Origin of the sequence: Thalassospira sp. HJ (assembly GCF_000948415.1) — a bacterium.
Taxonomy (GTDB): domain Bacteria; phylum Pseudomonadota; class Alphaproteobacteria; order Rhodospirillales; family Thalassospiraceae; genus Thalassospira.
This window is the reverse complement of sequence record NZ_JYII01000012.1, coordinates 115,343-173,013: the sequence shown is the minus strand read 5'-3', so window position 1 is coordinate 173,013 and position 57,671 is coordinate 115,343. Positions and strand designations below refer to the sequence as shown.

Genomic DNA, 57,671 nt, shown 5'->3' with positions numbered 1-57,671 from the left:
GGATCAAAGTTGTCACCGGCGTCATTCAAAAGCGTCGCCGGATTTGCATCAAGCACGCGGTCACGAAAACGCTCACGGATCAACCCGCCCTGCCCATAGCGCCCATTGGAATTGAACCCGTACCCAACGACCCGTCTGCCCTCGATGACAACATCGGTCACAACGGCAACCAGACTGGACGTCATTTTTGAAAAATCGATATAGGCATTCCTGATTGGAGAGGAGATTGGCTTTGTCACCTCGACAATATCTAAAATCTGCATAACAATACACCTTTGGCATAACGCGGATTGAACCTGCTTCGATATTAGTAGTTGAATTCACCCAAAACCCAATGCCAAGATCAACTATCTTTATACCGATATGGCATTACCAAAATGGATTTGCGCTGGATCGAGGACTTTATTGCCCTTGCCGACACGTTGAATTTTTCGCGCGCAGCAGAGCTGCGCAATATCACTCAACCTGCTTTCAGTCGCCGTATCCGGTCATTGGAAAGCTGGATGAATGCGCCCCTCGTCGCGCGCACCACGCACTCGGTCGAACTCACCGCTGCCGGGCGATCTTTCAAGCCCCACGCAATTGCCATTGCGCATACAATCCATCAGGCCAAGCGCGAAGCAATCGCATTGAACAAAGCCGAAAGTACCTCGCTGACATTTGCAGCAACGCATGCGCTGTCTTTTACCTTCATGCCCGAATGGCTAAGAGTAACGAACGAGAACCTGTGCTTGGGAACTCTCAGCCTTGTTTCCGATAGCATGCAAGCGTGTGAAACCCTCATGGAACAAGATCAGGTCGACTTTCTGGTTACCCATGCCCACCCCCAAACACCGTCACAGTTATCACGTCCCCACTTCATCAGCCGCGTCATCGGGCATGACCGCTTGATATCCGTGGTGGGCCCAGCACCCAAAAACGACAGCACTGCGCGTACTAAGCCATTCCCTTATCTTGCCTATAGCGACGCTTCAGGTCTTGGTCGCATCATATCGGCAACCGCCGCGACTTTGACCTGCCCCGCCATTGCCGGAAAACCGGTCTTCACATCCCATCTGGCAGCCACCCTTCTTTCAATGGTGAAAAACGGTGCCGGGGCGGCATGGCTTCCTGAAAGTCTTGCGCAGCGTGACCTCACAACTGGTCAAATTGAAGTACTGAGTGCCGATCTTGCCATACCCGTGGAAATCCGGATTTACCGCCCGGTCCGGCGATTAAATCGTGCCGCCGAAGAACTCTGGGCGTCCTTGCCGACACAATAATGATCTGTGCAAGTGCAAAATAATTTACCCACACCAGCAGACCATAAAACCGACTGAAAACTGGCAAATTCGGTCACTTACAAGTGATCAACAACGAGGTAATTTTATTCATTTATACTTAGGTCTCTCCTTGCGGATCGAACAGTAACTTCCCAAGTCCATTGTATAGATATTTTCGTCAGGCAAGGACGCCCATCCGAGCGTTGCCAGAACAAAACAACAGTTGATTGAAATGGTCCCCTGCGAAGCGACCTTGGACCGCGACCCCAAGCAGTAAATATCCATACCTGAATTGGAAATAACTGCATCCTCTAACTCTTGGCAATTTCTGCCATTCATTAACCATAACTCAAATCGAGTTCTTTAAAATATTTACAGTCAGGCAAATTCATCGAAACGAGATTTGCCGACGTACACAGAACAGGGCGGCCAAATTCTGGTCTGCTGCAACGCAAAACAGTCAAGACAGGAAATACAGGTTTGATACGAGTGCGATAACGTTTGAAAGGAGACCGCGCCATGGCTGAAGAAAAGGACATCTTCGAGCTGTATGCGGAAGGGTACGACGGCAAACAAGAAACCGAACTAACCATCCGCGATTACCTCAATCTGTGTCGCGAAGACCCAAAGGCCTATGCATCGGCCGCGGAACGCATGATCGCGGCAATTGGTGAACCGGAACTGATCGACACCTCGACAGATTCCCGACTTGGCCGCATTTTCCTAAACCGAACCATCAAACGTTATCCCGCCTTTGCCGATTTCTTTGGCATGGAAGAAACCATCGAACGCATTGTCGGCTTCTTCAAATATGCGGCCCAGGGCCTTGAGGAACGCAAACAGGTTCTATACCTGCTGGGGCCGGTTGGCGGCGGTAAAAGTTCGCTTGCCGAACGGCTAAAGGAGTTGATGGAGCGCGAACCGATTTATGTACTCAAGGCCGGTGATGAAATCAGCCCGGTCTTTGAAAGCCCGCTTGGCCTGTTTAACCCAGCCAAGATGGGCGATGCGATCGAGGATAAATACGGCATCCCCAAACGTCGCCTCACGGGGCTTATGTCCCCATGGGCGGTCAAGCGCCTTGATGAGTTTGGCGGGGATCTGACCAAGTTTTCGGTCGTGAAACTGATCCCGTCGCGCCTGCGTCAGATTGCAATTGCCAAGACCGAACCCGGTGACGAGAACAATCAGGATATCTCGTCGCTGGTTGGTAAGGTCGATATCCGCAAGCTTGAATATTTCAGCCAGAATGACCCGGATGCTTATAGCTATTCCGGTGGGTTGAACCGCGCCAATCAGGGCCTTCTCGAATTTGTCGAGATGTTCAAGGCGCCGATCAAGATGCTGCATCCGTTGCTGACTGCGACACAGGAAAGCAACTATATCGGCACGGAAAACCTTGGCGCCATCCCGTTCCAGGGATTGATCCTGGCCCATTCAAACGAGGCCGAGTGGCAGACCTTCAAGGCCAACAAGAATAACGAGGCCTTCATTGACCGAATTTCCGTGATCAAGGTGCCCTATTGCCTGCGGGTGACAGAGGAAACCATGATCTACGACAAGCTGTTGCAGGGATCAGAGCTTGAACACGGGTCCTGCGCACCCGGTACGCTCAAGATGCTGGCACAGTTTTCCGTGCTGTCACGCCTGCAGGAGCATGAGAATTCCAATCTTTATTCCAAGATGCGGGTCTATGACGGCGAGACATTGAAGGATGTCGATCCCAAGGCGAAATCCATGCAGGAATACCGTGACACCGCCGGTGTTGATGAAGGCATGGATGGCATTTCAACCCGCTTTGCCTTCAAGGTGCTTTCGGAAACCTTTAACCATGACACGCATGAAGTTGCCGCCGATCCGGTGCATCTAATGTATGTGATGGAACAGGCCATCCGCCGCGAGCAATACCCGGAAGAACGCGAAAAGGCCTATATGGACTTCATCAAGTCCGAACTGGCCCCGCGCTATGCCGAGTTTATCGGGGCGGAAATCCAGAAGGCCTATCTCGAAAGCTATTCCGATTACGGGCAGAACCTGTTTGATCGATACGTCGCATATGCCGATGCCTGGATCGAGGATCAGGACTTCAAGGATCCCGATACCGGTCAGCTTCTTGATCGCAAGATCATTGATCAGGAACTCTCAAAAATAGAGAAGCCGGCGGGCATCGCCAATCCCAAGGATTTCCGCAACGAGGTCGTCAAGTTTGCCCTGCGCGCACGTGCCAACAACAAGGGCAAGAACCCGGCATGGACATCCTATGAGAAACTGCGCGATGTGATCGAAAAACGCATGTTCAGCCAGGTCGAGGACCTGCTGCCGGTGATTTCGTTCGGCTCGAAAAAGGACAGCGAGACTGAGAAGAAACACAACGAATTCGTCAAACGCATGATCGATCGCAAATATACCGAACGTCAGACCCGTCGTCTGGTCGAATGGTACATGCGTGTGAATAAGGCCGGTTAAGCTCCCCCCTGTCTTTCCCGGCCCGACCGGGCGGCTTTGTCCCTTGTCCGCCCGGTTACTTCTTCGCCGCAGGATGTGGCTTTGGCCCATCACCCAATGTCACATCCTGCGGGCATTCAAGGCGCAAGCGACCTGCACAACGCGCTTTTGAACCGTGCAAGGATGTGACTGCCCATGCTTTATATTGTGGATCGCCGCAAGAACCCGACCGGCAAAAGTCTTGGCAACCGGCAACGTTTCATGCGCCGTGCCAAGGCCCAGATCAAAAGGGCGGTTGAAAACACCATCCGGTCGCGCGGCATTACCGATATTTCCAGCGGCGATCAGATCACCATTCCCGGCAAGACGTTAAAGGAACCGGGTTTCCATCATCAGGGCCGTGGCGGCAACCGCAACTATGTCCTGCCCGGCAACAAGAAGTTTGTTCAGGGCGACCGCATCGCCCGCCCGCAAGGTGGCGATGGTGGTTCGGGTGGATCACAAGCCAGCCCCGACGGCGAAGGTGAAGATGAATTCCAGTTCACCCTTACCCGTGACGAGTTCCTAGATATCTTCTTTGAAGATCTGGAATTGCCCGATCTTTTGAAAAAAAGCCTGAAGCAGACCACCGCCTTTCGCACGGCACGCGCTGGCTTTTCGGTTGAGGGCACGCCATCGAACCTCAGCCTTGTGCGGACCATGCGCAATTCACTGGCGCGTCGCATCGGGTTGCGACGCCCGAAAACCGCCGAGGTGCGCGAGCTTGAAGAAAAAATCGCCGCCCTTCAGGCCAAGGCGGAAAAGCGCCCGAATGGGAAACTGACCAAGGCTGATGACGAAACCCTTCATACCCTTCTGGCCGATCTCGAAGAAGCCAAACGGCGGATGAAGGCGATCCCGTTCATTGATCCGATTGATACACGATATAACCAGTTTCAGCAGATCCCCGATCCCAATACGCAGGCGGTGATGTTCTGTTTGATGGATGTGTCGGGGTCGATGTCCGAGCAGATGAAGGAACTGGCCAAGCGGTTCTTCATGCTTTTGCATCTTTTCCTGCATCGCAAATACGAGCATGTCGAGGTGGTGTTTATCCGCCATACATCGCGCGCGGCCGAGGTCGATGAGGAAACCTTTTTCTATTCGCGCGAAACCGGCGGAACGATCGTTTCCACAGCACTCGAGGAAATGAAAAAGGTGCTGGTGGATCGCTATCCCACCGATCAGTGGAACATCTATGCCGCCCAGGCATCGGATGGGGACAACTATTCCAATGACGGGGCGAAATGCACAGCCCTTCTGGCCGAGGACCTTTTGCCCAAGTGCCAATATTACGCCTATATCGAAATCACTGATGAGCGCGAGGCAGAAATATTTGCCGCCGCCGAAGGTGAAACCGCCCTTTGGAAGGCCTATGCCCCGATTGCCAGGGTCAATCCGCAATTTGCCCTGAAACGGGTGACCAAGGCTGCCGATATCTTCCCGGTCTTCAGGGAACTGTTTGCCAAGAACCGTGCGGAGGTAGGCCAATGAGCAGCAAGACCAAATCCGCCGATAAACTTCTTTTCACCAGTGCCGACTGGGATTTCGAAACGCTGAAAGCGACCTATGACGCGATTGAGGATATCGCGATCAACCAGCTTAAGCTTGATGTCTATCCCAATCAGGTCGAGGTGATCACATCCGAGCAGATGCTGGATGCCTATTCATCCATCGGCATGCCACTGATGTATCATCACTGGTCGTTTGGCAAACGCTTCGTGCGTGACGATGTCATGTATCGCAAGGGTTATCAGGGGCTGGCCTATGAGATCGTGATCAACTCCAACCCGTGCATTTCCTATGTCATGGAAGAAAACACCATCGTCATGCAGGCCTTGGTGATTGCGCATGCGGCCTTCGGGCATAATCACTTTTTCAAAAACAACTACCTGTTCAAGCAATGGACCGATGCCGACGGCATTCTTGATTACCTGCAATTTGCCAAGGGCTATATCGCCAAGTGCGAGGACCGCTATGGCTTTGATGCGGTTGAACGGATCCTTGATGCCGCGCACGCCCTGATGGATCAGGGGGTCAATCGTTATTCCCGACCGGAAAAACCCAACCTTGCGGCCGAGTTGGAGCGCGAACGCGAACGCGCCAAATATGAAGACGAAACCTATAACGATCTGTGGCGCACCCTGCCCCAGTCCGATCCCGGTGATCAGGATATGGACGAGCTTAAACGCAAGATGCGGGTTGAGGAACGCCGCGCGCAGTTTGGCCTGCCGGAAGAAAACCTGCTTTATTTCCTCGAAAAGAACGCGCCATCTCTACAAGCTTGGGAGCGCGAGATTCTGCGCATCGTGCGCAATATCGGACAGTATTTCTATCCGCAGAAACAGACCAAGATGATGAATGAAGGCTGCGCGTGCTATGTGCATTACGCCATCATGAACAGCCTTTATGACAAGGGCCTGATTTCCGAGGGTGCGATGATGGAATTCATCGATTACCATTCCCGCGTGGTGTTTCAGGCCGAATATGACGATCAGCGCTATTCGGGCTTCAACCCCTATGCGCTGGGCTTTGCCATGATGCAGGACATCCACCGCATCTGCGTTGACCCGACCGAAGAAGATCATAAATGGTTCCCCGATATTGCGGGCAATAACGAACCGGTCGAAACGCTTAAGGAAGCATGGGCGCATTACCGCGATGAAAGCTTCATCCTGCAGTTCCTGTCCCCCAAAGTAATGCGGGACATGCGGATGTTCATGATCAATGACCACAGCACCACCCCGCATCTTGAGGTCGCCGCCATTCATGATGATAACGGCTATCGCAAGGTCCGTCGATCCCTGGCCCGGATGCATGACATTTCGGTCCGCGAACCCGACATGCAGGTGGTTGATGTAGATATCCGCGGCAACCGCCAACTTTACATCCAGCATACCGAGCATGAAGGCGTCCGGCTTGAAAAGTCCGAAGCCGAAATGACGCTGGGCTATATCGGGCAATTGTGGGGCTATGGCGTGACCTTGCAGGCCGTCGATTATGAAAGCGGCGAAATCCTGCATGAAATGAATTATCAGCCCGAAGACCTGGCCGGGAACTGACCCCGTTTCCTAGCAGGCACCACAGCCAGCCCAAAAGCTGGCGTGCAATCAGCGCGCGAATCCCATCACAAACCTACCCCTTTTGCACAGTTCACCACCTCTTTTGCGACAAAAAACACAACCATTACGTGCTTAATTCCGATCCAGAGCATGCAATGGTGCCTATATTTCGCCTAAATCCATCAAATATGAAATTAAGAACTAAAATCAGTTGCATACCGCAAATGGGAATGATTATTACTTTCGAATATCGTGACACATCCAAACTGATCTCTTCCGGCACGCACCGGAATGAAAGACCGTTTTATGGCTTCGCGCGTGACTGCACGCATAACCCATGCCCTGATCTTGCTGTTCATCGTTTCGGTGGTCGGCTTTGCGTTGTTGCGGCTCATGCCCGGCGACTTCGCCGAGATCCTTCTGATGGCACAGATGGATGGCACCCTGCCCGATGCCGATCAGGTCGCACGATATGCCGATCAGAACGGTTTGAATGATCCCCTGCCGCAACAATATCTTCGCTGGCTTTTTGCTCTTTTGCAGGGGGATCTGGGTAAGTCCTTTATCAGCAATGAACCAATCATTAGCGACATCACACTGCGCATGGGGCAGTCGCTTTTGCTTGCAGTTCTGTCGATGTCATTGGCCCTGATCATTGCCGTGCCGATTGGGATTGTCTGCGCGCGTTATCCCGGCAGCCGGATTGATCGCATTGCCGGCATGGTCAGTGTCATTGGCATGTCGATCCCGAATTTCTGGTACTCGCTGCTTCTCGCCCTTTTGTTTTCGCTTGTGCTGGGTTGGCTGCCGACCGGAGGGCATGGCACATGGGCGCACGCGGTTCTGCCGACATTGGTAATTGCCACCTCGATCGCCGGAGTATTGTCGCGCTATGTGCGGGGCAGCCTGCTTGAAGAACTGTCCAAACCCTATATCCGCACCGCCAAGGCCAAGGGGCTGAGCCGCCTGCGCACCGTTTTGCGCCATGCAGTGCCCAATACCGCACCTGGCATCCTGACCTTTTCGGGCATGCAGTTTGCCCGGATTTTCGATGGCATGATCATTGTCGAAACCCTGTTTGCCTGGCCGGGGCTGGGCCGGTTTCTGGTGGAATCGCTTTTGAACCGCGACTACCCGGCCATTCAGGCCTGCTTCCTGTTGATTGCCGGCAGTTACATTCTGGTCAATCTGATCGTTGATCTGTGCATCGCCTTTTACGACCCCCGCACCCGGGAGATCGTGTGATGCAGATGGAACGGATGTCATTTACTGGCGGCAAGCTGTTTCATGCCGGACGCCGTGTGTTTCGCGGTTACGTTCTGGTGATGGCGCTGGTGATCCTTGCGGTTTTGATCTTGCCGTTCTTTGCGCCCAACGATCCTTACAAGGCGCAGTTCCTTTTCCGACTGAAACCACCAAGCCTTGATTACCCGCTTGGCACCGATGCGCTGGGGCGGTGTGTTTTATCGCGCCTGATGTATGGCGCGCGCCTGACCACGGCATCCGCCCTTGCGGTCGTGATGGCGGCATCGCTGATCGGCTGCCTGATCGGCACCCTTGCCGGGATGGTCGGCGGCATTGTTGATCGGGCCATCATGCGGTTTTGCGAAGGCATGTCGGTATTCCCGGCGCTCGCCATTTGCATGATCATTGCCGGAACCCTGGGGCTTGGACTTCAGGCGGTGATCATTGCGCTGATTACCGTGCATTGGACCGACTATGCCCGGGTGGTGCGCAATGCGGTGATTGTCGAGCGTACCAAACCCTATGTCATGGCGGCCGAGGCGCTGGGCGCGCGCCACCACCGCATCGCACATCGTCATATTTTTCCAAACATCATCGGCCCGCTTCTCACCCTTGCGGCCTATTCCATGTCCTGGGCGATCCTGGCTTTTGCCGGATTGAGCTTTTTGGGACTGGGTGTCGAACCCGGCACGCCGGAATGGGGCCTGATGATTGCTGAATCGCGCAATTACCTGCGCGATCACCCTCGCCTGGTGCTTGCACCGGGCCTGACCATTGCGGCGTTTGTCGTCGCGGTCAATCTGCTCGGAGACATGTTGGGAGACCGTTTCCGACTTCGTCAGATCAACTACCTTCACTAGATGGACAGAGACAGTAAGATGATCAAAAAAACACTTTTGGGGGCTGCCTTTGCAGCACTTGCCATGGGCAGTTTTGCACTTGCCCCGCAGCCTGCACAGGCAACCGAGGACAACACGCTTGTCATCGGCACCATGTGGGAATCCATGCCGCTTGCCATGAAGCCGCGTCGTTCGCGCTTCTTCAATGAAAGTGAAATCCTCGATACCCTGGTCAAGCTGGATTATGACCTGAAAACAATCCCGGGCCTCGCCACCGAATGGGATCGCGTTTCACCGACGGTCTGGCAGTTCAAACTGCGCGAAAATGTCATTTTCCATGACGGCACCAAACTGGATGCCGAAGCAGTTAAATTCTCGCTCGAGCGGGTGATTGATCTGCTGCCTTATGCCGCAGACCTTCTCAACATCAAATCGATCAAGGCGATTTCGCCGCTGGTGGTCGAGATTGAAAACACCGAACCGTTTGCCGCCCTGCCCAACCAGCTTTCCGATGCGATCACGGTTGTCTATGCCAAGTCATCCTTCGATGAGGCAGGCGAATTCGTCAAACCGATCGGCACCGGCCCATGGAAATTCGAGGAATATAAAAAGCAGGATCGCACCATCGTGACCCGCTTTGACGATTACTGGGGCGAAAAACCGGCCCTTGAGAAAGTCGTGTATCGTTATATCCCCGATCACAACTCGCGCACGCTGGCACTTGAAGCAGGCGAGATTGATTTCGTAACCAACATGCTTCCCTCCGACGTCAAACGTCTGTCTGAAGATGACGACTTCAAGGTCTATGCCGAGCCGACCTCGGGCCTTTATTACGGTGCCTTCAACGCCGGTGAGAAAAGCGTTCTGTCAGACGTTCGTATCCGTCGCGCGGTCAATGCGCTGGTCGATCGTGACCTGATTGTCAAAGGTGCGCTTGATGACGTCGGCGAACCGGCGTGGGAATTCTTTGCCCCGAGTTTTGACTGGGCCCCGCAGGCGGATGAGAAATACACGCTTGATCCGGAACTTGCCGCATCGCTTCTAAGTGATGCCGGGTATGAGAAAACCGATGGCAAATGGATGAAGGACGGCGAACAGCTGACCCTGCGTATCCTGAGCTATTCTTCGCGCACCGAAATGCCGATGATCACCGAGGCCATGGCAGCCCTTCTGAACGAACAGGGCATTGCCACCGAAGTTGGCATGTATACCTGGGGCGGGATGCTTGATCTGGTCAAGCAGGGTGAATATGACGTGTCTGTCGTGTTCTGGACCCCGGAAATGACCGGCCATCCGGACCTGCATCTGAAATCACAGTTCCATTCCAAGGCGGGCCTGAACTATCAGTTCTGGGCCAACGAGGAATTTGATGCCGCTGTCGACAAGGGCCGTACCCTTGATCCGGGGGCCGAGCAGGTCGCGACCTACACCAAAGCAATGAACATCCTGCATGACGAAGCGCCGATCATTCCGCTGGTGCACAAGGTGTTTGTTGTTGCCTCGACGAAAGAACTTCAGAACTACCGCATCCATCCGTCGGGCTTCTTCTTTGACTTCAAGAGCGTATCGAAATAAGCGCTGTGCGTTTTGAGCACACAATATGCGAAAGAGCCGCCCTTGAAAGGCGGCTCTTTTATTTTTGGCAGAAAATCGGGGATTTTCACCAGAAACTGCAGGCGTTGATTTTTCATTACGCTAACGGAATGCATCTATTAAGGTCACACAACAGATCTTAATTTAATCAATTGCCGAACCAGTAGCGGTAAAGATCAGAGCTCGTCTGATCTGTCATTTCGGGATTATCGAGGTCGATAATATGCAAGCCCGGATGGTCACGCAGAAAACCAAGGGCGGCTGATATCGTCGGATGCTCGATGAAATAGCGGTCTATCGCGCCGTCTTTTACAGCGGCCCGAAAGCCCTGCTCGATCTCGTCGTGTAAAGACTGGCTGTCTTTTCCGAGATAGAAATAAAAATCGTAGGGATAGCGCAGCAGCACGTTCTCATAGACCGCCAGACCATGCTGTTTGATGAGCTTCGCAATGTTGCCCGTTTTCACCTCATGAATGGCGAGATGCATCGCATCAAACCGCCTGTTTTCAAGCATCGTATAAAGGCTTGTCCCCGGACCGCCCGTCACGCACAGACCGGCATGTTTCAGGATAACGGTGTCCACCCATGAATTGCCCGACCCGATACAAATGCTTCTGAGGTCAGCCTGGTTTTCAACACGATCCAGCATCTTGAGGTTATCCGCGCGCGTGATCAGCAATCGATATCCCTGCAGCCCCTTGGTCAGGGGAAAGTCGATCTGCAACAAGTCGTGTTCGGCAGCACGGCTGTAGCCGGCCAAGACGACATTTACCTCTCCCTCGGACAACAAGCTGAACGCACGCTTTTGCGAGAGGCCGTCAACAGCGACGAGTTCAAGACGATGCTGCCCCGGCGCATAGGTAAGGGCGAGTTCAAGCAAACCGGTCTGAAGGGCATAGTGCTCCTCTCGTCCGGCCGGTAGCGGCACCTTGAGTGTCTCGGCGTAAAGCGGTTTGCTTACCAAAAGGGCAAGCAGGACCAAACCGCAAACATGTCTGAACAACCAAACCATCCCGTTCCTGTTCGTCCCCTTTTGATTAACGTGGGGATTGCCGGGGCCGGAAACAGCCCTGCTACCGATTCATTCGGCAAAATCGACCTAGGCCATTTTATTCTTGACCATCTGTTATGTTATATCATAACAAATGGGATTAGATACCAAACCCACTCCAGACCGGATCATCCATATGCCCTCCTTGCGCCAATCCCTTCGCCGTTTTCTTCTTGCGGCACCACTGTTTGTTGCCGCCCCTTTGACTGCAGCTGCCCATGGTGACGATGCCCCGAAAGTTGTGACGTCGATCAAGCCGATCCACGGGATCACCAGTGCCATCATGAAGGATATCGGCGAGCCGGTTCTGTTGATTGATGGCGCTTCATCGCCGCATACCTATTCGCTCCGCCCCAGCGAAGCGCGTGCGCTGAATGAAGCCGATCTGGTGATTTATGTTTCGCATGCACTGGAAGGCTTCCTGGAAAAGCCGCTGGAAAGCCTGTCGGGCCATAGCCATCAGCTTGAGCTGGTTTCGCTGTCACAGCTGTCGCTGCGCAACATGCGCGAAGGCGGCACTTGGGAAGCTCACATGCATGATCATGAGGGCGAAGCGCATGAAGGTCACGACGACCATGATGACCATGATGACCATGAAGATCACGACGAACACGCCCATGATGATGACCATGATCACGATCATGACGCCGAACATGATCACGAAGAACATGACGATCATGATAATGACCACGCGGCAGAACATGATGCACATGACGACCACCATGACGAAGCCCATCACCACGAAGATCATGACGGTGTAGACCCGCATATCTGGATGGATCCGGCCAATGGCGCGCCGATTGCGATTGCCATTGCAGATGAACTGGCCGAAATTGACCCGGAACATGCCGACGACTATCACGCGAATTTGCAGACACTGCTTGCAAGCCTTACCAACCTTGGTAATGATCTTCGGGCAAAAGTTGCACCGATCCAGGACCAACCCTATGTCGTGTTCCATGATGCCTATCAGTATCTCGAAACCGGCCTTGGCCTGAATGCGGTCGGATCGATTACTGTGTCGCCTGATCAGAAGCCCGGAGCCAAACGCCTTCATGAAATCGAAGACAAAATCCACGATACCGGCGCTGTCTGCATTTTTGCAGAACCGCAATTCCGCCCGGCAATCGTTCAGGCCGTGGTCTCGGACACGGGCATTCGCACCGGCACGCTTGACCCGCTGGGCTCTGACATTGCTGCCGGCCCCGATGCCTATCAGGAAATTCTGGCACAGAATGTTGACGCCCTTGTCGCGTGCCTTGGCAACGGTTCGTAAGCCCGTCACCACAATTCTGGTTGCCGGCATCTCGATGCTGGCAACCGTGCCTTCGGCATTTGCGCATCCACATGTCTGGATCGACGCGAATGCCGAATTTGTTTTTGAGAACGACAAGATTACGGCGGTTCATGTCCGCTGGTTGTTTGACGACCTGTTTAGCATGACCATGATCGACGAGTTTGATCAGAACCACGACACAAGGTTCTTTGGCGATGAGAACACGGCCGTGCATGACAATGCATTTGCTGCCCTAGCGGAGTTTTCCTGGCTGACGCATCTGCGCCGCAACGAAGAACTGGTTTCCTTTGCCGGTGCGACCGATTTCGTTGCCGATATCACCGATGACCGCCGGGTAAGCTATGACTTCAAGCTGATGCTCGAAACACCGCTCGATCCGATTACGGATGCCATCAGCCTGTCGGTCTATGATGCTGAATACTACATCGATGTTGCCTACACGCAGGTCGATCCCGTCCTGTTTGCCGGGGCAAAGAACCTGTCCTGCCATTTCGAGATGAGCGAAGATGAAAAGAACCGCATCTATTTTGACCTTGTCGCTCCGGTCCGTGCCGATGTTATTTGCGCGGCCAAGGTGGCAGATAACAGCAGTTCTCGCGGCCTTGCTCCTGGCGATTTCGTTCTCGTCGAGTAATCCGGCAGCAGCACAATCCTCAAACCTTCTGGGGCGCGGGGCAGCAGACAGTTCCGAAAGCGCACCTGCGCCCGCCCCGGAAGCCAATGGCGATGAAGACAGCCTGATTGCCATGCCCGACTGGCTTTCCGATCTTATCGGCCAGACCGTCATCATTCAGACCAAGCTTAACCGTGAAATCACAGCCACTCTGCGTGAAGCCAAGCACGGCGACAGCTTTTGGCCGGGACTTGTGATTATTGCGCTGTCCTTTGGTTATGGCGTTTTCCACGCGGCCGGTCCCGGTCATGGCAAGATGATCACCACCACCTATTTCCTGTCACGCGATGCCGGGTGGAAACAGGGTGTGGCGATGGGAAGCCTGATTGCCACTGTTCAAGCCGTATCCGCCATCATCATGGTCGGCGGTCTGACCCTGATCCTTAATCTTGGCCCGGCGGCTGTGACCAAGAACGGCCTGATCATGGAGGCGGTATCATATGCCCTGATTGCGGTGCTGGGTGCTGTCATGGCGCTTCGTATCCTGCAGGGCCGGGATGACTGTTGTGATCACCATGGGCCGGGTGCGCATTACCATCATCACCACGAACACGTCCATGCGCATGGACATGACCATGATCATCATGACGGGCATCATCACGACCACCATGATCATGCCCCTGCCGTTCAATCGAACTGGCAGATGATCTCGACCGGTATTGTTGCTGGTTTGCGACCCTGTACTGGATCGATCCTGGTGCTGCTGTTTACGTTGGCCAATGGCATGTTCCTGATCGGGATCGGGGCTGCCTTTGCCATGGCACTGGGTGTGGCGATTACCATCAGCCTGATCGGGCTGGCCGCGATTGGTATTCGTACCGGCACGCAGCATCTGTTCAGCCTGTCTGAAACATCATCGGGTATCATTCGCCGCGCGGTCGGTTTTACCGGGGCTGCGATCATTACGCTGTTTGGTGTGATGCTGTTGCTAGCATCTGCCCGACAACTAGGCTGGCTATAATCAGGATTTATAGGCCGCCGGAATGCTGTCTGTTGCCTTGATCAAGGCATCCATCACCATCCGCACCCCGGGCGAGCGCCGCATATCCGGATGGACCACAAGCCACACGGGCTTGCTGAGTTCGGCCAGGCTATCATCGGCAACCACTTCCAACCGGTCATCCTCATCGGCCATATAACGCGGCAGCAAACCCAGTCCGTGGCCTGCGGCAACAAAGGCCTGAACGGTCTGGGTGTCGTCAGCTTTTACCCGCATGGGCAGTTTCTGTTCGAGCGTATCCCAAACCCAACCTTGCTGATAGTCGCCAAAGGTGTTTCGACCATCAGCGCAGAACTCCCAGTTTTCCTTTGGGACGCGCGCGGTGTAACCCTTTGCGGCATAAACTGCATAGCGCAAGTCAATCAGCTTCCTGACGATCAAACCGCTCTGATCAGGACGCACCATGCGCACAGCTACATCCGCCTCACGCCGCGCCAGATTGGCGACAACGCTTGATCCCAGAATTTCATATTCAAGGTTCTTCTGATCACGCAGCAACTCTGCCAGACGCGGGGCAAACAGCAACCTCCCAGCAGCAGGCGGGACCGCGATCTTGACGACCCCATGAGCGGTCTCATCCCCACGCGCCTGCCGTTCGAACACCAGAACATCTTCTTCGATCCGCAAGGCGACGGGCATAAGGTTTTCGCCAGCATCTGTAAGTTTCCAGCCCGTGGCCAGACGATCAAACAGATGTGCGCCAAGATCTGCTTCAAGTGCCTCGATCCGGCGCGAAACCGTTGTGTGATCCTTGCCAAGGCATCTTGCCGCGCCAGACAAGGTTCCCTCCTTTGCCCCGGCAACAAAGAAACGCAGATCATTCCAGTTCATCAATCCGATCCCGGCACGGTTTGCACACATTCGACCACCTGCGTAACGCCGAAAACAATGTTCGACCATTGCGCAAATCTGCACAACTGTAGCGCAGATTATCGGAATTAATTTGTATTTTTGCGCATGCCAACCTTGTCGACATCACAGAGCCCACACGAACAAGGAGCATCAAAATGGCTGTATCTAACCATCTCGAATGTCATCCCGTCGTTGGTTGCCTTTCGAACAAGTCATCGTCGGAGATGTTGGTACGAAGCCCACACTCCCCTGTCTCGCGCCACCATACCACAGTAGACGTCCGTGCGATCATCCCGACGATCTTCAATGCGTTAATTGCCGCATACAAGCGTTATCAAGGACGAGTTGCCCTACATAGGCTTAACGAACATCAACTACGCGACATCGGCCTTGAACGCACACGCGACGGATATGCAACGCGTGACTGGTATTGAGTTTTCCTCGACACCGTTGCCCCGAACATCAAAGCGGCCCGGTCCTGAACAGAGCCGTTGGCAATCGACACGCTTTGATGCCACCAGCTTGGTAATATGACTATTGCCAAGCTGGTAAATTCCTCCCTTAAGGCAGACAAAGGCCCCTGCAGTGCAGGGGCCTTTTGTTCATTTTGGGACACTGGATCAGACTTGATATTCCTCGGCGATGTTATCGGCGGCCTTGACCAGTGCATCCATCACAAGGCGGACACCGGGCGAGCGGCGCATATCGGGATGGACAACCATCCAGACACTTTCGCGGCTGCGGCCATCGATATCGGCGTGGATCAGCTCAAGTTCCTCGTCCTGATCGCCGAAATAGCGCGGCAAAACACCAACTCCGTGACCAGCGGCAATGAACTGACGGACAGTTTCGGTATCATCGGCGCGGAAGCGGCAGGGCAATTCGCGATCAAGCACTGTTCGCACCCATTCTCGCTTTGACGCGCCATAGGTGGTGTCTTCATAACCGCAGAATTCCCAATACATTTCAGGCACGCGTTCCTGATAGCCGACCGCGCCATAAAGCCCGACGCCAAGTTCGACCAGTTTGCGGGTAATCAGGCCGGGTTCACGCGGGGTAATCATGCGCACGGCAATATCGGCTTCGCGGCGGGCCAGGTTGACGACATTGGCAGCGCCGACGATTTCAAATTCCAGCCCCTGATGGGCCTTCAGCAGACGGGCAAGACGCGGCGCGAACAAGACTCGCCCCGCCACAGGGGGAACGGAAATACGCACGACCCCGTGGGCGGCTTCATCACCCTTTGCCTGTCGCTCGAATGTCAGGGCTTCTTCTTCGACTCGTTCGGCCACAGGAACAAGATTTCGACCCGCTGATGTCAGCTGCCAGCCCCGTGGTAACCGGTCAAAAAGTTTGGTTCCAAGATCACTCTCGAGAGCCTCAATCCTTCTTGCAACGGTGGTATGCTCTTTACGCAGACGTCGCGCGGCTCCAGACAGGCTATTTTCTTCCGCAAGAACAAGGAAGTAGCGCAAATCGTTCCAATTCATATGCGTTATTTCATCCTTTGGAATCAGTCAAAATCACCGTGCATTTTTGCACAGATACTATGCAAAACAAAGTGGTTCCCGTTTTATTTCGCATATGACATTTTCCGCCCATCGAAAGGTAATCAACCGTAGATCAAAGGAGGCCATTATGGCACACACGGTTTCCGCTGCACCGCAGTTCAACATCGCGACCGACCCGTTCACCAAACGCATGCCGTTCGGTTCGCTTCTTGGCCAGATCGCAAGCAAGATCGGCCCGTCACGTGCCCATAAGGCCGCGAGCTACGGTTGGGATTCGCTTAGCCACGCAGAACTTGCCGACCTCGGTCTGCAGCGCAAGTTCAACGGTTCGACCTGGTATGTCGACCGTATCAAGGACTAAGCACTGAACCGGCCGCGACGCCGATACAGTCGCATGGACTACCCTGATGAAAAAGGGACCCTTTCGAGTCCCTTTTTTGTGTCTGGGCTTTGGGCGTGTGATCGGGAAGTGATCAGGAACGCAGCGCCTTGACCTTGTCGGTCGCTTCCTGTGCAAGCTTTGTGATCGTAGCCCAGTCACCGGCCTTAACCGCATCCTTGGGTGCTACCCAGGAGCCGCCCACGGTGATGATGTTTGGCAGGGCCAGATAGTCGGCAAGGTTAGACAGCGAAACACCGCCGGTCGGGCAGAACGATACCTGCGGCAGCGGGCCGGAAATGGCTTTGAGCATCGAAACCCCGCCCTGCTGTTCAGCCGGGAAGAATTTCAGGATGTCATAGCCATGATCAATCAGGTTCATGATTTCTGACGGCGTACCTGCCCCCGGAAGCAGCGGACATCCGGTATCCTTGGCTGCTTTCAGCAGGCCTTCGGTATGGCCCGGCGACACGGCAAATGCACAACCGATTTCGGCCATGCGTTCCATCTGCTTGGCATTGACGACCGTTCCGGCGCCGGTAATGGCATCGGGCACTTCGGCGATGATGCGTTTGATGCTTTCTTCAGCTGCGGCAGAGCGCAGGGTGATTTCAAGCACCGGCAGGCCACCGGCAACCAGCGCCTTGGCAAGCGGGACGGCATCGTTGACGTCTTCGATCACCAGAACCGGAACAACCGGTGCCTTGGACAGAATTTCACGCGATGAAAGGCTCATTAACTTTCCTCCAGGTTTCGATTACGCCGTCAAAATCTTGGCGCAACCGATCAGGGCCGGGTATTTCGCCGTCATCAGGCGTACCGGCACATCATTCATCAAATCACGGAACCGCCCCTTGGCGATCATGCGCTCCTTAAGTGCGCTTTTCTTCATGTAATCGGTAATGCGTGGACCAATCCCGCCGCCAATAAACACCCCGTCAAAGGCACCAAGCGTCAGCACCAGATCCCCGGCAACACCGCCAAGGAACATGCAGAACCGATCAAGCACCTTGCAACAGAGCGGATCGTTGGCGACAAGTGCCCCTTCAACCACCTCGGCCGCGGATTTGGGCGAGACATCAAACCCGTCAATCGCGGCAAGCGCACGATACAGGTTTTCAATTCCCATGCCCGACAGCACGCGTTCGGCCGACACCCGGTCCAGCTCACCTGACAGGAACTTGACGATCTCGTAATCGAGATCATCGACAGCGGGCAATGAGACATGCCCGCCTTCGCCCTGGATCGGCAGCCACTTGCCTTCGTGCGGCAAAAGCCCGGAAACGCCAAGCCCCGTGCCCGCCCCGACCACAGCCAATGGCAAACCCGGACGGCCCGGACCATCAAACAACGTGATCAGGTCTTCTTCGCCAAGATAGGGCACGGACATGGCAAGGCCGGTGAAGTCATTGACCACCACAAGCCGATCGAGATTGAATTCGGCCTTAAGGGCGTCTTTGGAAAACACCCACGGATTATTGGTGAACGTGACCGTATCGGCCATGGCAGGACATGCCACGGCAACGGCAAATTCACGCAAATCCGTGCAGTCGGTTTTCGCCATGAAATCGCGCATGGCATCGCCGATGGTGGCATAGTCACGCACCGGCAATGTCATGGGTGTATAGGGATCGCCAGCCTCATCCAGCCAGGCAAAGCGGGCATTGGTCCCGCCAATATCACCAACCAGCTGCATTACGCGACTTCAGCCTCCCCCGGGAAGGCAGCAGAAGCACCAAGCTCAGCCAGACCAACATGTTCGCGGAAGACACCAAACATCTCGCGGCCAAAGCCATCCTGATGTTCGGCCTTGTTATCAAAGCTCGCAAACTCGCGCTTGGCCAGTTCGGCCTCGGTAACGTTCAACAACAGCTCACCAGTTTCGGCATCCAGACGAATGATATCACCATCCTGCACTTTGGCGATCGGGCCGTTCATCATGCCTTCGGGTGTGACGTGAATGGCGGCCGGGACCTTGCCCGATGCACCCGACATACGGCCATCCGTGACAAGGGCAACCTTGTAGCCAAGATCCTGCAAAACACCCAGCGGCGGGGTCAGTTTGTGCAGTTCCGGCATGCCGTTGGCTTTCGGGCCTTGGAAGCGGACAACGCAGACGACGTCACGATGCAGTTTGCCTTCCTTGAAGGCCTGCATCATTTCTTCCTGGGAAGTAAACACTGCCGCTGGGGCTTCGATCACGCGGTTTTCCGGCTTCACAGCGGAAACCTTGATCACGGAGCGGCCAAGGTTGCCCGAAAGCATGCGAAGGCCGCCATCGGCACTGAATGCCTTTTCGGTCGGACGCAGGATTTCCTCGTCATGGCTGTTTTCCGGCGCGTCACGCCACGCCAGTTTGCCTTCATTGAGGTACGGCTCGGTGCCATAGGCCGCCATGCCACCGGTATGAATCGTTTCAAGATCCGGGTGCAAAATACCGTTCTTGAGCAGATCGGAAATCACAAAGCCCATGCCGCCTGCAGCATGGAAGTGGTTCACATCGGCCTGCCCGTTCGGATAAACGCGGCACAGAAGCGGTACGAGACGCGAGAGTTCATCGAAGTCATCCCAGCGAAGCTCGATCCCGGCCGCACGTGCCATGGCTGGCAAATGCAGGGTGTGGTTGGTTGAGCCACCGGTTGCGAGCAAGCCAACAATGCCGTTCACAAACGCCTTTTCATCAAGGATCTTGCCGATCGGGCGATAGTCATTGCCAAGCTTGGTGATCTGCATGGCGCGACGTGCAGCTTCTTCGGTCAGGGCATCACGCAGATCGGTGTTCGGGTTAACGAACGCCGCCCCCGGAAGATGCAAGCCCATGACTTCCATCAGCATCTGGTTTGAGTTCGCAGTCCCATAGAAGGTGCAGGTACCCGGGCTGTGATAAGACGCGGTTTCGGCTTCGAGCAGTTCCTTACGGCCAACCTTGCCTTGGGCATAAAGCTGACGAATGCGGGCCTTTTCATTGTTCGGAAGTCCCGATGGCATCGGACCGGCCGGAACAAACACCGCCGGGATATGACCATAGGAAAGCGCCCCCATGACAAGGCCCGGAACGATTTTATCGCAAACGCCAAGATAAAGCGCGGCATCGAACACATCATGCGATAGCGATACGGCTGTGGACATGGCAATCACATCGCGCGAAAACAGCGACAGTTCCATGCCCGGACGGCCTTGCGTCACACCATCACACATGGCGGGAACACCACCGGCAACCTGTGCGGTGCCGCCGGCTTCAAACACGGCCTTTTTGATGCGGTCGGGATAAACGCCCAGCGGCTGATGGGCCGAAAGCATATCGTTATAGGACGTCACAATACCGAGGTTCGCACCATCTTCGCCGTTAATGCGCGCCTTTTCCGCCGCACCACAGCCCGCCGATGCATGGGCAAGGTTGCCACATGACAGGGCAGAGCGGTGCGGGCGGTCAGATGCCGCTGCCTCGATCTTGGCAAGATATGCTTCGCGGGTTGGTTTGGAACGCTCGATAATGCGTTTTGTAATCTGTTCTATTTCACGTTTCATGGGGTTCAGCCTTTCGGGTTCTCGGCGCTCCACCACAGATCGACGGGGACATCGTTCTGTTGCAAGATTGCGCGAACCGGCATCTCTTCGATTTCCGTGCCGTTTTTCGCGGTTTCATAGGTCGACCATTTGGACTGTCCGGTAATATGAATTGCAATGTACCGGGCATTAAGGATGGCGGGCAAAGTCATGCTGATGCGCGGGACCGGGGATACGGTCGGGCGGTCAGCGGCGACCAGTTCGCCATGCTTGGGATAAAGCCCCTTATCAAGGGCTTCGGGGGTTGAGGACGGGAAAAGCGATGCGGTATGGCCGTCATCCCCCATCCCCAGAAATACGATATCAAGCGGCCAGTGCATTTCCGTGCGCAGACGTGCGCTTACGGTTTCGACCGCGTCTTCCGGGCTGGTATCCGATGTTTTCAGCGAGACAAAGCGGGCATTCTGCGCTTCGTTGATAAACAGGTTATCGCGCACAAGCTTCTCATTGGACTGATCATCATCAAGCCCGACCCAGCGATCATCGCCCAGGGTGACAATCACTTTTGACCAGTCAAGACGGGCCCGGGAAAGGGTTTGAAACAGCGGCTTGGGAAAGCGCCCGCCGGCAACAGCCATGCTGGCATGTCCGCGGGTTGCGATGGCAAATTCCAGCCGATCAACGGTTTCCTTGACCATTGCCGCAAGCATTTCATCGCCGCTTTTAAATGTGCGTTCGTTTGTCATGTCTTCTTCCCGAAATTGGGGTCATCGCGTCGTTGTGCAAGTCCGATGCCCGGTCCTAACGACCAAGCATCGGGAATGCGCAATTCTAGAACCCGGCTTCTTCGTTCCAGGTCCGACCATCGCGTTCGATCAATGCAATGGCAGCAGACGGGCCCCACGTTCCGGCGGTGTATCCCTTGGGCGTGACATGATTGTTCTGCCACGCTTCCTGAATGGCATCGACCCACTGCCAGGCAATATCCTGTTCATCGCGACGGACAAACAGCGTGTTGTTGCCATCAATCGCATCAAGCAACAGACGCTCATAGGCATCCGGGCTGCGGCCACCAAAGGCCTCGGCAAAGGACAGGTTGAGTGCCGTCGGGCGCAAACGCACAAGCCCCGGTCCCGGGTTCTTGTTATTGAGCACAAGATGGATACCGTCATCAGGCTGCAGGCGCAGGACCAGCTTGTTGGCCTGATAGTTGGTCATGGATTTTGCAAGCGGGAAAATCTGGTGCGGGACGTCACGGAACTGGATGACGATTTCCGAATGACGCTTGGGCAAACGTTTGCCCGTGCGCAAATAGAACGGAACGCCCGACCAGCGCCAGTTATCAAGTTCTGCGCGGATCGCGACAAAGGTTTCCGTGGTGCTGTCGGTATTGGCACCTTCTTCCTCAAGATAGCCCGGCACTTCCTTGCCACCCACAGCGCCCTTGCGGTACTGTCCACGGACGGTGGAGCTATCGATATTGGAATCGTTGATCGGTTGAAGGGCCTTGAGCACCTTGACCTTTTCATCACGAACGGCGTCCTGATCAAGGACATAGGGCGGTTCCATCGCAACAAGGCAGAGAAGTTGCAGCATATGGTTTTGCACCATATCGCGCATGGCACCTGCATCGTCGTAATAGGACCAGCGGCCCTCAACCCCGACTTCCTCTCCGACCGTGATCTGTACATGATCGATATGCGCACTGTTCCAGAGCGGTTCGAACATCGCATTGGCAAAGCGCAGGATCATCAGGTTCTGCACCGTTTCCTTGCCAAGATAGTGGTCGATACGGAAAATCTGACGTTCTTCGAACACTTCCCCGATCTGGCCGTTGATTTCACGACAGCTTTCAAGATCGTGGCCCAGCGGCTTTTCAAGCACGACGCGGGAGTTTGGCGTCACCAGACCGGCCTTTTTAAGGTTAAAGGCCATGTCGGCAAACAGTGACGGACTGGTCGAGAAATAATAGACACGGTCACGATCTGGCTGATCGGACAGCTTTTCATGCAGAACCTTGAAGCCGCTTTCATCGCCGGCAGAAACCTGTACATAGGCGATGCGGCTGGCAAATTTCGCCCAGATTTCTTTGTCAAACTCGCCTTCGGGAATGAATTTCTTCCCGGCTTCGAGCAGTTTGGCCCGGAAATCTTCGTCGCTATGTTCGCTGCGCGATGCGCCAAAGATACGGGTTTCATCATCGAAACGCCCGGTGCGTTCCATTTCATACAGAGCGGGAAAAAGTTTGCGTAACGCCAGATCTCCGGTCCCACCGAAAATCACGATATCCGCGATACGATGCTTAAGCCTTTGCCTTTGTTTCATTATGCCCTTAGCCTTCCAACGTTTCCTTCCCGTCGCCAAGGTGGGACCCCGGATCTTGCGATCCTGGCAGACAATCGGGGCACGGCCGATGCCGTGATGCAGAACCGGATTTTCCGACCCTGCCTGCTTTTTGTCACCTCACAGGAATATGACACCCTGACTGTGACCGAATTCTGTCATCAGATGACTGACGACCGGAACCCTGATGTCCGGCCCTGCTGTGTCCTGAGCAGCATGGCTAATTTATCAGGTTCCTAACGCGCACTGTTACACGATCCATGGGGGCAAGACCACTGCGATCACGCGCGATAGAAGACGTTTTACCGAAATCCGGTTTAACCGTAACAGTTTGTTGCAAAACCGATGCAATTACAGCCGGATTTCCTGCATTTTAGGACAGTTGAAACATCGTGCAACAATTTGATTCCAGCGACGCGACGGCGCCCTTAACCAAAACAGTTTGCACCTTTGTCAAGGCACGCCGGGTTTGTTGCAAAAATTGAGCTGATTTGGGCGTCACACATGATGTTCATATGACGTCATCTGATCAGAACATTGAGAACATCGAAACAAGACTCGCAGAGAATCGCAGTTTTCCGAGAGTTTTGGAGCCCATCGCCCCACCGAAACTCCGTTCTCATTGCTGTTCCCACTCAAAAATGAGAACATTTGTGAACATTATTTACTTCAATTAAATCAATCGATTAAATACATTCCACCTCGTTTGTTCCAACTTTGTTCTTGATGGAACAAAATCAGAACAGTATGGTTTCTTCAGACAGATTGAGGAGGACAGACCATGTTGAAACTGATTGATAACCCGACCCGTTTGAACGAGCTTTGCAGCACGGTCGCCGTTGTCGGCAGCACAGGATTTTTCCTGTTTGTCATCGGACTTGGCATGGCCCAAACCCTTCGCGGTCTGATCTGAGAATTCCCAACACACGTTATCTGTGTTTCCGAGGCCCGGACCATTAGCCACCAAGCTTTTGTCCATCACGGGCGTCTGACCGGCAGGCAACCCCGCACCCAAACCCTGTCCCGCCTGTCGGTCAGACCTTCCCTAAGCCCGGTCTTCCCCAAATGGCCTTGGCAACCGCAATAATGATTCCCGCATACTCCGCATACTGGCGCCGCTATTTCCCCGATAGCGGTGCTTTTTTTGTTTTGGGCGAACCGGGCAGCGGAACCTGCCATCTGACAAATGCGAGTCTTCTTCACATTTGGCTCATACATTCCTGCGCAGGATATTGTCCGAGCCTGAGAAAAACATTTGTTGCATCGCAACAACTTGCGCTGCATTGCAAAATTTCACTCGACAAATCGGGGAAATTTCGTTTGAATCAGGGTGAAAAACGACAATTTGGACGTTCATCATACTTAATGGCTATTGCATGTAGGCCGAACTCACGTAGGCTTCGAGGCAATTACTGGATTTCTGCATGCTGGTAACCAGCCCCTTTTGCTGCGCATCAGATCGGCCCACGCCATTTGGCGGTTCTGACCAGAATCCTTAAAAAAATGCCAAGTCGCGCCTGCAGACGAACTGCGCGCGAACACAAACAGGATGAAAGCCGTAAACCAGGTCGGTGACCACTGAAGCGTTTGTCGGTCACCCGGGAGTGAGAGTAAATGCTGTATCACCTTTATGAATTGCAGCACGCCACGATAAGCCCGCTTCGCATGGCAGCTGATGCCAGCAAGAAGTGGCTGCGCAATCCGGCCAACCCGATGTCCTATACCCATCAGGGTCGGGCAGCCGCCGCAGCATGTGACGTGTTCACCCATATTACCCATCGTTACGGCAAACCGGAATTCGGTCTGGACACCACGGTGATTGACGGCGAAACCGTGCCGATCACCGAAGAAGTCGTTCACAGCGAAGCTTTTTGCAATCTGTTGCATTTCAAGCGCGAAACCGACCATCTGAAAACGCAGCCCGATGACCCGCGCCTGTTGATCGTGGCCCCGCTTTCCGGGCACTTTTCAACCCTTCTGCGCGGCACGGTCGAGGCCCTTTTGCCAGACCATGACGTCTATATCACCGACTGGATTGATGCCCGTCTGGTGCCGGTCCATCTCGGTCATTTCGATCTGGATACCTATATCGATTACATCATGCGCTTCCTGCGCAAGCTTGGCCCGAACACCCACATGATGGCGGTCTGCCAGCCCTCTGTGCCGGTGGTTGCGGCTGCATCGCTTATGGCAGCAGGCAATGAAGCCTGCCAGCCGGCATCGATGACGCTGATGGGCGGACCGATCGATACCCGAGAAAACCCGACCGAGGTCAACAAGTTCGCCAAGCAGCACAGCCTGGACTGGTTTGAACGCCATGTGATTTCGCATGTGCCGCTGCCCCATGCGGGCGTAATGCGCCGCGTATATCCGGGCTTCATGCAGCTTGCCGGCTTCATGAGCATGAACTGGGACCGTCACGTTTCAGCCCATCACGACATGTTCAACCACCTTGTCGAAGGTGATGGTGAAAGTGCTGAAGCAAAGCGTTCCTTCTATCAGGAATATCTCGCCGTGATGGATATGACGGCCGAGTTTTACCTGCAGACCCTGAAGGTCGTGTTCCACGAACACAGCCTGCCGGAAGGCACAATGCGCTGGCAGGGTGTACCGGTCGATCCGTCTGCCATCACCAAAACCGCCCTTCTGACGGTTGAAGGCGAGCGTGATGACATTACCGGCATGGGTCAAACCCGTGCGGCGCACAAGCTGACCACCAACCTGCCTGACAGCATGCGCATGCATCACGTCCAGCAGGGTGTTGGCCATTACGGCGTCTTTAACGGCCGTCGCTGGCGCGAACAGATCAGTCCGCGGATCAAGGAATTCATCCGCCGCCACGATCACGAGGGCAAAGGCGCACGAAGCGCCCCCAACGTTACCCATATCAACGCTGCCGAATAAGGCACGTAAGACTCAAAGCCAAAAGCCGCCCGCTGCAAAACGGGCGGCTTTTTTTATGTGCTGACGCGGGCTACTCGACTGTATATTCCGGCTGAACCCGACCATCATCGACCGATCCGCCATAGATCCCGTCACCGTAAGGATATTGTTCGACCGGGTTAAGAGTATCAACAAGATGGGTGAACACATCCGATGCGCTGGCCTTCCAGGCACTGATGGCACCGATGATCACCGGATTTACAACACCATCAAGCAGTGCAATTGCCGCATCAATATCGTCATTGGTCACCGCATTGTGATCATCACGCAATGGCAGATGCACGCCAATGACCTGATCGTCCTTGATCCCCATTAGTCCGATGCAGGATGTAAACTTTGTGAACATAATCTTATCGGCTTTTGCCCATTGCAGTTCTGCAACCGCCTGCGCGCTTTGGGCCTCGGTATAAGCAAACGCCATTTTCGAAATCCTTTGTACTTGTGAGAGAAATAGCGTTCGTCGACGCACCGCCCATGCACATGTGAACCGCTGTGCCAACAAGGCCGTAAGCAGAAACAACCCTCACAAAACCGAGTCCCTATATGACCACGCTGCCCGACTTTGAAAGCTTTCCCGAAAATGGCCTTGCGATTGTTTGTGGTGCGACGGGCGGGACCGGACAGGCCTTTGTCAAGCACCTGCAAGTAGGCAGTCGTTTTGCTGAGGTGATTGCACTTTCACGTTCCAGCAGCCCGGCCCTTGATTTTGATCGCCCAGAATCAGTCGCGGAATGTGCAGATTTTATCAAAACCCTTGGCGGTGAAGTTCGCCTGATCATTGACGCGACCGGCTATCTGCATGACGAAACGTTTCAGCCGGAAAAATCCCTGCGTCACATCGATCCGGACTATATGGCCAAGCAATTCCAGATCAACACCATTGGCCCTGCGCTTTTGATGAAGCATTTCTGCCCGCTATTGCCGAGGTCTGGCAAATCGGTATTTGCCACCCTGTCAGCCAAGGTCGGCAGCATTGGTGATAACCGTATGGGCGGTTGGTATGGCTATCGCGCAGCCAAGGCAGCCCTTAATCAGCTGGTGAAATGCAGCGCGATTGAAATCGGGCGTAACAAGCGCGAAGCGGTTTGCGTTGCCCTGCATCCGGGCACGGTTGATACCGGCCTTTCCGGACCGTTTGCCAAATCAGGCCTTCGGGTGCAAAGCCCACTTGAGGCGACAGCGAACATGCTAGGCGTCTTGGATCAATTGACTACGGAGAGTTCCGGCGGGTTCTTTGCCTATGACGGCGAAGCGCTGCCCTGGTAGCGTCACCTATTTGCGAAGCAGACCGGTCAGAAGAGCGTGCTGTAGCAGGATAACGGTCTTGGCATCACGGATGCGGCCATCGGTAATCATTGGCAGAATGTCATCGAACGGGACTTCAAGAACGTCGATATCTTCGCCCTCTTCATGCAGGCCACCGCCCGCGCCTTCTCGGTGATCGCGGGTGATTTCAGCAACGAACAGATGCAGGCGTTCGGTGACCGACCCCGGGCTCATGAAAAGATCAAAGACCTGAACGGGTTTTCCGATCTTATAGCCCGTTTCTTCCTCGACCTCGGCAATGACGGCCGACATCGGGTCACGATCATCAAGGACACCGGCAGGAACTTCGATCAGCATGCCGTCTTCGTTGCCATTCACAAAGCTTGGTATCCGGAATTGCCTGGTCAGGATGACGGTGCGATCGGCAAGGTTATACAGCAACACACCCGCACCATTGCCGCGATCATAGGCCTCACGGGTTTGATGCTGCCATGAACCATCGGTGCGTTTCAGATCAAACCCGACGCGATAAAGGCGATACCAGTTGTCCGACAGGCAATCGATGTCACGCACCCGCACGTGATCCTGTTTGGGGATCGACCAGCCATTTGGAAGATCAGAAGGAAGATCCGGATCGGACACAATGAAGCTCCTTTTGCTGTCGCCTAGCGGTTCAGGAAGGCAGAAAGGGTCAACAAGACAGCCTCGGGCTTTTCGGCATGTACCCAGTGGCCAGCCCCCTTGATGATGGTAAAGGCGGCCTTGGGAAACAGCGCCTTGATATGATCGCGGTCCTTTGGATCGATATAGTGCGAATTCGCCCCGGCGACAAACAGCACATCACGGCCAAACTGATCAGAAAGCCCGTCTTCAGGCCAGCCGGTAATATCATCAAGGTGGTTGGCCATGGCATCGATATTAACCTGCCAGGACATCTTGCCGCTGTCCTTGTCGGTCACGACGTTCTGGGCCAGGAACTGCCGCACACCTTTTTCTGAAACACCAGATGAAAGGGCTTCTTCGACCTCGGCCCGGCGCGATACCGCATCAAAATCAACCCCGCGCATGGCAGAGATATAGCCGGTATAGTCATGGTCATAGACCACAGGCGCAACATCAACGACCACCAGATCAGCGACCAGTTCAGCATCCGCAGAAAGGGCCAGCATCATCGATGCCTTACCCCCCATGGAATGCCCGACAAGATGCACCGGTTTATCTGAAACTTCCCGGATCAGTTCGGCCAGATCGCCTGCCATGGCGGGATAGGTCATTTCCATATCCCAGCCGGATCGTCCGTGATTGCGCAGATCCGCGGTAACCACGTGATATTTCTCGGCCAGACGCCGGGCGATGGCCGTCCAGTTGCGGGCCTGACCAAACAGGCCATGAATGATCACGATGGTGCCGTTGTCACGGTTTTCTTCGCCAAAGGCGTAATGGGCAAGTTTCATAAAGACCAACTTCCGGGCGTTTCAAACGGGGTCGATCCCCCTTAATAACGTTGCCGACAACGAAGGTGAAGAGCACAAACAAAAACACCCTCGCAACAACATGATGCGAGGGCGTTTTTAAGCGTACCGCGTAAACGGCCGCAGGGCTTGGTTGAGCAGCGCAATTACGCGCCAGCAGCAACACCGCCATGGGGTTTGTTGTGCGTGCCAAACAGGCCACCAACTTTGCGTACCAGTGCGACAAGCATGTTGCGCATAGCCTGTGCACGAAGATGTTCAGCTTCACGCTGCAGGGCAACCAGATCATAATCACGATACATTTTCATGTCCGTTTCCTCATAAAAGCATCCGGCATTGTTCCCGCCGGGGTTTCGCTATGTGTTTCGTTAAATCCGATGTACGCCTGTTTGTGCATTCCTACGAGAAGAGTTTTCTCACCCCAAATATGCGTTTGACGCATGCCTGTTTGTGCCGATGACTTATTTTCATCATGCATATTTAACATGTTTGTTTCATGACAAATAAAGCGTTCATTTTCCTAACATTTGCAGTGCGCACCGCCCGGAACGCCTGCCCTATCTATGATTAAGATAATATGACACCCGTCTTTCCGTTGCTGTTTTCAAGATGGCAGCAGAAGAAAAAAGATCGGAAAATGTTTGGCACAGAGGGATTTTTCGCCAAATGCGGTCAAAATGACGATTCTTTTCGCCAGATTCACACTAAACAATTTTGCATAGCTCTGGCGAAAGCAAAAAACGGCAATACCCGATCAGGATATTGCCGTTCTGCGATCTTTGATTTCAGGTCCGAAAAATGGCCGATATCGCCACCCGAGCCGAAAGAAAATGCGCCGAAGCTAAAGCGCGTAATTGAGGTATTTGGGTTCGAGATATTCCTCAATCCCCCAATGTCCGCCTTCGCGACCCTGGCCACTTTCCTTGACGCCGCCAAACGGCGCCCCTTCGTGACTAGTGGTGCCGTCATTGATCCCGACCACACCGGTTTCAAGCCGATCCGCCAGACGCTGGATGCGGCCGACATCACGACTATAGATATAAGACGACAGCCCGGTGCGGACCCGGTTGGCAAGCTCTATCACTTCGTCTTCAGTGCCAAAGCGATAGATCGGCGCAACCGGGGCAAACAGTTCCTCGTCAAAGCAATCCGCATCATGGGGCACATCAGTCATGATCAGCGGACGGGTGAAGAAGCCTTCTTCAGGCAAGTCTGCACCATGGATCAGGGTTGCACCACGTTTCTTAGCGTCCGCAACAAGGCGTTCGACCTTTGCCACCGCCTGACGATTGATCAGCGGCCCCAGTTCCGTGCCGGGCACAAATCCATTGCCCATGGTCTGCGCATTGCTGGCCGCAACGAACTTTTCGACAAAGGCATCATAAAGCCCGTCCTGCACAAAAATACGGTTGGCACAGACACAGGTCTGACCGCTATTGCGGAACTTTGAAATCATCGCACCGGCAACTGCCGCATCAAGATCGGCATCATCCATGACGATAAAGGGCGCATTGCCACCAAGCTCCAGCGAGAGCTTTTTCATCGTCGGCGCACATTGTTCCATCAACCGTTTGCCAACCGCGGTCGAGCCGGTGAAGGACAGCATGCGCACGCGGTGATCGCCCGTCAGCGCCTCGCCAATCGGATGCGGCAGCCCGGTGACAACGTTAAACACACCGGCGGGGAAACCGGCCTGCTCGGCCAGCTTGGCAGCGGCCAAGGCAGAAAGCGGAGTATCTTCGGCCGGTTTAACGATGACGGTACAACCCGCCGCAAGTGCCGGGGCACATTTGCGCACCACCATGGTCAACGGGAAGTTCCACGGCGTGATAGCGGCAACCACACCGACCGGGTGCTTTTGCACGACAACGCGACGATCGCGCTGGGTGGCTGGCATGGTCTGGCCATAGGCGCGCTTGGCTTCTTCGCCATACCATTCGGCATAGGCAATCGCACCGACCACTTCACGCAGTGCCTGATCAAGGGGTTTGCCCTGCTCAAGCGTGATCAGGGCTGCCAGATCTTCCTGATGAGCTTCAAGCAAATCGCGCCAGCGGCGCAGGATCTTGGCGCGTTCGCCTGCCAGCAAGCCCGACCAGGCCGAAAAGGCCGCATGGGCCGCATCAATCGCCTGACGGGCTTCGGACGTGCGCATAAACGGCACTGCGCCAATTACATCGCCCTTTGCCGGGTCAATGACATCAAGGGTTTCACGGCTATCGGCGGCACGCCAGACACCATTGATATATGCGTGCTTGAGGTTCCAGTCGCGGATCACATCGCGTGCACGTCCACGGCCTTCACGGATAAGGTCATCCCTGGCTTTGGCATCAAGGGCGTTCGGGGTGGTTTCGACGTTTTGGGAACTGTTGCTGATGGCGGCAGACATGGGCGAAAGGTTCCTCGAAGCGCGGCAACAAAAAAATCATCGTGATCACGCGCTTGTGATTACAGTTTCGGGGGCGTTGCTGGGACACTAAGCCTTGCAGCAGGCTGATGGCAACAACATGCTTACATCTCAATATAACAATTTTAAACTGAGCGCTGCATCCCGAGAGATACGTTAACGCGTTTTGAGAAGAGAGAACACACGATGAAGAAGCTCCTTACTGCAGGACTCCTCGGCTCGATCATGGTCGTGGGTGCCGCTTTCCCGATGATGGCACAGGCTGACGAAGCATCCGACAATGCGTTGGTCGAAAACCGCAAAATGCTGATGGATGGAATCGGCGGCGCGATGGGTACGCTTGGCTGCTATATGAAGGGTCAGTGCGAACTGCCTGATCCAGTTCTGGCGAACCTGGCAAAGGGTATTGCCTTTGCTGCCGGTTCCGGCCCGGCCGCGTTTGAGCCGCAAACCCCGGATGCATCTGTCAAAACCACTGCTGCGGGTGATGTCTGGACCAATTGGGATAAATTCGCTGCTGGCTTCCCGGAAATGCAGCAGGCCGCCCTCGCCCTTGCAGATGCCGTTGGTGACAAGGGTGCGATGGGTGCTGCCATGGGCAATCTTGGCAAGACCTGCAAAGGTTGCCACGACGAGTTCCGCACCAAGTAACGCGTATGGTTAAAGATCTTCTTCTGGACGCCCTGCTCACCCCGGGCGACCGCCCCTGATCAGCTTTCCCCACCCCCATGCACTGTACCCCACAGAGCGCGCGAGAAACTGATCAGGGGATTTTTATTCCAAAGAAAAGGCCAACGTCTTGATCTCACGACGTTGGCCTTTTCTTATTTAAAGCTCGGCATAGAAAACCCGCACAATGCCCTATCCGCGTGCGAGGGTGATCCCACCCCAGACAGCCAGCGCGCAGATGATCAGGATTGCAATGCCCAGCACCGGTGATGCAAAGCGGATCGTTGCAAACCGTTCTGCCAGTTCGGCTGGCACCTGACGGGTGCCGATCACCATGGCGCGGATCAGGTTTTCACGTTTGACGACCAGATAGAATATCGCGGCAAACACATGCAGCCCGACGGCGGCATAGATCAGATTGATGTTGGTGTGATGGATCCAATTCATGGTGCCGGCAAAATCGGAACTGACATAGGCAACCAGTGGGCCATCAAAGAACAGGAAGGTATCCTCGCTGGCAAACAGGCCGGAAAATGCCTGAAGCCCGACCAGAAGGATCAGGACCGCAACCATCCAGCCGCCCGCCGGGTTATGCCCGGCATAGGTCAGATCGGCCATCGTGCCGCTCGGGATTTTCAGCATGTAGTTGATTACGCGCTTGGGCCCGGTCAGGAAATCGGCAAAGCGAGCGTTCGAACTACCGACAAAGCCCCAGATGATGCGAAAGATCACAAGTGCCAGCACGCTGTATCCGGCGATGGCATGGATATCGATCATCACCTGCCGGTTGGTCCACCAGGCGGTGACAATGGCAATGACAAGGGCCCAGTGAAACAGCCGCACCGGGAAATCCCAGAGTTTGACCTTTTTTTCGTCAGACACCGGGTGGCTCATATCGGGATTGCTCATCGGGCCTCTCTCTTTGCGCGATCAGTGAATTCATGGTTGCGGAAAACGTCATAGGGGATTTTCCGCCAAGAAGCTTAAAGACAGATCAATTTTCCACTCGCCGGATTTAATCCGCCATTCACCCCAAAGCCGACCAATAAGCTTTAGCGGCAACCAACGGTTATCACATTGCGAAAACGTAAAATTTTGCAAATTGGTGATTCTTTGTTTGAAAATCATTCTCACAAGCAGTATCAATTGGCGGAAGCATAGTGATCAGGGTCACAATCCATCCAGGCGTGCATTCGTTTGTATGGGATGGATTTTTGCCTGATCCGCAGGGCATTCGCCCTTGGCTCACCATTCAGGGATAGATGGGAACTCCTATGAAGATCGCAAAGATTCTGGGTACGGCCGCGCTGGTCTCTACCCTTGGCGCGCAGGCATATGCCGCACCGGCCGCCAAAGACGTACTGACCACCTATGCGGATATCGCGCATGCGGGCTATGAAGATTCGCTGATTACCGCCAAGGAACTGCAGGCTGCAATCGACGAACTGGTCGCAAACCCGTCGGCCGCCACCTTTGACGCAGCAAAGTCTGCCTGGCTGGCATCGCGCGCACCCTATCAGCAGACCGAAGTTTATCGTTTCGGCAACGCGATTGTTGATGACTGGGAAGGCAAGGTAAATGCATGGCCGCTGGATGAAGGTCTGATCGACTATGTCGAAACCGGCCTTTATGGCGAAGAAAGCGAAGAAAACCCGGCTTACACCGCCAACGTCATTGCCAACCCGACCCTGACCATTTCGGGCGAAACCATCGATGCATCGACCATTGATGCAGCTCTGCTTGAAAGCCTGCATGAAATTGACGACGTCGAAGCAAACGTTGCAACCGGCTACCACGCCATTGAATTCCTCCTTTGGGGTCAGGACCTCAACGGGACCGACGCCGGTGCCGGTGAACGTAAATGGACCGACTATGCGGCTGGCGATGCCTGCACCAACGGCAATTGCGATCGTCGTAGTGAATATCTTCAGGCCGCAGCGGACCTGATGGTTTCCGATCTGGAATGGATCACCGAACAGTGGGCCGAAGGTGGCGAAGCACGTAAAACCGTTCTTGAAGGTGACGGCGTTCCGGGTCTGACCGCGATTGTGACCGGCATGGGTTCGTTGTCTTATGGCGAACTGGGCGGCGAGCGTACCAAGCTTGGTCTGCTGCTGCATGATCCGGAAGAAGAGCATGACTGTTTCTCTGACAACACCCATAACAGCCACTACTATGACGCACTGGGCATCCAGAACGTTTACCTTGGCCGTTACACCCGTGTTGACGGTTCGGTCGTTGAAGGTCCGTCGCTTTCCGATCTGGTTGCGGCAAATGACGCAGCCCTTGATACCGAACTGCGTGGCAAACTGGCGGCATCGGTTGTTGCCGGTAAAGTCATGGTCACCCGCGCAAAAGGCGGCGAAGCCTTTGACCAGCTGATCGCCATGGGCAACGAAGATGGCAATGCCGTCGTTCAGGCCTTTGTTGATGCGCTTGTTGATCAGACCAAATCGATCGAACAGATCATTGCCGCTGTCGGCATTGACGGTATCGAGTTCGAAGGTTCTGACAGCCTCGACAACCCGTCTGCAGTGAACTAATCATCATCATCAGGCACCTGCCTGAATGAGTGTGAACGGCGGGGGATGAATTCTCCCGCCGTTTTGCTTTGAACAAAAATTAGAAGACTTCCATGAACCGTCCCGCACGCACGCCCCTGTTTTCGCCGCCGTTCTGGCTGGTTGCCGTCGGCCTTGCCGTTGCGCCAATTACCCTTCATGCCGAAACAGCTGGCACACCGACCCTGCCCGGCGGGGATACAAGTTGGCGAACTGATCACGGACGCGATGCCTTCATGCATCAATCAGCCAACATGAGCTTTGAAAAGCGGCTTGATTTCAAGCTGGGTGAAGCCCTTTTTCAAAGGTTATGGGTAACCGCCCCCACCCGCACCAAGGCGGCAGACGGTTTGGGTCCACTGTTTAATTCACGCGCGTGCAGTGGATGTCATATCCGGAACGGGCGCGGGCATCCGGTTGATGAAAACGATAGCGAGGCCGGGGCAACATCGATGTTGCTGCGCCTGTCCATCCCGCCGCAAACACCCGAACAGCTTCGTGATCATTTGGATGGCAAGCTCGCCACCATTCCTGATCCGGTCTATGGCGGCCAGTTTCAGGACTTCTCGGTTGCAGGCATTGCCGCAGAAGGTCGGGTCAAGGTGCGCTATGAAACGACCGAAGTCACCCTTACCGGGGACGAGACCGTTACCTTGCGCAAACCGACCTATGAGATGACCAATCTCGCTTATGGGCCGCTGCATCCTGATGTCATGGTCTCCCCGCGCTTGGCACCACCGATGATCGGACTTGGGCTGTTGGAAGCCATCCCCGACAGTACCCTTATTGCGGCAAGTGATCCGCAGGATAAAGACGGCGATGGCATTTCCGGGCGGCTCAATCGGGTCTGGGATATTGCCAAATCCGATATGGCGATTGGCCGCTTTGGCTGGAAGGCAGGCATGCCGACCCTTGATCAGCAAAACCAGAATGCATTCCAGTTTGATATCGGTCTTTCCACCCCGCTCTATCCGAACGGCAGTGGCGATTGTACAGAGGCACAAACGGACTGCATCAATGCCCCGAATGGCAATGATGATGAGTTCGAAGGGCTCGAAGTCCATACAGTGATCACCGATCTGGTGCTGTATTACACGCGCAACATCGCCCCGCCCGCGCGCCCCGATGCAAATGACCCTGACGTTTTGGCGGGTTCGGAAATATTTGCGGCCATCGGTTGCGCATCCTGTCATACGCCGCGCTATCAAGTGCCGAAACGAGACGATATGCCAGAACAATCCGGACAGGTGATCTGGCCATACAGTGACCTGTTGCTCCATGACATGGGCGACGGTCTTGCCGATCATCGGCCTGAGGCACAGGCATCAGGCAGCGAATGGCGCACCCCGCCGCTTTGGGGAATTGGCCGTGCGCAGGAAATCGATGCCCGCGCGCGGTTCCTGCATGACGGGCGGGCAACAAGCATTCTTGAAGCGATCCTGTGGCATGGCGGTGAAGCGAAAAACGCCCGCGATGCGGTCACAAAGCTGCCACCATCAGAGCGCAGTCAGTTGCTGGCGTTTCTAAAGTCCTTGTGACGCGGTATACGTTGCAGGATCACACGCGAAATCAGATGCCAAAACACGTGAATATCGGGAAAAGTCACATGATCTTCAAACCCAGCTGGCGCAGCTTGTTGCTTTCAACCACGACCGTTTTTGCTGTTGGGTTGAGCACCCCCGGTGCCAAGGCCGATATCCCCGATGAGAATTATCAGCCAGTTCTGGCCCATTTGCTGGGTACTGTGATGCCGCCCAAGATTGATGAATTTCACGCCGCATCCGAAGAACTGACCGAAGGATTCAGGGACTTTTGTTCCGATCCCGATAACGGCGGGCTTGAAGAAACACGAGCGGCCTATCACGCGGCAATGGATATCTGGCAGGAAATCCAGCCATGGCGCATGGGTCCGCTGGTCGCCAATGGCCGTGATCAGCATATCGAATATTGGCCGGACAAACATGGCACGGCCGCCCGACAGTTCCGCAAACTGATGTTTGACAAGCCCGCCGCCTATACCGATCCCGAACAGCTTTCGGGTGCCAGTGCTGCGCTTCAGGGCTTCCCTGCGCTTGAGGAAGTATTGTTTGCCGATGATCACGGCAATCAGATGATTGCCGCTGATGAAAACGGCGTGTTCCTGTGCCAATATGGCACCGCCATTGCCACAAACCTTGGCACGCTGTCAGGTGAATTGCAGGCCGAGTGGCCGGACTTCGCAACCGCGATGGAAAATGCCGGCCCGGACAGCATGGACTATCCCAGTGCGAAATTCGCTGCAACCGATCTTTACCGCGCCCTGCATGAAGGGCTTCTGATCATCTCGACCCAGAAGCTTGCCCGACCGCTTGGCGAAAATGCCGAAGACGCGCGTGCGAGCCGCGGGGAGAGCCCTCTTGCGGGACGGTCGCTTCGCAATATCGAACATAACCTGATTGGTCTGTTCGCGATCTATGACGGCACCTGGGGCGATATCGGCGAGGAAGGCCAGGGGTTGGCTGCCCTGATTGATAACAGCCTTCTGGATCGGTCTTTCAAGCTCAACTGGCAGACGGTTGCTGACACGGTTGCAGACCTGCCGCCGTCGGTCGCAGAGGTCCTTGTTCAGTCTGACGGCTATGCCACGCTTTCGGATCTCAAGGGGCAGATCGAATTCCTGACCATGCTTGTTGAAAACGATGTTGGCGGCAACACCCAGCTTGGTGGTGGCTTTAACGCCCTTGATGGTGATTAAGGCGCACGGAAAAGGAGATCAAAGATGGAATATCAACGTCGCAATTTCCTGAAGCTTATGGGTGTTGGCGGGGCCTTTACCCTGCTGCCAGTCGGCCTTGTCCGTGCGGCCACTACGCCAAACCCGGAAGATCGCGCGGTCTATATTTCCGCCAGCGCAGGGGAACATGATGACTATTATGTCAGCGCGTTCAATGCATCGGGCAAGATCCTGTTTGAGCAGGCCCTCCCCGGCCGCGGGCATGATATCGGCCTTCGCCCCAATCATGTGGATGTGGCCGCCGTCGAACGACGCCCGGGGCTTTATGGCCTGATCCTTGATCGCCATACCGGGGAAGTGCGCGCCAAACTCCACTGCCCGGAAGATCGCCGGTTTTATGGTCATGCAATCTATTCCAACGATGGTCGTTATCTTTATATCACCGAGAACGATTTCGATCATGCCCGCGGGGTGGTTTCCGTCTGGGATGCCGAGGATAGCTATCGCCGGGTGGCAGAGTTCGACAGCTTTGGCACCGGCCCGCATGAATTGCATCTGATGCCGGATGGTGAACATCTGGTGATTGCCAATGGCGGCCTTCATACCCATCCCGATCAGGATGGGCGCACACCGCTTAACATCAGCTCGATGGAACCCAACCTTTCGATCATTGAACGTCGTACGGGCAAGCTTGTCCATCAGGCAGCCCTCAAGCATGACTGGCACAAACTTTCGATCCGCCATCTTGATGTCGCGGCCAATGGAACGATTGCCGCTGGCTTTCAGTATCAGGGCGATCTGACCGATCAGGTGCCACTGGTTGGCATTTGGCAGCCCGGTTCGGAAATCCGCCCGATCGAGGCACCTGACAACGTTCAATACCGCATGCGGCAATATTGCGGATCGGTAAGGTTTGACGCATCGGGACAGGTGTTTGGCATTTCCTGTCCGCGTGGCGGGCTTGTGACATTCTGGGATGCGCAAACCAACGACTTCCTAACCCATATCGCCGCCCCGGATGGCTGCGGCCTTGCCGCAACGAACCAGGCGGGCGAATTTGTCGGCACAAGCGGACTTGGCAATGGCTGGCGGATGGATGCGATTCGCCGAAAACGGGTTGAACTGCCCGACGATTCGCACGAATCGCTGCATTGGGATAACCATTTACGCCGTATTCAGGCCTGATCCCACCAATCATAAAACCACAACAAACCCGCACAAACCGTGCGGGTTTTGATGTTTCAACCTCCTGAAATGCGCAGAAAACTGCGCCCTTAACCAAGTAGCTTTGTCGGGCTATTTACATCAAGAAATACTCAACCAAAAATTTTACGCAAATGAGAACGATTTTCACTTGCGCTGTATTTGGAGCTCACCTATAACGGTTCTCGACACAGCCCGCGAATGCAACCCATTCGCATCTGTCCCCAAAACGGCTTGTCTCTCAGACCTATGGGTCCTCTCTCCCCATAGGCCTCTCAAGGTGGAAAAGCGGTGGTTATCGATGCGGGAAACGATAACCGCCGCTTTCTCTTTTCGGGGCTTCGCTTCCAATACACAGACACGCAGAAACAAAAACACCCGGATGTTTAATCCGGGTGAGCGCAGACGATATAACGTCTTGGGTCAGACCGTTTTGGAAAGCTTGTCCCCGGCCGCCTGAAGAACGTTTTTGTAAAGTCCGTAGTTTTCGCGCGCATCATCCTTGGGTGCCACGATACAGAGCGTTGCGGAACAAATGCCGCTCTGATCATAGACCGGTGCGGCGAAGCAATGCGTGAAGGTATCAACGATGCTGTCGAACGAGAAAAAGCGTTCTTCGTGCGCACGACGGATCTCGGCAATGTAGGCATCGATATCCATTTGACGCCCATCGGGCAGGATAAAGTCTTCTGCCGGGATCAGATCGCGGATTTCCTGATCATCAAGATGTCCTAGCAACAACCGACCAGAAGCGGTCCAGGGAATGGCCGTGCGTTCGCCAACATCGGCAGAGATACGAAATGGGCGACTGCCCTCACGCTGCAGGGCAACGGTATATTTGTTGCCATCCAGCATACAGAACTGCGACGTTTCCTTGGTGCTGGCGGTGATTTCATCGAGCACGCCAGCTGCCTGACGAGTCAGGTCGAAATAGTCGCGATAAGCCAAACCCAGGAAATAGACCCGCCGACCAAGAAAGACCGAGCCATGGGCATCGGTCGTCTCCAGCATGCCGTGATCAATCAGTGTACCGATCAAATCATAGACCGTAGAGGTCGGTGCGCCCAAGGCCTGGGCGATCTCGGCGGGACGCTGAGAGGTTTTGACATCACGCAGATGGTCAAGAATATCGAACGCACGATCAATCCCACGCGCACGCTTTCGTACCTGCTGTTCTGTCATAAACCCCTCTCTTAACGTCTTAGCGCAATAGTTGCAGACAGTTATGCCTTACGGAAGGCAATGCAGTCGACCTCTACTTTGCAATCAACAACCATTGAGGACTGGACACAAGCACGTGCCGGCGGGTTTTCGCCAAAATATTCTTCGAACACGCCGTTGAAAGACCAGAAATCACGTGCGTCATCAAGCCAGACACCGATACGCATGATGTCTGCGGCACTGTAACCGGCGTCTTCGACGATCTTGAGCATGTTCTCGATCGCAATACGGGACTGTTCAACGATGCCGTTGCCAACAACTTCGCCGTCACGCATCGGGGTTTGTCCCGATACATAAAGCCAGCCGTCAGCTTCGGTTGCCTTGGCAAAAGGCAGTGCCTTCTGACCGTTGCCTTTACCTTCGCCAACACCGTGTCTTTTAATGCTCATTAAAATATCTCCTGATTCTCAAAATTCTGAATTTGCAAGGAAGCCCTGCAAACGTTCGGTTTTCGGCGCGCCGAAAATTTCTTCGGGCGTGCCTTCTTCGTGAATGCGCCCCTGATGCATGAAGACGACCTTGCTTGAAACGTCGCGCGCAAAGCGCATCTCGTGCGTCACAAGCAACATGGTCATGCCCTCATTGGCCAGATCACGAACAACGGCCAGCACCTCTGCCACCAGTTCGGGATCAAGGGCCGACCATATGCGGAAACAGATTAAACCCTGAAATGCCACGCCGATCATGGCACGCTACTGCTAAGGTTTTAAGAAATGTCATTTCTGTCTCCAGTTTCAAATAAGCCACACATTCTTGAACCGTTCCTTATTTTCCGTTATAACGTAATAAATTCCGTTATTTCGGATTCACCCTAGCAGCGGCGTTCAAGATATGTCAATTTCGTTTTGCAAAAAGCTGAGAGCGCCAACCTCAAACTCACCAGGAACCAGCATGTTTGATACTCCCTGCCTTGTGATCGATCTCCCCGTCGTTGATGAAAACATTGCGCGTTTCCAGAAGCTTGCCGACGCGGCAGGCCTGCAGACACGCCCGCATATCAAGACGCACAAACTGCCGTTTTTCGCCAAACGGCAAATCGCTGCTGGTGCCATCGGCATCACCTGCCAGAAGATCGGTGAGGCCGAAGTGATGGCTGAGGGCGGACTCCAGGACATATTGCTGACCTACAATGTGATCGGTGACGCCAAGCTAGATCGTCTGGTGGCGCTCGCGAAGAAATGCAAACTTTCGGTGACCTGCGATAATTCGACGGTGGCTGAAGGCCTGTCTGCGCACTTTGCCAATGCAGGGATTGATCTGACGGTTCTGGTCGAATGCGACACAGGTGCTGGCCGATGTGGCGTCCAAAGCCCGATTGCCGCTTGCGAACTGGCATCACAGATTAACGGGCTGCCGGGCTTAAAGTTTGGCGGATTGATGACCTATCCGCCGATGGATCATTCTGAAAATGTCGACAAATGGCTGGCTGACGCCAAGAAGCTGATCCAGGCTGCGGGTATCGCCTGCCCGGTCGTATCAACCGGCGGCACGCCGAACATGGACACACTTGCGGCCTTTAAACACGCGACCGAGCATCGTGCGGGAACCTACATCTATAACGACCGCTCCCTGATTGCGCGCGGTGCCTGTGGCGTTGAAGACTGTGCTGCCGTCGTTAAGGCAACTGTCGTTTCGCGCCCGACCAAAACACGTGCCATCATTGATGCTGGCTCAAAGGCACTCAGCTCAGACCTTTTGGGACTTGAGGGCTTTGGCATGGTGCGCGAGGCACCTGATGCCTCGATTGTCGGTCTTTCCGAAGAACACGGCATCATCGAGCTTGGTGACAGCAATTGGGATCCGGCCGTCGGTGACATCATATCGATCATCCCGAACCACATCTGCGTCGTTTCCAATCTGTTTCCGACCATCTGGGTCCAGGATGAAAACGGCGAAATGACAGAAATGCCTGTCGCTGCACGCGGCATGCTGCGCTAATTCACCCAAGGGAGTTTTATGATGTCTGTTGATGTCATTTGCATTGGCGAAGCCATGGGTGAAATTTCATTCAGCCCGACAGGTGATTCGAGCGTGAAGGTCGGTGGGGATACGTTCAATACTGCGGTCTATCTTGGCCGGCTTGGGATCAAAAGCGCATTTGCGTCTGCCGTCGGGACCGATCCGTTTGGTGATATGATCCGCGCTGTGCTCCTCAACAATCAGGTCAGCGACGCGTTCCTGATCAGCACAGAGAACGCCAATACCGGGTTGTATTCCATCACCAATCGCGCGGATGGCGAACGCTTTTTCCATTACTGGCGCAACCAGTCGGCTGCACGTCAGACACTGTCGCTGGCCCCGCCCACCTATCTGCAAGCACTTGAAGATGCGCCCTGGCTTTACCTTTCAGGCATCAGCTTACATATCCTGGAACAGGACATCGCGTTGTTGCTGCAAACGCTGGAAGCCTGCAAGGCAAAAGGCGGCCGGATCGCCTTTGACGGAAATTTCCGCCCAAAACTTTGGGAAGGGAAGCATGATCAGGCGCGCGAGATTTATGCCCGCATCACGGCCTTGTCCGACCTCGTTCTCCCCACCTTTGAAGACGAAGCGCTTTTGTGGGGGGATGCGACAGCACAGGTAACAATTGACCGAATCGCCAAGCTTGGTCCGTCAATGATTGTTGTAAAACAGGGTGCTGAGGGATGTTTGATTTATGATCACGGCGACGTCGCGCATATCGCGATCCCCAGTCCCGTCACGGCCGTCGACACCACTGCCGCGGGTGACAGCTTTAATGCCGGCTTTTTGGCTGCCCTGATCAAAGGCGCGGACGGGACTGCGGCCACCTTGTCCGGCCATAAACTGGCCGCGAAGGTCATCACACATCGTGGCGCGATTATCCCGGCAGATACCATGGATGTGTATTAACCGGCACTTCATAGCCAATTCAAAAGCCAAGTCTGGCGTTTCACCGGACTTGGCTTTTTTCATTACAGCTTGCGGAGGGCGATCAGGAGCCTGAGCGAGTTGATCGTCACAAGCACCGTCGCACCGGTATCGGCCAAAACAGCCAACCACAATCCGGTCAGACCGGTGATGGATGTCACCAGGAAGACTGCCTTCAGGCCAAGCGCAATGGCGATATTTTCCCGGATTCCCCGCCTTGCGCTGCGTGACAGCTTTACCAGATTGACGACATCACCCAGCCGGGCCTTGACCGCGACTGCGTCAGCGGCCTCAAGCGCGATGTCGGTGCCGCCACCAATCGCGATGCCAACATCAGCCGCCTTCAGTGCCGGGGCATCATTGATGCCATCACCAACCATCGCCACCGGCTCGGATCGCTTCGGGTCATCGCGAAGGGCCGCCAATGCGTTCAGCTTGTCTTCGGGCATCAGTTCCGCGCGGTATTCCATGCCAAGCTCTGCCGCCATGCGTTTGGCGACCCGATCAGCATCACCGGTCAGCATTACCGGCGTGATGTTGAGTTTGTTGAGCGCCGCCAAAGCCTGTTTTGCGTCACTGCGCGCCACGTCACGCAACGCAAGTGCACCGATCACCTGCCCGTCTTTCAGAATGACTACAGCCGTACTGCCGCCTTCTTCCTGCGCGCTCAGCCAATCACCCATTTCACCATCGGGCACGCCGCTCAGACGCTTGGCTGCCCCGACCTGATACAAAGCACCGTCAATCCGGCCTTCGACACCGGCCCCCGCGATGATTCTGGCCTGCTCGACCACGGGCAGATCAAGATTACGGTCTTCTGCTGCCGCGACCACCGCACGGGCCAAGGGGTGGGATGTGACAGCCTCAAGGGCTGCGGCGATGGTCAAAACACCGTTCTCGCCATAGCCCTCTGCTGTCTTGATCGCACTTAGCTTCGGCTTGCCTTCGGTCAAGGTCCCGGTCTTGTCGAACGCCATGGTGCGCACAGCCCCAATCAGCTCCAAGCCAGCACCACCTTTGACCAGAAGGCCGATTTTTGTCGCCCGTGCCAAGGCAGAGGTCACCGCAGCCGGCGTTGAAATCACCAGTGCACAGGGGCACCCGATCAGAAGAAGCGCCAGACCACGATAGATCCATTCTTCCCAACCCTGCCCGAACAGCAGAGGCGGGATCACGACCGTTGCAAGTGCGAGTCCCATGATGATCGGGGTATAGATACGCGCGAACTTGGCAACGAAACGTTCGACAGGAGCCTTGTGCTTTTCGCTTTGCTCAACCAGTTCAATCACGCGGTCCAGCATGGTATGCCCGGCAGCCCTGGTGACGGAAATCCTTACCGGACTGTCCGTCACGATCGCACCGGCAAAGACTTCGGCGCCAGCATCGCTATAGACCGGAACGGACTCACCCGTCAGATGGCTGTTATCGATCTCGGCCGCACCTGTCTCAATCACACCATCGGATGGCACACGCTCACCAGGGCGGACTTCAATGACATCGCCGATGGCAAGCTGATTGGGCGAGACCGTCTCAAACCCGCTGCCCGCAACCAGACGGGCAGTTTCCGGGGCAAGCTTCATCAACGCTTTGACCCCGCTTCGCGCCCGACCTGCCGCAACACCTTCAAGCCGCTCGCCAATGGCAAACAGCAGCACGACCATCCCGGCCTCAAGGCTTTCGCCAATCGCCACAGCACCGACGACGGCGACCGACATCAGAAGCTCGATCGAGAAAATCGCCCCGCTTTGCGCCAGACGAAGCGCCTTTTTCATTACGGGCAGTGCCGCCAACAGGGACGCCACCGACATGGCATACGGCACGATTGCCGGAAAGATCGCACCAATCACCCCACCCAACGCAAGGCAGATGGCCGCAAAGGCGATTTCGTCATTATCGGCAGACCACGGCGCCAGACGGCGCAGCAGGCTCTGGGGCGATGATGCGGCATCCGTTTCGCCGCCATCGCTGACCGCTTCCCCACCACAGCAGGAGGTGCCGCAGGATGATTTTGTGGAACCTTTGCCGATGTTTGCACCTGTCTGCTCAGCAGGATAACCAAGTTTACCCAAGGTCGGCGCAACTGATTGGCTTTGCGCTGCCTGGTCGGTGGTAAAGCCAAGTGTCACGCTCTCACGCATCATCGAAACGTCAACACAGGATACGCCATCCATCCGGCTCAGCGCGGTTTCGATCTTGGCCACACAGGACCCGCAATCCATGCCCGAAACATGCCACTGGTAATGAACGATACCGTTTTCATGATCCTTGAGGATTTTCTCGAAGGTGGCGTTGTCGTCATCGCCCAACTGGGTCGGGATCAAGATCCCCTGCCCGTCATCGGAAAAGCTTTGATGTGGCATCGCCTGCGTCAGCGCAGTAATGACGGTTTCCCGGCAATGCGCACAGGAACCGACAGTCGGCAGGTCCGTCCATTTCGCGATGAAAGACATCCATCACCTCAAACAATCAAATTTTCATTCATGTGTTAAGGCAAACGTATTTTGCAGACGAACGACTGTCAAGGACATTCAAAAAACTATTTGAATGTCCTTGTTGCATATTCAGCACCCGATGAGGTTTTCAGGTATAGTCGTGACGCCCCATCCACGCCTTCAGATCCTCTGTCAGCGCATCCTGGATTTCAGGATCACTTTCTGAACGCCCAATATGCGCGGCATCACTTTTAACGAGCTGCTGGTTGAATTCATTGGGAACATTTAGAAATTCGGCAAGCTTTACAAGGGTTTTATCTGGTTGCTCGACAAGATCCTCCATACGGACCGTCAGGGTCAAATGCTCTGGTAAACCTGCCATCAGCTTTTCAGCCGCCAGCAAGTTCGAGCAGATATATTGCTCTGCCAATTTGACATCGGACGGGAACCAGACCTGTTTGACATAAGAACTGATCGTATCCGCCGGTGATCGGATCATGTTCACAAACCGCATGTCGGGGAACAGCTCTGCAAGGAAATCAACAGCAATTGCGTTCAAAGGCGTGTCGTCCACCCAGCGGAGTTGCGATTTCCCTCCATAAAGGTCGCACAGAAAGCCTCGCGCAATATCGAGCAATTCTTCGCGGTCAAACTGGCGCGTAACGAAGAAAGGCTTAAGTAATCCATCCGCGCTTACAATCCCGTTCTGATCAATGTGCACAGCTAGTTTTTTTACTAGATCGTTCACGCACTTATCGTAATTGGCAACGCCAAATCCCTGCGCGAGTGCGTGGATAGAACCATTTGCCTGAGGGTTTTGTCTTTGAACATATTCAAACGCTTCTTGGAATGAAGCACCATAATTATTCATCCGGCTACGCACATGATCATTCAACACCGGTTCACGAAAAGCGAAATTTCGGAATTTCTGCGCTCGCACATAAAAATGCAGGATTGCGAAATGGCTCCGCATTATGTCGTGAATACCTGACAGATCACGTATGAGGTCGCGCAAACCGGCACGCTCGACAATAAGTTTGTTTTCATGTCCCGGCAGATGAAATGCAGGATGAGATCCAATCAAGTCCCCCATAAGCGAGGTACCGCTTCTACCGGTGCCACCAACAAAGACAGGCGACGTCAATTGGTTCTGGCTCATGATTTTCAAACGTCCTTGTTTTTAAGTTGCAGTAGCACAGGGCGGAGATATCGCGTCTTTAATCATTCATGCGTCACATGCGCAAAGGTATCGCGCACCACGCGCGAGATATGATCATCGTCGATCCGATAAAGGATATGCCGTCCGCGCCTTTCAGAGGCCAGAATACGCTGATCGCGTAGATGGCGCAGATGATGGCTGCAAAGCGATTGCGACATATTGGTTGCTTCTGCCAGTTCCGATACCGTTTGCGGTTTTTCCATGCAGCGCAGAACAAGCTGCAAACGCCCGGCATCCCCCAACAGCGCAAAAATCTTTGCCGCCGCCTCGATATCAGGCAGCGAAAGCACCTGTCCGGTTGCGCGTGATGCATCGCGGGTAACGGCTTCACCCTGTTTGGTGCTAAGACCAAGACGGGCAGCGGTATCACACTCCTGCCCCCCTTCTGCATCGGCCTCGTTAACGGGCGCCTGGGATTTTGTTTTGCTCTCTGACATGTGGATTATTTTCCACGCCTTCCGTCCCAAGGCAAGAGACACGTGAAAATTAGCACGGTTCAAGCCTCCTGATATCGCATCGAGAATAAATTACATTGACTCATTTCGATAATTTATTAATGTTTTACATTAATTAAATCAAACGATTCGAAGTAAAATCACTCAGGAGCCCCATACATGTCATCCGTAGAAACCACTGATACACTCAAGAATGTGCGCGTTATCAGCACCGTTCTTTATTGGGTCTGCGCCATCGCGATCATTTTTCAGTTCCTCGTCGTGCCACTCGTCTGGTATGCGCCGGGCTGGGTTGAAGCCGGCACCAGCCAGATGACCGTCAGCCTGGCGGATCTTCATGCCCTGTCCGGTTGGCAGAAATACGTCACCATGGCAGTGATGATGATCCCGTCGCTGGTTTTGGCCTATGGCCTATATCGCTTGCGCAAGATGTTTGGCGCCTTTGCACATAACGCCATTTTCCAAACAAAACCGATCCGTCACCTCAAGGTGTTTGGCATTGCCCTTATGGCACAAACCCTGATCAAGCCGCTGACGGGGGCTGCAACTTCGGTTCTTGCGACCTTCCATCGCCCGGCAGGAGAACGGGTTCTGTCGATTGGGCTCAGCAATGCCGAAGCCAGCACGCTGTTTCTCGGCGGGCTGATCATTGTCATTGCCTGGGTGCTGGGCGAAGCCGCACGGATTGATGACGAAAACCGGAGCTTCGTCTGATGGGTATTATTGTTCGACTGGATGTCATGCTGGCCACCCGCAAGATGAAGTCCAAGGATCTCGCTGCCCGGATCGGCATCAGCGAACAAAACCTGTCACTGTTGAAGTCAGGCAAGGTGCGTGGTGTGCGGTTTGAAACGCTGTCGGCCATATGCAAGGAACTCGAATGTCAACCAGGCGATCTTTTGGAGTTTCAACCGGATTAGTGCCCGGCCACTGCATGCTGGCCGAGCACTACACACTTCGAAGGCATCCCCGTTCTACGACTTCATCCGATCCCCGGACGGGTCGTAGAACGGACGTAAGGATGCTTGGGCACTGACCACTGTGCCGGCGACATCAATGCTATAGTTTGACGCCATAATATCGTTGGCAGTTTCGCCTTCACAGCCGATATAACCCATCCCGACGGCAGCAACCAGGTGATGGCCATAGGCCCCCGATGTCAGATGACCGACGATTTTGCCATCGCGCAGGATCGGTTCGTTATGGAACAGAAGCGGTTCCGGGTCGCTCAGTCGGAACTGCACCATTCGCCGTTTCAGGCCACTTTCGCGTTTGGCCAAAACAGCATCCCGGCCGATGAAATCGGGCTTGTCGGTTTTAACCGAGAAGCCAAGTCCGGCCTCAAGCACATGATCCTCACAGGTGATGTCATGGCCAAAGTGACGGAAGCCCTTTTCGATCCGGCAACCATCCATCATGTGCAGACCACAGAGCTTCAGGCCATGACCTTCACCCGCTGCCAGCAGCGTTTCGAAAACATGGGCTGCCATGTCGGCACTGACATAAATCTCCCAGCCCAGTTCGCCGACATAGGAAACCCGATGGGCGCGCGCGATCCCCATGCCGATTTCGATTTCTTGTGCCGTGCCAAACGGGCTGGCGGCGTTTGAGAAATCGTTGGGGGATACTGCGGATAACAGATCACGTGATTTCGGCCCCATAACGGCAAGCACTGCTTCGCCTGCCGTGACATCGGTGATGACGACCATATGATCGCTAATATGGCGGCGCATCCACGTTTCATCTGCCAGCCGCGTTGCCGCCGGTGTGACAACAAGATACACCAGCTCCGACAGGCGGGTGATGGTCACATCGGCCTCAATCCCGCCCCGCGCATTCAGGAACTGGGTATAGACGATCTTGCCCACCGGAACGTCCATTTCTCCACCGCAGATGTGGTTAAGGAAGGCCGTTGCATCCGGGCCTTCGACACGGATTTTGCCAAAGGACGACATGTCATAGAGGCCAACGCCGGTTCGGATCGCCAGGTGCTCTGCCTTGGCATTGTCAAACCAGTTGGGGCGTTTCCAACTATATTCATATTCCGGCTTTTGCCCCGGGTTGGCGAACCAGTTGGCGCGCTCCCAGCCGGCGAACTCCCCAAATACGGCTCCATTCTTCGCCAGATGTTCATGCAGGGGCGAGCGACGAATGCCTCGTGACGTTGCCTTTTGCCGGAATGGATAGTGATCGGCATAGAGCAAACCCAGCGTTTCTGACACACGTTCCGTCAGATAGGTCTTGTTGCCCTGAAATGGCTGCATGCGGGCAATATCGACATCGCCAAGGTCAAACGGCTTTTCACCGTCTTCCATCCATTGCGCCAGCGCCATGCCAGCCCCACCCGCCGACTGGATACCAATGGAATTGAACCCGGCCGCCACCCAGACATTATCCATGCCCGGCGCCAGACCGAGGTGATAGGCGTCATCGGGTGTGAAGCTTTCCGGGCCATTGAAAAAGGTATGAATGCCGGTCTGCCCCAAAAGCGGCAACCGGTTGATCGCCATTTCAAGGATCGGCTCGAAATGCTCGAAATCGGGTGGGAGTTCATCGAACTCGAAACTGTCGGGAATACCGTTCATGCCCCACGGCTTTGCCTTGGGCTCAAACATGCCGAGCAAGATCTTACCGGCATCTTCCTTGTAATAGGCGCATTCATCAGGCACGCGAAGAACCGGCAGGTTTCCTAGGCCGGGCACATTGTCGGTGACGATATAATAGTGCTCGCACGCATGCAGCGGCACATTAACCCCGGCCATCTTACCGACATCACGCGCCCACATGCCCGCACAGTTCACCACCAATTCGCAGGCAATTTCGCCCTGATCACCATCTTCGGATTGCCAAGACACACCGGTTATGCGCGATCCCGTTTTGGTCATGCCGGTGACTTTGGTGCGGCTATGAATTTTGGCTCCGCGCTTGGTCGCGCCACGCGCAAGTGATAGCGCGATATTCCCCGGATCGCCCTGCCCGTCTTTTGGCAGATAAACGCCTGCGGTCACGCCATCCAGATTGACATGCGGATAATATTCTCCGACCTCGGCCGTCGATATTTCCTCAATCTCCACGCCAAATGCACGGGCCATCGCGGCCTGACGAAACAGTTCTTCCCTGCGATCTTCGGTCAGGGCAACGGTGATGGCACCGACGCGTTTAAAACCGGTGGCAACCCCGGTTTCATCCTCAAGCGTGCCGTATAGTTCCTGCGAATATTTGGCAAGGCGGGTCATGTTGGCCGTCGCGCGTAACTGGGCGATCAGGCCGGCGGCATGCCATGTGGTTCCGGATGTCAGCTCCTTGCGCTCAAGCAAGACAACATCTTTCCAGCCAAGTTTGGTCAGGTGATAGGCCACCGAACAGCCAATCACACCACCGCCGATAATGACCACACGCGCTTTAGCAGGAAGAGTCATGGTTAAACCTCAATACACAGGGGGAGAAATAACCCACAGCGCAACGGCCGGGATGTCATAGGGATTGGCCCAGCGATAGCTGTCACCACGAATGCGGAAACTATCGCCTGCGGAAATCGTGTACTTCTCATCCTCAATCCAAAGATCGAGCGTACCGGAGATCAGATAGACAACTTCAGTGGTTGGACGTTTGGTGATTTCGGCGATCTCTGCCCCAGGCTTGAACGTCGAATGGATCACTTCAAAGTCGTCGGTCAAATCGGGCGAAATAAGGGTTTCGACCAAACCACTGTCATACGCCCCGATCTGACGCCGTGCGGCAGCGCGCACAACACGACCCTGCTCATTTTCAGGTGCTTCTGTGGTCCCAAAGAATAGTGACAATGGCACATCAAACAGCGAGGCGATCTCGCGCAAATCCTCCATTGTTGGCACAGAAAGGCCACGCTCAATCTGAGACAACCAACCCACAGATCGCCCCAACTGCTGTGACATCTTTTCAAGGGTCATCTTCCGGGCTTTCCGCAGCGCGCGAATGTCCTGGCCTAGTTTGACGGCGTTCGACATGGTTTTTCTCACAAAGGAGTTTGCAACTTGACCTCAAGCTTCATGAAATTTGTGACGTATTTTTCACACTTCGTCTATGAAAATTTTCCACATTTTTTCATAGACGATTGATTTCGCCCCTCCATATGCCGGTTTTGCTGGGAACCAGGCCCTAATTGCCAATTAACGTTTTTGACGTGGCAGCAAAGAAGCATGACCCAAATCCCATATGAAGCGCTCTGCCCCGACGGCATCGACCATAGAGTCCTTGCCGCTTGCAATCTGATTTGCCTATATGAAGATCAACAACAGGTGCGATGACAAACACGCGCAACATCAGCGGGCACAAGCCCGCACCAACAGGGAAAACTCTTCAGGAAAGGAAGTCATTAAATGACGCAGAAAGTCGCATTGGTCACGGGTGCCGCACGCGGAATTGGCCTTGCCACCACCAAACTGTTTATCGATCAGGGCTGGAAAGTCGCCATGATTGATCGCGACAGACCGGAACTCGACGCTGCGTCAAAAACCGTTTCGGATGCGGCTTCGGCCTTTGAATATGATGTCTCGATACCCAAACAGGTTGATCAGATGGTCGATGCGGTCCTTTCGGCCTTTGGGCGGCTTGACGCGGTCGTGAACAACGCCGGCGTTGCCGACTTCCTGCCTGTCGAGGAAACCAGCTTCGCCACCTGGCGCCGGATCATGGAAACCAACCTTGATGGCGTGTTCCTTGTCTCGCAGGCAACGATACCGGCACTCAAGGAAACCAAAGGTGCCATTGTCAATATCGGCTCGATCTCCGGCCTTCGGGCATCGACACTGCGCGTGGCCTACGGCACATCAAAGGCAGCGGTCATTCACATGACCAAGCAACAGGCCGCCGAACTTGGCGAATATGGTATCCGCGCCAACTGCGTTTGCCCCGGCCCGGTCAAAACCAAACTGGCGATGGCCGTCCACTCGCCTGAAATCATCTCAGCCTATCTCGATGCCATGCCGCTGGGACGTTACGGCACTGAAAATGAAATCGCCGAAGTCATCCACTTTCTGTGCTCGGAAAAGGCAAGCTTCGTCACCGGGCAGATCGTAGCAGCCGACGGCGGGTTTGAAACAACCGGCGTTGGCCTACCGGCCCTTCGGGCAAAGTAAAGGCACTAGCCATGCGCTCCCTTCGCCTGATCACGACGTTCGCCGCAGTCCTGTCCCTGTCATCCTGCCTGACCTTCAACTGGCAGCGCAGTGTGCAGCAGGCAGTGTCAAACGCATGTAACGCGACGGGGGATTGCGGATCAGATGGGCCTTGAGATAACCCGCACTACTCTCACATCATGAACCACAGACAATTCACCAGCCGGTTCTGGTGTTTGTTTTTATTTGTTCCGTGCAGCAGGCCATGTCGCAAGCACGTGCTTAATGACCGCCTCCAGATGTTCTTTGGTCGCGCCGGCTTTTGCCTGGACCGCCATGCCTTGACTTACTGTCATGACATACTTTGCCAAAACCGCAGGGTCTGCTGCCTCCGAAAGGTCACCTTCTTGACGGGCACGCTCCAGACGATCACATAGCGCCTGTTCGCTTGCATTCCGCCGACGTACCAGTTCGAGACGAATAGGCTCCGCGCTGTCTGAGCACGCCAATGCCCCATTCACGCCCAAGCAACCGCGTGCGACATCATTTCTGGTCTGGAGATCAAAGGATCCCTTCAGGATGGCTGCGACTACAGCGTATGACGTCGGTTCGTTCAAAGCAGCCTGCATGAATGTCATATATTTGGCTTCGTAGCTGTCGAGCGCCTTAAGAAAAAGCGCCTCCTTGTTGCCAAACACAGAATAAAGCCCCGGACGCGCGACGCCTGTCTCCCGTGTAAGGTCGTCAAGGGACGTGCCTTCGTAACCCTTTTTCCAAAATACGTTCAAAGCGGCGTCAAGCACCTGCTCGGCGTCAAATTCACGATGTCGTCCCATCAACTCTCCTTTTGATACCGATCAGTATAAAAAACTTGACTCCCGATGTCCACATAAGATACCGATCGATATAGTACCGATCGGTATTAAATTAAAATCATCCTGCTGATCGACGCAAAATCAAGTGCCTGAACGCCCATTAAGTCCGCATGTAGGCCAAAATGAACTCTGTGGTCCATTCGGAAATAGACATCCCGTATCAAGGAGATGACCAATGAAGATAGGAGTGATCGGTACCGGCATGGTCGGAAAGACACTTGCTACAAAGTTTGCCGAGCTGGGATATCAGGTTCTTCTTGCAAACAGCCGAGGAACAGAAGCGGTCGCAAGGAGCATTGAAGGTTCTATCGCCTCAATTACCCCCTCCGAAACTTCCGACGCCATGGGATGCGACGTGGTTTTCCTATCCATCCCTTGGACAGGAGTGAAAGACCTTCTTGAAACCGAAACGCCTCAACAGGGCCGAATTCTCGTCGACACAACGAACATATTTCTGACTTACCCGCCCAACGCGACAATCGACGATCTGAAAGGCGGGTCTGGAAGCGAGACCATCGCCGAACTTGCCCCGCATGCGCGCGTCGTAAAAGCGTTTAACACGCTGCCTTTTAACACCATGTTCGCCCCTACTCCGCCCAAGATGCGCCGTGTCCTCTTTGTTGCCGGAGACAATGAATCAGTGATTTCAACAGTCGCTTCATTGATCTCGGAACTCGACCTCCAACCCGTGATGCTTGGATCGCTGGCAACTGCAGGCCGTCAAATGGAACTCGGTGGGGCCCTGAGCGCCCTAGAGCTTCTGGCACCGGTAAAAGGGGATTAATTGCTCACGCACCTTTAGCCAGCCAGCCCCCATACAAGCAGCTTTGCAATCTTGCACCGACGTGACTGCGCTCCACGCAGTCATTGAACGACATAAGACAACATTAAGGAGCCTCCCATGACCAAACCTCTTTCCGGTAAATCAGTCCTCGTTACCGGCGGGTCGCGCGGGCTTGGCGCGACAACCGCAGCCGTATTGGCTGACGCAGGCGCCGACTTAGCAATCAGTTACGCGAGTTCTGACAAGAAGGCAGAAGCCGTAGTCGAAGGCATCAGGTCCAAGGGCGCGCGTGCTTATGCATTCAAAGGGGATCAAGGGGATCCTTCAGCGTCCGAACCATTGATACACCAAGTGGTCGACAATTTTGGCAAACTTGACATCCTGATCAACAATGCCGCCGTCGCGTGGCAGGGAAAAACCATTGACGATCCCGAGATCGACAACGCAGCAATGGACCGCCAGTGGTCCATCAACACACTTGGTGTCATTGCCAATATTCGTGCAGCCGCCAAGCTTATGCCCGATGGAGGCCGTATCATATCAGTAGGCTCCGGCCTGGGTACGCGTGTCGCATTTCCGGGAACAACGGACTACGCAGCAACCAAAGCGGCAGTCGTCGCCTATTCCAAAGGGGCCTCGCGTGACCTCGGCCGGCGGAATATCACGGTCAACGTTGTTCAGGCAGGGATCATGGATACGGACATGGCATCCGGATCAAAGGACAACCTTCCCCCTATCATTATGGACAGCCACGCAATCCCACGTTTTGCAACGCTAGATGAGGTTACAGCAGCGATCCTGTTTCTTGCGGGACCTGGCGCCGGATTTATCACCGGAACCGTTATGGATGTTAATGGAGGTTTTACAGCATAGAACGACAACCACAGGCAACAAACACCCTAAACAGCAAACTTGTTACCACTCAACAATAGACATGGCATAGGGCATTGATTTGAATTGCATTATCTTTCACTTTCTAAAAAACTTCCAACTATCCAATTCGCGCTGCTAAACAGGAGATCGGAAGTTGTCCTTATACTTATGCTGACCGCTCCTTACGCTTGAGCATAGCCTTACGAACAAGAACAAAGAGGGCACTAATCATCCCACCTAGCACAATCGACATTGCAAGTATCAACGGGACTTTAGGAGATGTCTGCGAAACAGAAATAGAACCAAAAGAGAGAACCATTTGCCCATTATCTATGGACCGAATAATCCTTTTCGCATTCAGCATATTGTCAGCCACTCGTTCCGTGCTCAGCAAGGCATCAGTGAGTTCATTTTGAATCAAAGCAAGTTCAGTCGAGGCTTCAGCATAAACTTCTTTTGTCAGCAATTCATTGATACGTACAAAATCTGCTTTGTACCCATCTACATCCAATGGGTTTATTGTTATCAACGATAAGGAGGAACTTTTTTTCGAATCATTCCACCCCCCCTCAAGTAGCGATATCAATCGCTTACTTTGTTCACTTTCAATACATTCAACGACCTGATTACTCTCATCGCATATTTGTTGAGTACTAACCGAATAGACATTAAATGCATAAGGAACAGAAACTTCATACTTTGGCTGGGCAACTTGCGAATATACAAACCCTACAAAAGTTACCAAAATAACAAAGGTAACGATGAACCACTTGCCTCCCCATAACGTTTCGAGAATCTCAAATAAGTCGATTTCATCATCGTATGTTGGACGAACTTCAGACATCAAATCTCCTCCGCGACAATACTGTTAAAGCGTAGTTTGATGACACAACACCCAACGTATAATGTCTACAGTTACGTGTGCTATTAGAAGGAAGGATGATTCGGGTCATAATCATATTCCAAAAATCAGTCGCTTAGGACAAAACTTAAGACTTAATGCCATTGATGCAAACTACGGAAAATAGCTATCGAGACATAAGGAACGTCACCTAGAGCCACCTTCTTCTTCCCATTGACAGCATCTAACACAACTCTGATCTTGCAGACGACACATCCCCCTCATTTAGCAGAGCATTCATCAATGCTCCAACCCAACTGATTGGGCCAATGCTGTAATAATTAACTTTCCAATATTACGTTCTGATTCTTCAATCAAATCGTATATAGCGAACACCAACTTTAGGTTATCTATCGAGATGGGTTTGGAGCAGCGCTAGCAAACATCTGAACTACGTGGTTTTCGAAACGATTGACCTGAGGTTTTTCACACAAGATCAAGCAATGCGTGTTGAATTCACGCACCAAACAGAAGAAGTTGCTGCGATTGAATTATTCCCACTCAATCGTCCCTGGGGGCTTCGAGGTGAAGTCGTAGGTCACACGGTTGATGCCGTTAACTTCATTGATGATGCGGTTGGCGATGCGGCCGAGCAGTTCTGGCGGGAAAGGGTAGAAGTCCGCAGTCATGCCGTCGGTCGAGGTTACCGCGCGCAATGCACAGGCGTAATCGTATGTGCGGCCATCGCCCATAACGCCGACGGTACGGACCGGTAGCAGAACGGCGAAAGCCTGCCAGATGGCGTCATACAGACCGGCATTGCGGATTTCTTCGAGATAGATTGCATCTGCCTTGCGGAGCACATCAAGCTTCTCGCGCGTGATCGGCTGGCCGGGAATGCGGATGGCAAGGCCCGGTCCGGGGAACGGGTGACGGCCAACAAAGCTGTCAGGCAGGCCAAGTTCACGACCAAGGTCACGGACTTCATCCTTGAACAGTTCACGAAGCGGTTCGACCAGCTTCATGTTCATGCGTTCCGGAAGACCGCCGACGTTATGGTGCGACTTGATAGTAACCGACGGGCCACCGGTAAAGGACACACTTTCGATCACGTCGGGATAGAGCGTGCCTTGTGCCAGGAAGTCCGCACCACCGATTTTCTTGGCTTCTTCTTCGAACACTTCGATGAAGAGACGGCCAATGGTTTTGCGTTTTACTTCCGGATCGGTTTCACCTTCGATGGCACCGATGAAGGTTTCCGAGGCATCCACATGCACCAACGGAATGTTGTAGTGATCACGGAACAGGGTGACGACCTGATCGGCCTCGCCCGAGCGCATGAAACCATGATCAACAAACACGCAAGTCAGCTGATCGCCAATCGCTTCGTGGATCAGAACCGCTGTAACGGAGCTATCAACACCACCCGACAGACCGCAGATGACCTTGCCATCGCCGACCTGCTTGCGGATCTTGTCGATGGCATCATCCTTATAGGCATGCATCGTCCAGTCGCCGGAGCACCCGGCAACACCGTGGGTGAAGTTCCTCAGAAGCTGCGCACCATGCGGGGTGTGAACCACTTCCGGGTGGAACTGCACGGCATAGAATTTCTTCTCGTCATTGGCGATGGCGGCAAACGGTGCGCCTTCGGATTTACCGACAACGCGGAAGCCATCAGGCAGGGCGTCAACGCGGTCGCCGTGGCTCATCCAGACCTGTTCGCGTGCGCCTTCTGCCCAGACCCCTTTGAAAAGATCGCAATCCTCGATCACATCGACAAAGGCACGACCAAATTCACGATGGTCAGAGGTCGCAACCTTACCGCCCAACTGATTGACCATGGTCTGCTGACCATAGCAGATGCCCAGAACCGGGATGCCCAGCTCAAACACCTTTGCCGGCGCAGAAGGCGCCTTGTCCCAATGGACCGATGCCGGACCACCAGAAAGGATGACCGCCTTGGGGGCATATTCATCCAGGAACGCGTCCGAGATGTTGTTAAAAGGATGGATCTCGCTATAGACACCGCTTTCGCGCACGCGACGTGCAATCAGCTGGGTGACCTGGGATCCAAAATCAATAATCAGCACGCGATCAGTCATCGGGCCGTATCTCCGTCGAAGATTGGGTTGCGCCGTACATACGCCAAACCATCGTGATGGGCAACCCGGCGCAGGCGGTCCCCCAACGATGCATTCAAAAAACTTTTCCCGGTCTTATCGGACGGGGTATGCAATTGCGGCGGTTTTGCGCGCAAGCCTCCCCGAAAATCCCACAATTGGTCCCTTTTTTCTGCGCAATGGCCGCGCAGTATCCACCCTAACGGAACGCGGGAAACACCACGTCCAAGCACGAGCACCACACGATTGATCAAAGCAAGGGACACATTATCATGAGCAGTTCTACCGGAAGCAAAATCGCCATGGCCGTTGCGGGTCTTATCCTGATTGCGGGCACGGCAACCGCCATCGCCATGACCCAGAAAGACGGCGGCACTACCCTGCCAGTCATCGGCAGCGAAGAAACCGCGCCGAACGAAAATGCCAAAAGCCTGATCCCCGATAGTGTCGAGGAAATCGTTCCGGGCATGAAAAACCTTGAGAACGGCGACGCGTCCAAGGGCGATGGCAACGCGACAGGTACTGGCACCA

53 protein-coding genes and 2 pseudogenes (2 of these 55 running past the window's edge) are annotated in these 57,671 nt (G+C 54.4%); 28 read left to right on the top strand and 27 right to left on the bottom strand.

Annotation, left to right across the window (positions count from 1 at the left end; all coding sequences use genetic code 11):
- Positions 1-263 carry the 5' portion of a mandelate racemase/muconate lactonizing enzyme family protein gene (locus tag UF64_RS09605; RefSeq protein WP_152630656.1) on the bottom strand. 901 nt of this gene lie to the left of the window's left edge, so only the first 263 of its 1,164 coding nucleotides appear in the window; its start codon is at positions 261-263; its stop codon lies beyond the left edge, outside the window.
- Positions 264-314: 51 nt separating this feature from the next.
- Here UF64_RS09605 and UF64_RS09600 point away from each other — a divergent pair, with 51 nt between their 5' ends.
- From UF64_RS09600 to UF64_RS09570, 7 genes are all read left to right on the top strand, one after another.
- A complete protein-coding gene (locus UF64_RS09600) occupies positions 315-1,262 on the top strand; it encodes a LysR family transcriptional regulator (protein ID WP_235285022.1) in 948 nt (315 codons plus the stop codon).
- Positions 1,263-1,781: 519 nt separating this feature from the next.
- On the top strand, positions 1,782-3,728 hold the full coding sequence (locus tag UF64_RS09595; RefSeq protein WP_044828393.1) for a PrkA family serine protein kinase: 1,947 nt from the start codon (positions 1,782-1,784) through the stop codon (positions 3,726-3,728).
- 174 nt (positions 3,729-3,902) lie between these two features.
- Positions 3,903-5,240 carry a YeaH/YhbH family protein gene (locus UF64_RS09590; RefSeq protein WP_044828392.1) on the top strand — a complete coding sequence of 446 codons (1,338 nt, stop codon included), beginning with the start codon at positions 3,903-3,905 and terminating at the stop codon, positions 5,238-5,240.
- Positions 5,237-6,808 carry a SpoVR family protein gene (locus UF64_RS09585; RefSeq protein WP_044828391.1) on the top strand — a complete coding sequence of 524 codons (1,572 nt, stop codon included), beginning with the start codon at positions 5,237-5,239 and terminating at the stop codon, positions 6,806-6,808. Before UF64_RS09590 ends, UF64_RS09585 begins: the two co-directional genes overlap by 4 nt.
- 291 nt (positions 6,809-7,099) lie before the next feature.
- Entirely contained in the window at positions 7,100-8,053 is a 954-nt protein-coding gene (locus UF64_RS09580; RefSeq protein WP_200892665.1) for an ABC transporter permease, read from the top strand.
- The gene (locus UF64_RS09575) at positions 8,053-8,913 is read left to right on the top strand and encodes an ABC transporter permease (RefSeq protein ID WP_200892664.1); all 861 of its coding nucleotides are present in this window, start codon (positions 8,053-8,055) and stop codon (positions 8,911-8,913) included. Before UF64_RS09580 ends, UF64_RS09575 begins: the two co-directional genes overlap by 1 nt.
- Before the next feature lie 18 nt (positions 8,914-8,931).
- Positions 8,932-10,467, top strand: a complete 1,536-nt coding sequence (locus UF64_RS09570) for an ABC transporter substrate-binding protein (RefSeq protein WP_044828934.1) — start codon at positions 8,932-8,934, stop codon at positions 10,465-10,467.
- Positions 10,468-10,633: 166 nt separating this feature from the next.
- Here the strand turns inward: UF64_RS09570 and UF64_RS09565 are convergent, their stop codons facing one another.
- A complete protein-coding gene (locus UF64_RS09565; protein WP_235285021.1) occupies positions 10,634-11,467 on the bottom strand; it encodes a hypothetical protein in 834 nt (277 codons plus the stop codon).
- Between the two features lie 205 nt (positions 11,468-11,672).
- Here UF64_RS09565 and UF64_RS09560 point away from each other — a divergent pair, with 205 nt between their 5' ends.
- The 3 genes from UF64_RS09560 to UF64_RS09550 are packed head-to-tail and all read left to right on the top strand — an operon-like array spanning position 11,673 to position 14,467.
- Positions 11,673-12,812, top strand: coding sequence for a zinc ABC transporter substrate-binding protein (locus tag UF64_RS09560; RefSeq protein WP_044828389.1), 1,140 nt, complete (start codon positions 11,673-11,675; stop codon positions 12,810-12,812).
- On the top strand, positions 12,772-13,467 hold the full coding sequence (locus UF64_RS09555; RefSeq protein ID WP_044828388.1) for a DUF1007 family protein: 696 nt from the start codon (positions 12,772-12,774) through the stop codon (positions 13,465-13,467). The genes UF64_RS09560 and UF64_RS09555 overlap by 41 nt, the downstream gene beginning before the upstream one ends.
- Entirely contained in the window at positions 13,436-14,467 is a 1,032-nt protein-coding gene (locus tag UF64_RS09550; protein ID WP_044828387.1) for a nickel/cobalt transporter, read from the top strand. The genes UF64_RS09555 and UF64_RS09550 overlap by 32 nt, the downstream gene beginning before the upstream one ends.
- Here the strand turns inward: UF64_RS09550 and UF64_RS09545 are convergent, their stop codons facing one another.
- From UF64_RS09545 to UF64_RS20890, 3 genes and pseudogenes are all read right to left on the bottom strand, one after another.
- Positions 14,468-15,367 (bottom strand): LysR family transcriptional regulator, encoded by a 900-nt coding sequence (locus UF64_RS09545; RefSeq protein WP_235285020.1) that lies wholly within the window; start codon positions 15,365-15,367, stop codon positions 14,468-14,470.
- A gap of 611 nt (positions 15,368-15,978) precedes the next feature.
- Positions 15,979-16,650, bottom strand: a complete 672-nt coding sequence (locus UF64_RS09540) for a LysR family transcriptional regulator (protein WP_235285054.1) — start codon at positions 16,648-16,650, stop codon at positions 15,979-15,981.
- A gap of 24 nt (positions 16,651-16,674) precedes the next feature.
- Positions 16,675-16,848, bottom strand: a pseudogene (locus tag UF64_RS20890) (LysR family transcriptional regulator); the annotation flags it as partial.
- Positions 16,849-16,996: 148 nt separating this feature from the next.
- On the opposite strand from UF64_RS20890, the gene UF64_RS09535 reads away from it, so the two are divergent.
- A complete protein-coding gene (locus tag UF64_RS09535) occupies positions 16,997-17,230 on the top strand; it encodes a hypothetical protein (RefSeq protein WP_152630653.1) in 234 nt (77 codons plus the stop codon).
- 112 nt (positions 17,231-17,342) lie between these two features.
- Here UF64_RS09535 and UF64_RS09530 read toward each other — a convergent pair whose 3' ends face one another.
- The 5 genes from UF64_RS09530 to zwf form a co-directional block, all read right to left on the bottom strand.
- Positions 17,343-17,984 (bottom strand): bifunctional 4-hydroxy-2-oxoglutarate aldolase/2-dehydro-3-deoxy-phosphogluconate aldolase, encoded by a 642-nt coding sequence (locus tag UF64_RS09530; protein ID WP_044828384.1) that lies wholly within the window; start codon positions 17,982-17,984, stop codon positions 17,343-17,345.
- 21 nt (positions 17,985-18,005) lie between these two features.
- On the bottom strand, positions 18,006-18,944 hold the full coding sequence (gene glk / locus UF64_RS09525) for a glucokinase (RefSeq protein ID WP_044828383.1): 939 nt from the start codon (positions 18,942-18,944) through the stop codon (positions 18,006-18,008).
- A complete protein-coding gene (gene edd, locus UF64_RS09520) occupies positions 18,944-20,776 on the bottom strand; it encodes a phosphogluconate dehydratase (RefSeq protein WP_044828382.1) in 1,833 nt (610 codons plus the stop codon). Before edd ends, glk begins: the two co-directional genes overlap by 1 nt.
- Positions 20,777-20,781: 5 nt before the next feature.
- Positions 20,782-21,501, bottom strand: a complete 720-nt coding sequence (pgl, locus tag UF64_RS09515) for a 6-phosphogluconolactonase (protein ID WP_052657542.1) — start codon at positions 21,499-21,501, stop codon at positions 20,782-20,784.
- Positions 21,502-21,586: 85 nt separating this feature from the next.
- Positions 21,587-23,080 carry a glucose-6-phosphate dehydrogenase gene (gene zwf / locus UF64_RS09510; RefSeq protein WP_044828381.1) on the bottom strand — a complete coding sequence of 498 codons (1,494 nt, stop codon included), beginning with the start codon at positions 23,078-23,080 and terminating at the stop codon, positions 21,587-21,589.
- A 799-nt stretch (positions 23,081-23,879) separates the two neighbouring features.
- Here zwf and UF64_RS21060 point away from each other — a divergent pair.
- Together UF64_RS21060 and UF64_RS09500 are read left to right on the top strand one after the other, a co-directional pair.
- Positions 23,880-24,011 (top strand): hypothetical protein, encoded by a 132-nt coding sequence (locus UF64_RS21060; RefSeq protein ID WP_255353093.1) that lies wholly within the window; start codon positions 23,880-23,882, stop codon positions 24,009-24,011.
- Positions 24,012-24,712: 701 nt separating this feature from the next.
- Positions 24,713-26,002 (top strand): polyhydroxyalkanoate depolymerase, encoded by a 1,290-nt coding sequence (locus tag UF64_RS09500; protein WP_044828379.1) that lies wholly within the window; start codon positions 24,713-24,715, stop codon positions 26,000-26,002.
- A 70-nt stretch (positions 26,003-26,072) separates the two neighbouring features.
- Here UF64_RS09500 and UF64_RS09495 read toward each other — a convergent pair whose 3' ends face one another.
- Positions 26,073-26,462 carry a hypothetical protein gene (locus tag UF64_RS09495; protein ID WP_044828378.1) on the bottom strand — a complete coding sequence of 130 codons (390 nt, stop codon included), beginning with the start codon at positions 26,460-26,462 and terminating at the stop codon, positions 26,073-26,075.
- Between the two features lie 122 nt (positions 26,463-26,584).
- Here UF64_RS09495 and UF64_RS09490 point away from each other — a divergent pair, with 122 nt between their 5' ends.
- Positions 26,585-27,307 (top strand): SDR family oxidoreductase, encoded by a 723-nt coding sequence (locus UF64_RS09490; RefSeq protein WP_044828377.1) that lies wholly within the window; start codon positions 26,585-26,587, stop codon positions 27,305-27,307.
- Positions 27,308-27,313: 6 nt separating this feature from the next.
- Here UF64_RS09490 and UF64_RS09485 read toward each other — a convergent pair whose 3' ends face one another.
- From UF64_RS09485 to UF64_RS09470, 4 genes are all read right to left on the bottom strand, one after another.
- Complete coding sequence (locus tag UF64_RS09485) at positions 27,314-27,949, bottom strand: NUDIX domain-containing protein (protein ID WP_200892663.1); 636 nt, start codon at positions 27,947-27,949, stop codon at positions 27,314-27,316.
- 23 nt (positions 27,950-27,972) lie between these two features.
- Complete coding sequence (locus tag UF64_RS09480) at positions 27,973-28,761, bottom strand: alpha/beta fold hydrolase (protein WP_044828376.1); 789 nt, start codon at positions 28,759-28,761, stop codon at positions 27,973-27,975.
- A gap of 164 nt (positions 28,762-28,925) precedes the next feature.
- Positions 28,926-29,087 (bottom strand): RSP_7527 family protein, encoded by a 162-nt coding sequence (locus tag UF64_RS20530; protein ID WP_161794612.1) that lies wholly within the window; start codon positions 29,085-29,087, stop codon positions 28,926-28,928.
- A gap of 533 nt (positions 29,088-29,620) precedes the next feature.
- Positions 29,621-31,168: an NAD-dependent succinate-semialdehyde dehydrogenase gene (locus UF64_RS09470; protein WP_235285019.1), complete on the bottom strand. Its 1,548-nt coding sequence runs from the start codon at positions 31,166-31,168 to the stop codon at positions 29,621-29,623.
- A 204-nt stretch (positions 31,169-31,372) separates the two neighbouring features.
- On the opposite strand from UF64_RS09470, the gene UF64_RS09465 reads away from it, so the two are divergent.
- Positions 31,373-31,837: a cytochrome c gene (locus UF64_RS09465; protein WP_044828374.1), complete on the top strand. Its 465-nt coding sequence runs from the start codon at positions 31,373-31,375 to the stop codon at positions 31,835-31,837.
- Positions 31,838-32,047: 210 nt separating this feature from the next.
- Here the strand turns inward: UF64_RS09465 and UF64_RS09460 are convergent, their stop codons facing one another.
- Positions 32,048-32,764 (bottom strand): cytochrome b/b6 domain-containing protein, encoded by a 717-nt coding sequence (locus UF64_RS09460; protein ID WP_235285018.1) that lies wholly within the window; start codon positions 32,762-32,764, stop codon positions 32,048-32,050.
- A gap of 365 nt (positions 32,765-33,129) precedes the next feature.
- Between UF64_RS09460 and UF64_RS09455 the strand changes: the two genes are divergently transcribed.
- From UF64_RS09455 to UF64_RS09440, 4 genes are all read left to right on the top strand, one after another.
- A complete protein-coding gene (locus tag UF64_RS09455) occupies positions 33,130-34,398 on the top strand; it encodes an imelysin family protein (RefSeq protein WP_044828373.1) in 1,269 nt (422 codons plus the stop codon).
- A gap of 92 nt (positions 34,399-34,490) precedes the next feature.
- Positions 34,491-35,954, top strand: a complete 1,464-nt coding sequence (locus UF64_RS09450; RefSeq protein ID WP_044828372.1) for a di-heme oxidoredictase family protein — start codon at positions 34,491-34,493, stop codon at positions 35,952-35,954.
- A gap of 68 nt (positions 35,955-36,022) precedes the next feature.
- Positions 36,023-37,150: an imelysin family protein gene (locus tag UF64_RS09445; protein WP_044828371.1), complete on the top strand. Its 1,128-nt coding sequence runs from the start codon at positions 36,023-36,025 to the stop codon at positions 37,148-37,150.
- Positions 37,151-37,174: 24 nt separating this feature from the next.
- Positions 37,175-38,314, top strand: a complete 1,140-nt coding sequence (locus tag UF64_RS09440) for a DUF1513 domain-containing protein (RefSeq protein ID WP_044828370.1) — start codon at positions 37,175-37,177, stop codon at positions 38,312-38,314.
- 441 nt (positions 38,315-38,755) lie between these two features.
- On the opposite strand, the gene UF64_RS09435 is transcribed toward UF64_RS09440, so the two are convergent.
- From UF64_RS09435 to UF64_RS09425, 3 genes and pseudogenes are all read right to left on the bottom strand, one after another.
- Positions 38,756-39,514, bottom strand: a complete 759-nt coding sequence (locus UF64_RS09435; protein ID WP_044828369.1) for an IclR family transcriptional regulator — start codon at positions 39,512-39,514, stop codon at positions 38,756-38,758.
- A 41-nt stretch (positions 39,515-39,555) separates the two neighbouring features.
- On the bottom strand, positions 39,556-39,942 hold the full coding sequence (locus UF64_RS09430) for a RidA family protein (protein WP_044828368.1): 387 nt from the start codon (positions 39,940-39,942) through the stop codon (positions 39,556-39,558).
- Positions 39,943-39,960: 18 nt separating this feature from the next.
- A pseudogene (locus UF64_RS09425) lies at positions 39,961-40,200 on the bottom strand (amino acid ABC transporter ATP-binding protein); the annotation flags it as partial.
- Positions 40,201-40,444: 244 nt separating this feature from the next.
- Between UF64_RS09425 and UF64_RS09420 the strand changes: the two are divergent.
- Positions 40,445-41,491, top strand: a complete 1,047-nt coding sequence (locus UF64_RS09420) for a D-TA family PLP-dependent enzyme (protein WP_044828366.1) — start codon at positions 40,445-40,447, stop codon at positions 41,489-41,491.
- Between the two features lie 21 nt (positions 41,492-41,512).
- Positions 41,513-42,424, top strand: a complete 912-nt coding sequence (locus tag UF64_RS09415) for a sugar kinase (protein WP_052657539.1) — start codon at positions 41,513-41,515, stop codon at positions 42,422-42,424.
- Positions 42,425-42,486: 62 nt separating this feature from the next.
- Here the strand turns inward: UF64_RS09415 and UF64_RS09410 are convergent, their stop codons facing one another.
- The 3 genes from UF64_RS09410 to UF64_RS09400 form a co-directional block, all read right to left on the bottom strand.
- A complete protein-coding gene (locus UF64_RS09410) occupies positions 42,487-44,892 on the bottom strand; it encodes a heavy metal translocating P-type ATPase (RefSeq protein ID WP_052657538.1) in 2,406 nt (801 codons plus the stop codon).
- Positions 44,893-45,022: 130 nt separating this feature from the next.
- Positions 45,023-46,033, bottom strand: coding sequence for a sulfotransferase (locus tag UF64_RS09405; protein WP_044828365.1), 1,011 nt, complete (start codon positions 46,031-46,033; stop codon positions 45,023-45,025).
- 62 nt (positions 46,034-46,095) lie between these two features.
- Entirely contained in the window at positions 46,096-46,530 is a 435-nt protein-coding gene (locus UF64_RS09400; RefSeq protein ID WP_052657536.1) for a helix-turn-helix transcriptional regulator, read from the bottom strand.
- 177 nt (positions 46,531-46,707) lie between these two features.
- Between UF64_RS09400 and UF64_RS09395 the strand changes: the two genes are divergently transcribed.
- The gene (locus UF64_RS09395; protein WP_044828364.1) at positions 46,708-47,262 is read left to right on the top strand and encodes a DUF2975 domain-containing protein; all 555 of its coding nucleotides are present in this window, start codon (positions 46,708-46,710) and stop codon (positions 47,260-47,262) included.
- Positions 47,262-47,468: a helix-turn-helix transcriptional regulator gene (locus tag UF64_RS09390; RefSeq protein WP_044828363.1), complete on the top strand. Its 207-nt coding sequence runs from the start codon at positions 47,262-47,264 to the stop codon at positions 47,466-47,468. Before UF64_RS09395 ends, UF64_RS09390 begins: the two co-directional genes overlap by 1 nt.
- A gap of 54 nt (positions 47,469-47,522) precedes the next feature.
- On the opposite strand, the gene UF64_RS09385 is transcribed toward UF64_RS09390, so the two are convergent.
- Together UF64_RS09385 and UF64_RS09380 are read right to left on the bottom strand one after the other, a co-directional pair.
- Complete coding sequence (locus tag UF64_RS09385) at positions 47,523-49,967, bottom strand: FAD-dependent oxidoreductase (RefSeq protein WP_044828362.1); 2,445 nt, start codon at positions 49,965-49,967, stop codon at positions 47,523-47,525.
- 9 nt (positions 49,968-49,976) lie between these two features.
- On the bottom strand, positions 49,977-50,534 hold the full coding sequence (locus UF64_RS09380; RefSeq protein ID WP_044828361.1) for a helix-turn-helix domain-containing protein: 558 nt from the start codon (positions 50,532-50,534) through the stop codon (positions 49,977-49,979).
- A gap of 372 nt (positions 50,535-50,906) precedes the next feature.
- Here UF64_RS09380 and UF64_RS09375 point away from each other — a divergent pair, with 372 nt between their 5' ends.
- Complete coding sequence (locus UF64_RS09375) at positions 50,907-51,665, top strand: SDR family NAD(P)-dependent oxidoreductase (protein WP_044828360.1); 759 nt, start codon at positions 50,907-50,909, stop codon at positions 51,663-51,665.
- A gap of 11 nt (positions 51,666-51,676) precedes the next feature.
- Positions 51,677-51,820 (top strand): hypothetical protein, encoded by a 144-nt coding sequence (locus UF64_RS20525; protein ID WP_161794611.1) that lies wholly within the window; start codon positions 51,677-51,679, stop codon positions 51,818-51,820.
- A gap of 66 nt (positions 51,821-51,886) precedes the next feature.
- On the opposite strand, the gene UF64_RS09370 is transcribed toward UF64_RS20525, so the two are convergent.
- Entirely contained in the window at positions 51,887-52,480 is a 594-nt protein-coding gene (locus UF64_RS09370) for a TetR/AcrR family transcriptional regulator (protein WP_044828359.1), read from the bottom strand.
- A gap of 214 nt (positions 52,481-52,694) precedes the next feature.
- On the opposite strand from UF64_RS09370, the gene UF64_RS09365 reads away from it, so the two are divergent.
- The gene (locus UF64_RS09365) at positions 52,695-53,303 is read left to right on the top strand and encodes an NADPH-dependent F420 reductase (protein WP_044828358.1); all 609 of its coding nucleotides are present in this window, start codon (positions 52,695-52,697) and stop codon (positions 53,301-53,303) included.
- Positions 53,304-53,420: 117 nt separating this feature from the next.
- Positions 53,421-54,176, top strand: coding sequence for an SDR family NAD(P)-dependent oxidoreductase (locus UF64_RS09360; protein WP_044828357.1), 756 nt, complete (start codon positions 53,421-53,423; stop codon positions 54,174-54,176).
- 166 nt (positions 54,177-54,342) lie between these two features.
- Here the strand turns inward: UF64_RS09360 and UF64_RS09355 are convergent, their stop codons facing one another.
- Both UF64_RS09355 and guaA read right to left on the bottom strand, forming a co-directional pair.
- Positions 54,343-55,020: a Wzz/FepE/Etk N-terminal domain-containing protein gene (locus UF64_RS09355; protein ID WP_044828356.1), complete on the bottom strand. Its 678-nt coding sequence runs from the start codon at positions 55,018-55,020 to the stop codon at positions 54,343-54,345.
- Between the two features lie 548 nt (positions 55,021-55,568).
- The gene (guaA, locus tag UF64_RS09350; RefSeq protein WP_044828355.1) at positions 55,569-57,122 is read right to left on the bottom strand and encodes a glutamine-hydrolyzing GMP synthase; all 1,554 of its coding nucleotides are present in this window, start codon (positions 57,120-57,122) and stop codon (positions 55,569-55,571) included.
- 290 nt (positions 57,123-57,412) lie between these two features.
- Here guaA and UF64_RS09345 point away from each other — a divergent pair, with 290 nt between their 5' ends.
- A protein-coding gene (locus tag UF64_RS09345; protein ID WP_152630652.1) for a hypothetical protein crosses the window boundary here: on the top strand, positions 57,413-57,671 show its 5' portion. 32 nt of this gene lie beyond the right edge of the window; 259 of the gene's 291 nt are visible here — the first part of the coding sequence; it begins with the start codon at positions 57,413-57,415; the stop codon falls past the right edge of the window.

Coding starts and splice junctions, on each gene's coding strand:
- zwf (WP_044828381.1), bottom strand. CDS start 23,080: ATGAAACAAAGGCAAAGGCTTAAGCATCGTATCGCGGATATCGTGATT.
- UF64_RS09490 (WP_044828377.1), top strand. CDS start 26,585: ATGACCACGCTGCCCGACTTTGAAAGCTTTCCCGAAAATGGCCTTGCG.
- UF64_RS09395 (WP_044828364.1), top strand. CDS start 46,708: ATGTCATCCGTAGAAACCACTGATACACTCAAGAATGTGCGCGTTATC.
- UF64_RS09410 (WP_052657538.1), bottom strand. CDS start 44,892: ATGTCTTTCATCGCGAAATGGACGGACCTGCCGACTGTCGGTTCCTGT.
- UF64_RS20525 (WP_161794611.1), top strand. CDS start 51,677: ATGCGCTCCCTTCGCCTGATCACGACGTTCGCCGCAGTCCTGTCCCTG.
- UF64_RS09420 (WP_044828366.1), top strand. CDS start 40,445: ATGTTTGATACTCCCTGCCTTGTGATCGATCTCCCCGTCGTTGATGAA.
- UF64_RS09400 (WP_052657536.1), bottom strand. CDS start 46,530: ATGTCAGAGAGCAAAACAAAATCCCAGGCGCCCGTTAACGAGGCCGAT.
- UF64_RS09380 (WP_044828361.1), bottom strand. CDS start 50,534: ATGTCGAACGCCGTCAAACTAGGCCAGGACATTCGCGCGCTGCGGAAA.
- UF64_RS09460 (WP_235285018.1), bottom strand. CDS start 32,764: ATGAGCAATCCCGATATGAGCCACCCGGTGTCTGACGAAAAAAAGGTC.
- UF64_RS09435 (WP_044828369.1), bottom strand. CDS start 39,514: ATGACAGAACAGCAGGTACGAAAGCGTGCGCGTGGGATTGATCGTGCG.
- UF64_RS09390 (WP_044828363.1), top strand. CDS start 47,262: ATGGGTATTATTGTTCGACTGGATGTCATGCTGGCCACCCGCAAGATG.
- UF64_RS09570 (WP_044828934.1), top strand. CDS start 8,932: ATGATCAAAAAAACACTTTTGGGGGCTGCCTTTGCAGCACTTGCCATG.
- UF64_RS21060 (WP_255353093.1), top strand. CDS start 23,880: ATGTTGAAACTGATTGATAACCCGACCCGTTTGAACGAGCTTTGCAGC.
- UF64_RS09375 (WP_044828360.1), top strand. CDS start 50,907: ATGACGCAGAAAGTCGCATTGGTCACGGGTGCCGCACGCGGAATTGGC.
- edd (WP_044828382.1), bottom strand. CDS start 20,776: ATGAAACGTGAAATAGAACAGATTACAAAACGCATTATCGAGCGTTCC.
- UF64_RS09430 (WP_044828368.1), bottom strand. CDS start 39,942: ATGAGCATTAAAAGACACGGTGTTGGCGAAGGTAAAGGCAACGGTCAG.
- UF64_RS09455 (WP_044828373.1), top strand. CDS start 33,130: ATGAAGATCGCAAAGATTCTGGGTACGGCCGCGCTGGTCTCTACCCTT.
- UF64_RS09405 (WP_044828365.1), bottom strand. CDS start 46,033: ATGAGCCAGAACCAATTGACGTCGCCTGTCTTTGTTGGTGGCACCGGT.
- UF64_RS09560 (WP_044828389.1), top strand. CDS start 11,673: ATGCCCTCCTTGCGCCAATCCCTTCGCCGTTTTCTTCTTGCGGCACCA.
- UF64_RS09500 (WP_044828379.1), top strand. CDS start 24,713: ATGCTGTATCACCTTTATGAATTGCAGCACGCCACGATAAGCCCGCTT.
- UF64_RS09530 (WP_044828384.1), bottom strand. CDS start 17,984: ATGAGCCTTTCATCGCGTGAAATTCTGTCCAAGGCACCGGTTGTTCCG.
- UF64_RS09445 (WP_044828371.1), top strand. CDS start 36,023: ATGATCTTCAAACCCAGCTGGCGCAGCTTGTTGCTTTCAACCACGACC.
- UF64_RS09575 (WP_200892664.1), top strand. CDS start 8,053: ATGCAGATGGAACGGATGTCATTTACTGGCGGCAAGCTGTTTCATGCC.
- UF64_RS09480 (WP_044828376.1), bottom strand. CDS start 28,761: ATGAAACTTGCCCATTACGCCTTTGGCGAAGAAAACCGTGACAACGGC.
- UF64_RS09385 (WP_044828362.1), bottom strand. CDS start 49,967: ATGACTCTTCCTGCTAAAGCGCGTGTGGTCATTATCGGCGGTGGTGTG.
- UF64_RS09370 (WP_044828359.1), bottom strand. CDS start 52,480: ATGGGACGACATCGTGAATTTGACGCCGAGCAGGTGCTTGACGCCGCT.
- guaA (WP_044828355.1), bottom strand. CDS start 57,122: ATGACTGATCGCGTGCTGATTATTGATTTTGGATCCCAGGTCACCCAG.
- glk (WP_044828383.1), bottom strand. CDS start 18,944: ATGCAGCTGGTTGGTGATATTGGCGGGACCAATGCCCGCTTTGCCTGG.
- UF64_RS09595 (WP_044828393.1), top strand. CDS start 1,782: ATGGCTGAAGAAAAGGACATCTTCGAGCTGTATGCGGAAGGGTACGAC.
- UF64_RS09580 (WP_200892665.1), top strand. CDS start 7,100: ATGAAAGACCGTTTTATGGCTTCGCGCGTGACTGCACGCATAACCCAT.
- UF64_RS09585 (WP_044828391.1), top strand. CDS start 5,237: ATGAGCAGCAAGACCAAATCCGCCGATAAACTTCTTTTCACCAGTGCC.
- UF64_RS09590 (WP_044828392.1), top strand. CDS start 3,903: ATGCTTTATATTGTGGATCGCCGCAAGAACCCGACCGGCAAAAGTCTT.
- UF64_RS09440 (WP_044828370.1), top strand. CDS start 37,175: ATGGAATATCAACGTCGCAATTTCCTGAAGCTTATGGGTGTTGGCGGG.
- UF64_RS20530 (WP_161794612.1), bottom strand. CDS start 29,087: ATGAAAATGTATCGTGATTATGATCTGGTTGCCCTGCAGCGTGAAGCT.
- UF64_RS09415 (WP_052657539.1), top strand. CDS start 41,513: ATGTCTGTTGATGTCATTTGCATTGGCGAAGCCATGGGTGAAATTTCA.
- UF64_RS09450 (WP_044828372.1), top strand. CDS start 34,491: ATGAACCGTCCCGCACGCACGCCCCTGTTTTCGCCGCCGTTCTGGCTG.
- UF64_RS09360 (WP_044828357.1), top strand. CDS start 53,421: ATGACCAAACCTCTTTCCGGTAAATCAGTCCTCGTTACCGGCGGGTCG.
- UF64_RS09465 (WP_044828374.1), top strand. CDS start 31,373: ATGAAGAAGCTCCTTACTGCAGGACTCCTCGGCTCGATCATGGTCGTG.
- UF64_RS09555 (WP_044828388.1), top strand. CDS start 12,772: ATGTTGACGCCCTTGTCGCGTGCCTTGGCAACGGTTCGTAAGCCCGTC.
- UF64_RS09365 (WP_044828358.1), top strand. CDS start 52,695: ATGAAGATAGGAGTGATCGGTACCGGCATGGTCGGAAAGACACTTGCT.
- UF64_RS09495 (WP_044828378.1), bottom strand. CDS start 26,462: ATGGCGTTTGCTTATACCGAGGCCCAAAGCGCGCAGGCGGTTGCAGAA.
- UF64_RS09535 (WP_152630653.1), top strand. CDS start 16,997: ATGGCACACACGGTTTCCGCTGCACCGCAGTTCAACATCGCGACCGAC.
- UF64_RS09470 (WP_235285019.1), bottom strand. CDS start 31,168: ATGTCTGCCGCCATCAGCAACAGTTCCCAAAACGTCGAAACCACCCCG.
- pgl (WP_052657542.1), bottom strand. CDS start 21,501: ATGACAAACGAACGCACATTTAAAAGCGGCGATGAAATGCTTGCGGCA.
- UF64_RS09545 (WP_235285020.1), bottom strand. CDS start 15,367: ATGTGTGCAAACCGTGCCGGGATCGGATTGATGAACTGGAATGATCTG.
- UF64_RS09355 (WP_044828356.1), bottom strand. CDS start 55,020: ATGTCTGAAGTTCGTCCAACATACGATGATGAAATCGACTTATTTGAG.